General features: G+C 35.6%; 47 protein-coding genes. 8 read left to right on the top strand and 39 right to left on the bottom strand.

What is annotated here, in order from left to right; genetic code table 11:
• The coding region (locus AC3B5B_RS08365) for an AAA family ATPase (protein ID WP_489769904.1) at positions 1 to 647 on the top strand (647 nt) is incomplete at its 5' end.
• A 2-nt stretch (positions 648 to 649) separates the two neighbouring features.
• A complete protein-coding gene (locus AC3B5B_RS08360; protein ID WP_489769903.1) occupies positions 650 to 982 on the top strand; it encodes a DUF5388 domain-containing protein in 333 nt (110 codons plus the stop codon).
• Between the two features lie 131 nt (positions 983 to 1,113).
• On the opposite strand, the gene AC3B5B_RS08355 is transcribed toward AC3B5B_RS08360, so the two are convergent.
• Positions 1,114 to 3,888, bottom strand: a complete 2,775-nt coding sequence (locus tag AC3B5B_RS08355; protein ID WP_489769902.1) for a BspA family leucine-rich repeat surface protein — start codon at positions 3,886 to 3,888, stop codon at positions 1,114 to 1,116.
• Between the two features lie 221 nt (positions 3,889 to 4,109).
• Here AC3B5B_RS08355 and AC3B5B_RS08350 point away from each other — a divergent pair, with 221 nt between their 5' ends.
• From AC3B5B_RS08350 to AC3B5B_RS08340, 3 genes are all read left to right on the top strand, one after another.
• Positions 4,110 to 4,520 carry a hypothetical protein gene (locus AC3B5B_RS08350; protein ID WP_489769901.1) on the top strand — a complete coding sequence of 137 codons (411 nt, stop codon included), beginning with the start codon at positions 4,110 to 4,112 and terminating at the stop codon, positions 4,518 to 4,520.
• 1,074 nt (positions 4,521 to 5,594) lie between these two features.
• Positions 5,595 to 6,647, top strand: a complete 1,053-nt coding sequence (locus AC3B5B_RS08345) for a ParM/StbA family protein (RefSeq protein ID WP_489769900.1) — start codon at positions 5,595 to 5,597, stop codon at positions 6,645 to 6,647.
• Positions 6,648 to 6,649: 2 nt separating this feature from the next.
• Entirely contained in the window at positions 6,650 to 6,937 is a 288-nt protein-coding gene (locus AC3B5B_RS08340; RefSeq protein WP_489769899.1) for a hypothetical protein, read from the top strand.
• 426 nt (positions 6,938 to 7,363) lie between these two features.
• Here the strand turns inward: AC3B5B_RS08340 and AC3B5B_RS08335 are convergent, their stop codons facing one another.
• The 5 genes from AC3B5B_RS08335 to AC3B5B_RS08315 form a co-directional block, all read right to left on the bottom strand.
• Positions 7,364 to 8,263 (bottom strand): MepB family protein, encoded by a 900-nt coding sequence (locus AC3B5B_RS08335; protein WP_489769898.1) that lies wholly within the window; start codon positions 8,261 to 8,263, stop codon positions 7,364 to 7,366.
• A complete protein-coding gene (locus AC3B5B_RS08330; protein WP_489769897.1) occupies positions 8,260 to 8,712 on the bottom strand; it encodes a DUF5839 family protein in 453 nt (150 codons plus the stop codon). Before AC3B5B_RS08330 ends, AC3B5B_RS08335 begins: the two co-directional genes overlap by 4 nt.
• A gap of 801 nt (positions 8,713 to 9,513) precedes the next feature.
• Positions 9,514 to 9,882 (bottom strand): hypothetical protein, encoded by a 369-nt coding sequence (locus AC3B5B_RS08325; protein WP_489769896.1) that lies wholly within the window; start codon positions 9,880 to 9,882, stop codon positions 9,514 to 9,516.
• 19 nt (positions 9,883 to 9,901) lie between these two features.
• Positions 9,902 to 10,462, bottom strand: a complete 561-nt coding sequence (locus AC3B5B_RS08320) for a recombinase family protein (RefSeq protein WP_489769895.1) — start codon at positions 10,460 to 10,462, stop codon at positions 9,902 to 9,904.
• Positions 10,463 to 10,551: 89 nt separating this feature from the next.
• The gene (locus AC3B5B_RS08315; RefSeq protein WP_489769894.1) at positions 10,552 to 11,466 is read right to left on the bottom strand and encodes a hypothetical protein; all 915 of its coding nucleotides are present in this window, start codon (positions 11,464 to 11,466) and stop codon (positions 10,552 to 10,554) included.
• A gap of 185 nt (positions 11,467 to 11,651) precedes the next feature.
• On the opposite strand from AC3B5B_RS08315, the gene AC3B5B_RS08310 reads away from it, so the two are divergent.
• Complete coding sequence (locus tag AC3B5B_RS08310) at positions 11,652 to 11,993, top strand: type II toxin-antitoxin system RelE/ParE family toxin (RefSeq protein WP_489769893.1); 342 nt, start codon at positions 11,652 to 11,654, stop codon at positions 11,991 to 11,993.
• 3 nt (positions 11,994 to 11,996) lie between these two features.
• Positions 11,997 to 12,278, top strand: coding sequence for a helix-turn-helix domain-containing protein (locus tag AC3B5B_RS08305; RefSeq protein ID WP_489769892.1), 282 nt, complete (start codon positions 11,997 to 11,999; stop codon positions 12,276 to 12,278).
• Between the two features lie 53 nt (positions 12,279 to 12,331).
• On the opposite strand, the gene AC3B5B_RS08300 is transcribed toward AC3B5B_RS08305, so the two are convergent.
• The 33 genes from AC3B5B_RS08300 to AC3B5B_RS08140 all read right to left on the bottom strand — a co-directional run bounded on the left by AC3B5B_RS08300 (position 12,332) and on the right by AC3B5B_RS08140 (position 50,755).
• On the bottom strand, positions 12,332 to 12,970 hold the full coding sequence (locus AC3B5B_RS08300) for a CPBP family intramembrane glutamic endopeptidase (protein WP_489769891.1): 639 nt from the start codon (positions 12,968 to 12,970) through the stop codon (positions 12,332 to 12,334).
• Positions 12,967 to 13,794, bottom strand: a complete 828-nt coding sequence (locus AC3B5B_RS08295) for a Fic family protein (RefSeq protein WP_489769907.1) — start codon at positions 13,792 to 13,794, stop codon at positions 12,967 to 12,969. Before AC3B5B_RS08295 ends, AC3B5B_RS08300 begins: the two co-directional genes overlap by 4 nt.
• A 286-nt stretch (positions 13,795 to 14,080) precedes the next feature.
• Positions 14,081 to 14,854 carry a DNA/RNA non-specific endonuclease gene (locus tag AC3B5B_RS08290; protein WP_489769906.1) on the bottom strand — a complete coding sequence of 258 codons (774 nt, stop codon included), beginning with the start codon at positions 14,852 to 14,854 and terminating at the stop codon, positions 14,081 to 14,083.
• 633 nt (positions 14,855 to 15,487) lie between these two features.
• Positions 15,488 to 17,524 carry a DNA topoisomerase gene (locus AC3B5B_RS08285; protein ID WP_489769890.1) on the bottom strand — a complete coding sequence of 679 codons (2,037 nt, stop codon included), beginning with the start codon at positions 17,522 to 17,524 and terminating at the stop codon, positions 15,488 to 15,490.
• A 3-nt stretch (positions 17,525 to 17,527) separates the two neighbouring features.
• Complete coding sequence (locus tag AC3B5B_RS08280) at positions 17,528 to 19,897, bottom strand: DUF3991 domain-containing protein (protein ID WP_489769889.1); 2,370 nt, start codon at positions 19,895 to 19,897, stop codon at positions 17,528 to 17,530.
• A 133-nt stretch (positions 19,898 to 20,030) separates the two neighbouring features.
• Positions 20,031 to 20,381 (bottom strand): single-stranded DNA-binding protein, encoded by a 351-nt coding sequence (locus AC3B5B_RS08275; RefSeq protein ID WP_489769888.1) that lies wholly within the window; start codon positions 20,379 to 20,381, stop codon positions 20,031 to 20,033.
• 14 nt (positions 20,382 to 20,395) lie between these two features.
• Positions 20,396 to 21,925, bottom strand: a complete 1,530-nt coding sequence (gene mobP2, locus AC3B5B_RS08270) for a MobP2 family relaxase (protein ID WP_489769887.1) — start codon at positions 21,923 to 21,925, stop codon at positions 20,396 to 20,398.
• A 1-nt stretch (position 21,926) separates the two neighbouring features.
• A complete protein-coding gene (locus AC3B5B_RS08265) occupies positions 21,927 to 22,295 on the bottom strand; it encodes a hypothetical protein (protein WP_489769886.1) in 369 nt (122 codons plus the stop codon).
• On the bottom strand, positions 22,279 to 22,578 hold the full coding sequence (locus AC3B5B_RS08260) for a hypothetical protein (protein ID WP_489769885.1): 300 nt from the start codon (positions 22,576 to 22,578) through the stop codon (positions 22,279 to 22,281). Before AC3B5B_RS08260 ends, AC3B5B_RS08265 begins: the two co-directional genes overlap by 17 nt.
• A 298-nt stretch (positions 22,579 to 22,876) precedes the next feature.
• Positions 22,877 to 23,779 carry a hypothetical protein gene (locus AC3B5B_RS08255; protein WP_489769884.1) on the bottom strand — a complete coding sequence of 301 codons (903 nt, stop codon included), beginning with the start codon at positions 23,777 to 23,779 and terminating at the stop codon, positions 22,877 to 22,879.
• Positions 23,780 to 23,789: 10 nt separating this feature from the next.
• Complete coding sequence (locus AC3B5B_RS08250; RefSeq protein WP_489769883.1) at positions 23,790 to 24,452, bottom strand: hypothetical protein; 663 nt, start codon at positions 24,450 to 24,452, stop codon at positions 23,790 to 23,792.
• A gap of 28 nt (positions 24,453 to 24,480) precedes the next feature.
• Positions 24,481 to 25,536 carry a bifunctional lytic transglycosylase/C40 family peptidase gene (locus AC3B5B_RS08245; protein ID WP_489769882.1) on the bottom strand — a complete coding sequence of 352 codons (1,056 nt, stop codon included), beginning with the start codon at positions 25,534 to 25,536 and terminating at the stop codon, positions 24,481 to 24,483.
• Between the two features lie 2 nt (positions 25,537 to 25,538).
• Positions 25,539 to 27,512 carry a VirB4 family type IV secretion system protein gene (locus AC3B5B_RS08240; RefSeq protein ID WP_489769881.1) on the bottom strand — a complete coding sequence of 658 codons (1,974 nt, stop codon included), beginning with the start codon at positions 27,510 to 27,512 and terminating at the stop codon, positions 25,539 to 25,541.
• A 996-nt stretch (positions 27,513 to 28,508) separates the two neighbouring features.
• On the bottom strand, positions 28,509 to 29,057 hold the full coding sequence (locus tag AC3B5B_RS08235; RefSeq protein WP_489769880.1) for a TraC-like domain-containing protein: 549 nt from the start codon (positions 29,055 to 29,057) through the stop codon (positions 28,509 to 28,511).
• 99 nt (positions 29,058 to 29,156) lie between these two features.
• Positions 29,157 to 29,489 (bottom strand): DUF5592 family protein, encoded by a 333-nt coding sequence (locus tag AC3B5B_RS08230; protein WP_489769879.1) that lies wholly within the window; start codon positions 29,487 to 29,489, stop codon positions 29,157 to 29,159.
• Complete coding sequence (locus tag AC3B5B_RS08225; protein ID WP_489769878.1) at positions 29,489 to 31,999, bottom strand: pLS20_p028 family conjugation system transmembrane protein; 2,511 nt, start codon at positions 31,997 to 31,999, stop codon at positions 29,489 to 29,491. The genes AC3B5B_RS08230 and AC3B5B_RS08225 overlap by 1 nt, the downstream gene beginning before the upstream one ends.
• Positions 32,000 to 32,079: 80 nt before the next feature.
• The gene (locus tag AC3B5B_RS08220; protein WP_489769877.1) at positions 32,080 to 32,373 is read right to left on the bottom strand and encodes a hypothetical protein; all 294 of its coding nucleotides are present in this window, start codon (positions 32,371 to 32,373) and stop codon (positions 32,080 to 32,082) included.
• Between the two features lie 81 nt (positions 32,374 to 32,454).
• Entirely contained in the window at positions 32,455 to 34,776 is a 2,322-nt protein-coding gene (locus tag AC3B5B_RS08215; protein WP_489769876.1) for a VirD4-like conjugal transfer protein, CD1115 family, read from the bottom strand.
• A gap of 2 nt (positions 34,777 to 34,778) precedes the next feature.
• Positions 34,779 to 37,079 (bottom strand): hypothetical protein, encoded by a 2,301-nt coding sequence (locus tag AC3B5B_RS08210; RefSeq protein ID WP_489769875.1) that lies wholly within the window; start codon positions 37,077 to 37,079, stop codon positions 34,779 to 34,781.
• Between the two features lie 122 nt (positions 37,080 to 37,201).
• Entirely contained in the window at positions 37,202 to 37,525 is a 324-nt protein-coding gene (locus AC3B5B_RS08205; protein WP_489769874.1) for a hypothetical protein, read from the bottom strand.
• A gap of 33 nt (positions 37,526 to 37,558) precedes the next feature.
• Entirely contained in the window at positions 37,559 to 37,774 is a 216-nt protein-coding gene (locus AC3B5B_RS08200; protein WP_489769873.1) for a hypothetical protein, read from the bottom strand.
• An 88-nt stretch (positions 37,775 to 37,862) separates the two neighbouring features.
• Positions 37,863 to 38,192, bottom strand: coding sequence for a type II toxin-antitoxin system PemK/MazF family toxin (locus tag AC3B5B_RS08195; RefSeq protein WP_489769872.1), 330 nt, complete (start codon positions 38,190 to 38,192; stop codon positions 37,863 to 37,865).
• A 2-nt stretch (positions 38,193 to 38,194) separates the two neighbouring features.
• Complete coding sequence (locus AC3B5B_RS08190) at positions 38,195 to 38,458, bottom strand: AbrB/MazE/SpoVT family DNA-binding domain-containing protein (RefSeq protein ID WP_489758066.1); 264 nt, start codon at positions 38,456 to 38,458, stop codon at positions 38,195 to 38,197.
• 164 nt (positions 38,459 to 38,622) lie between these two features.
• Complete coding sequence (locus tag AC3B5B_RS08185; RefSeq protein ID WP_489769871.1) at positions 38,623 to 44,043, bottom strand: VaFE repeat-containing surface-anchored protein; 5,421 nt, start codon at positions 44,041 to 44,043, stop codon at positions 38,623 to 38,625.
• A gap of 85 nt (positions 44,044 to 44,128) precedes the next feature.
• Complete coding sequence (locus tag AC3B5B_RS08180) at positions 44,129 to 45,055, bottom strand: CAP domain-containing protein (protein WP_489769870.1); 927 nt, start codon at positions 45,053 to 45,055, stop codon at positions 44,129 to 44,131.
• A gap of 500 nt (positions 45,056 to 45,555) precedes the next feature.
• Positions 45,556 to 45,726 (bottom strand): hypothetical protein, encoded by a 171-nt coding sequence (locus tag AC3B5B_RS08175; protein ID WP_489769869.1) that lies wholly within the window; start codon positions 45,724 to 45,726, stop codon positions 45,556 to 45,558.
• A 654-nt stretch (positions 45,727 to 46,380) separates the two neighbouring features.
• Positions 46,381 to 46,926, bottom strand: coding sequence for a DUF5052 family protein (locus AC3B5B_RS08170; RefSeq protein ID WP_489769868.1), 546 nt, complete (start codon positions 46,924 to 46,926; stop codon positions 46,381 to 46,383).
• Between the two features lie 90 nt (positions 46,927 to 47,016).
• The gene (locus AC3B5B_RS08165; protein WP_489769867.1) at positions 47,017 to 47,448 is read right to left on the bottom strand and encodes a hypothetical protein; all 432 of its coding nucleotides are present in this window, start codon (positions 47,446 to 47,448) and stop codon (positions 47,017 to 47,019) included.
• 60 nt (positions 47,449 to 47,508) lie between these two features.
• Positions 47,509 to 47,958 carry a hypothetical protein gene (locus AC3B5B_RS08160; protein ID WP_489769866.1) on the bottom strand — a complete coding sequence of 150 codons (450 nt, stop codon included), beginning with the start codon at positions 47,956 to 47,958 and terminating at the stop codon, positions 47,509 to 47,511.
• A 9-nt stretch (positions 47,959 to 47,967) separates the two neighbouring features.
• On the bottom strand, positions 47,968 to 48,105 hold the full coding sequence (locus AC3B5B_RS08155) for a hypothetical protein (RefSeq protein ID WP_489769865.1): 138 nt from the start codon (positions 48,103 to 48,105) through the stop codon (positions 47,968 to 47,970).
• A 29-nt stretch (positions 48,106 to 48,134) separates the two neighbouring features.
• Positions 48,135 to 48,983, bottom strand: a complete 849-nt coding sequence (locus AC3B5B_RS08150) for a hypothetical protein (protein WP_489769864.1) — start codon at positions 48,981 to 48,983, stop codon at positions 48,135 to 48,137.
• 110 nt (positions 48,984 to 49,093) lie between these two features.
• On the bottom strand, positions 49,094 to 49,888 hold the full coding sequence (locus AC3B5B_RS08145) for a class A sortase (RefSeq protein WP_489769863.1): 795 nt from the start codon (positions 49,886 to 49,888) through the stop codon (positions 49,094 to 49,096).
• A 498-nt stretch (positions 49,889 to 50,386) separates the two neighbouring features.
• Positions 50,387 to 50,755: a hypothetical protein gene (locus AC3B5B_RS08140; RefSeq protein ID WP_489769862.1), complete on the bottom strand. Its 369-nt coding sequence runs from the start codon at positions 50,753 to 50,755 to the stop codon at positions 50,387 to 50,389.
• Between the two features lie 1,558 nt (positions 50,756 to 52,313).
• On the opposite strand from AC3B5B_RS08140, the gene AC3B5B_RS08135 reads away from it, so the two are divergent.
• On the top strand, positions 52,314 to 52,479 hold a 166-nt coding region (locus tag AC3B5B_RS08135), incomplete at its 3' end, for a ParA family protein (RefSeq protein WP_489769905.1).

Genomic DNA, 52,479 nt, shown 5'->3' with positions numbered 1-52,479 from the left:
TTCAAACCGGCGACGAAGTGATCACCATAAATACGTCATTAATGACCGCTATTAATACCAATATGGATCTTAATGATATTGCCATAGAAATCACCGATAATTTATTTTTACTTCCTAACGCCGTCGATTTTAGTATGTACAGTCGTTATTTAGATAAAAACATTAAGACTGAAAAAGCAAAAGTCGATTTCTTTAAAGACAAAATTAAGAATTTAAAGGAAAAATACGACTTTATCTTTATTGACGTACCGCCAACGATCTCTTTAGCCAACGACACAGCATTTAACGCCTGCGACCAGATTATCGTGGTCTTACAAACACAGGAGCGCTCATTATCAGGCGCAGAAGTCCTAATTGACTATTTACAGAAGACCCTAATTGACGACTTTGATTCAGAAGTAGACGTAATGGGAATTTTACCAGTTCTATCTAAGCGAAACGCCGTAGTGGACACGGAAATTTTAAATTCGGCTATTGAAGAGTTCGGTGAAGAAAATGTCTTTGAACACAAAATTATGCTTATGGAACGCATTAAACGCATGGACATGACAGGAATTACTGACAATCCTAAAGACCCTTGGGATAAGAAAGTTCATAAGGCATTCCAAGGCGTGGCCAAAGAAATCTTAACGCGGATAGGTGATTAAATATGGGAATGCTAAATCATGATTCTGCCAATAACAAGAGTAAAAAACTAGAACGCGGAACTAAAGTAACTATTAGAAATCAAGTTAAAAGAAATGACGTTTTAGAAGAGGACAATCCAAATACTGTTACTTTCCCTATCAATATTAGAGTTGATAATCATATTCGCAACAAAATAGCTGCTTTAATTAACCTCGGGCTAGGAAAATCGCAAAAGGACTATGTAAATAGCTTGGTAGAACAAGCAATAGAAGAATTATCTGATGGCGATCGTACGCGTTTTGAAAAAATGTTTGAAATTTTGGAAGAAAAGGACCAACTTAAGAATAGAAAGTGAATGTTAAGTGTATTTAACACTTTGTTATAGATTAATTATGTATAGAAAAAGTCGGTATTTGGAGCACCGACTTTTTTAATAACTTAGTTTTTAAATTTTTCAGTCCAATTAACTATTAACTAGTCAGATATCTAATTCTTAACATATAAAATATCAATAACTTGATCCGTATCATTGGAAGTAACTGTTTGTTCAGCAACTGTCTCTTGACTAGCAGTATATCCGCTAACTTTCGGTACCATTACTTCATCCCAAGTATCAGTATGCCAAGTTCCATAAACTTTATCTCCTGTAACTAAATCTTGGTAAACATTACGTTGTAAGATTGCCACTTGATCTTGGCTCTTAATCTTTCCACTTGGATAATGGAAGTTAATAGTCCGCGTAATTGACTTAGTTTCAAAACTAGTACGAATCTGGTGATCTACAGCTACTTGAATAATTTGATTTCCTGAAGTATCAACTGTAATTGTAGTTTGCGGTTGATCAATGATCTCATAACCAGCTGGTGCATGATAGTTAACATTCAATACATCGCCAACGTAACCTGTTAATTGTTGTGTTCCTACTTCCTGACCGTCATCCAAATATTGAACAGTAATTGTTTGTTCCATTGGGGTGTAATAAATATCAATTGTTTGGTCTTTACTATCACCAGTAACTGCTTGCTCAGGTACAGTGGTCTGACTAGCTTGATAGCCATCGTATTCTGGAACAGAATAAGCATCCCAGTTAGCTGTTGACCAATCACCATAACTAACCGTTCCGTCATCGTTATTAGTAACATAACATTGAATCGTTACTGTCTGTAATTCTGTCTTGACTTGTCCATCTGGCTGGTAAACATTGATTGATCGTGTAACGGACTTTCTTTGGACTGTATTAGTTATTTCTGGTTGCGTATCCCATTCATAAGTGGTTATTTCAAGGCGATTTGGCATTGACATTAACTCATCTGAAGTATACTTTTTACCTTTATTGACACCATTCATTGCTACCCAGTGCGGTGAGATAACAATTTTATCTGTACCAGGTACTTTAGTATCTTTACGAACTTCCGGAAGAGAGGCTTTATACTTATTTTGATCAGTTAAAGTTGTTTTAGGACCTAAAGTCAGATGATACAAATTGTCATCCTGGACGAACATGTCAGACATCTCAGTAACATTTGAAGTATCGAAATTACTTAAATCTAGACTTGATAATGAAATACAATCTTCGAACATGAAGGACATCAAAATAGCATTAGAAGTATCAAAATTACTTAAATCTAGGCTTGATAATGAAGTACAATTGTAAAACATATTTCTCATATCAATAACATTAAAGGTATCAAAATTACTTAAATTTAAGTTCGTCAATGAAGTACAATCCCAGAACATACCGTCCATGTCAGTAACTTTAGAGGTATCAAAATTACTTAAATCAATGCTTGGTAATGATTTACAATCTTCGATCATATATCTCATACTAGTAACATTCGAGGTATCAAAATTACTTAAATCCAGGCTTGGTAATGATTCACAACCTAAGAACATGCTCATCATGTCGGTAACTTTAGAGGTATCAAAATTACTTAAATCTAAACTTGGTAATAATTTACACTCCGAAAACATTGCTTCCATACTAGTAACTTTAGAGGTATCAAAATTACTTAAATCTAAACTTGGTAATGAGGAACATTTTTCGAACATAGCGTCCATCTCAGTAACATTTGAAGTATCAAAGTTACTTAAATCTAGACTTGGTAATGATTCACAATACGAAAACATGAATTGCATGTTAGTAACTTTAGAGGTATCAAAATTACTTAAATCTAGGCTTGGTAATGAGTGACAATCCGCAAACATTGCTTCCATACTAGTAACTTTAGAGGTATCAAGATTACCTAAATCTAGTTTTATTAATGAATAACAATTTTCAAATATTTCACTCATATTAGTAACATTCGAGGTATTGAAATTACTCAAATCTAGACTCAATAATGATTGACAATTAAGGAACATGCTATTCATACTAGTAACTTTAGAGGTATCAAGATTACTTAAATCTAGTTTTATTAATGAATAACAATTTTCAAATATTTCACTCATATTAGTAACATTCGAGGTATCAAAATTACTTAAATCTAGGCTTGGTAATGATTCACAACCTAAGAACATGCTTGCCATGTCGGTAACTCTAGAGGTATCAAGGTTATTTAACCCCTCAATTTCTTCAAGGTTCCTTAAATGACTAAATAAGCCATCTGATTTTTCATTAGCAATAACACCTTTATCAAAAACTATTTTTGTTAATTCTTTCGTCCAATCTGAAGAACTGTTAAAAACTGCATTATTTCCATGAATACCATTATTGTTTTTTCCTTCAGAGCTTCCCAACATACCAGCATGGAAGTGTAAGGTATAATCATTTGTTTCATGAACAAATTCCCATTTACTTGTTCCCCAAACACCGCTGGCAATAACACTATCATCTGGATTATCTGGTGTCGACTGTCCATTATTGGCTGTTTCTGCTGGATTGGTTGTACTAACTTCAGATTGATCAGTATTATTATTTACAGATGAATTATCAACTTGATCACTATTATCTTCTAATGAGTCATTACCAGTAACTGTAGAATTTTCATAATTATTAGCCTGTACATTTTGATTATCTGCTGCTGGTGCCTGTGTACCTAGTTCTTGTGCATTTACATTAGAAACAACTTCTTGTTCATCATTATTAGTCGACTTTATAAAGGAAGTACCACCTGTTGCAGGCCCATTTACTTCTGTCGGAGTAGTTACATTTACTTGTTCCCCATTATCATCGGCTTTAACTGTTTGTTGCATTAATGTCAAACCGCATACTAAACCCAATAATGCACCAGTCGTAGTCAAAACCCTTTGCTTTCCATTCAAAACATGTTCCTCCTATTCTTATGTAAATCAATATGTTATCGATTACACAAATAATTCTAAGCCTCAAATTAACTCAATTCAAGGTACTTTAGTATTTAATTTATTTTGTTGTAATAGTGGAAGGAAAGTGAATGAGAAATGATAGATATTACAATCTTGGATACGTAAACGTAAATCAGACGGGTATAATAAGATTTATTGAAAGGGAGGAAGACCTACTAATGAACGATCAAACTCAGCAAATCAAAATTCTCCAACAAAAAATCCAAGACTTGGAACAGCAGAACTTACAAATGCATGTCGAGATCGAATTAAGGAAACAAGGTAATTATTATCCTAAAAAGTACTGTAAAGAAGAGCAAAACAAATTTGATAAGCATAACTCTAACAAAAAAGTGATTCAAGATAATGATAATGGCAAATTTATACCCAGCAAAAATCAACGTAAAACTTTAAAGGTATCTCCCCAAACTAAAGAAGAAGTTGAAGAACTAAAAAGAGAACTAAGAATGGGATTTAACTATGAAGTTATCCAATTTTTAATTGATAATTATGTACATGAAAAGATGTCTCCTCAGCAACAAAAACGATTTAAAGAAAACATTGATTTTTACGAAAATGGTCCTAAATAAAATTATAAAATTAAGAAGAGTAATTCATTCATAATTCAAAAAGAAAGTATACCGAGTATATCAAATATACTAAGTATACCCAGTATACTTTTATGTTAAAAGTATGGTATCATGTAGACGTATAGAAAAAGAGCCAGCGCTGGAAACACTGACTCCTTTGTAAAGTTGCTAAGACGGCAACCATCAGATTTTTTATTAAAAGCTAATAATCGCTAGCCTTGCACGGCTAAGGCGATTATTTTTATTTTTGGCCCTTTTTGATATATTCAAGAACCAGCATCACAGCATCAAATATTGCTTTACTGCCTGTAATGATAAGCTCCAGAATCTCAAACAGAGACTCCTTGCTACTCCTTTCCTAAATTATAATTGAATGGTAAATATTATTAATTGGTGATAAAATGATACTGATTACACATACAACCAGCTTATCTCCTTTAAAATAAAGAATATAAAAGGAGAACAATATGCTTGAAATATTAAGAACAAGTATGTATGCTGGCTTTATTTTACCGAAGTACATAAAAATAGATTCATTAATACTTTACTTAGTACGCATTTTATCGGATAGCTTCTTAGTTTCTTTAATTAAATTTTTTGGTAAAAGATTAATTAAAGTAATTTTGGCTTACTATCCAAAAGCGATCCATTTCTTAATTAAAACAATTACTGATTTTCATAATAGTAACTAATAATATTGATTATAAAAGAGATGAGTTGTAAAATATGTGTGATCCGATTTGTTTATATCGTGATATATGTGTTTAAGAAAATACCCTGGAATTTTATCCAGGGTATTTTCTTACCTTCTATTGCATGCTTTTCCATTGAAAAACATGCAATTTAATTTGCTTTCTAGAAATCAATTTTTTATAAACAAATGTTTTAGCATGTATTTACATTTATAGCAATGTTTTTAAATGTAAATACATGTCTCAGATCAAAGATGAATCGAACAAAAAACAAGTTTTTGCATATTTTCACATGCAAATAGTTGCATTTACGATTTTGCACGCTATAATAAAGCATGTAAACACATATAAAAACATGTTAAAACAAAAAGGAGAAATCACTATGGAAATTTTTAGTTTAGATTTAGGCAATAAAAACTCAAAGTTAAAGGACAGTAAAAGTGAATATATTATTCCTTCACGTTTCGTTAACAAAGCTGACGCACCTCTTCAACTAGGAGCAAACAAAAAGAACAACGTAAAAGAGTTCAAGTCTATGTTTGACGAAGATTATTACTTATGGGGTGAGGGGATTAACGATTTACACTTAGACAATTTAATCCAAGACACATTGTCTAACTACGGAAATCGTTATACAAACGACTCATTTAAGTTACTAGTTGAATTTGCTTTAGGATTACTTGCCAGCGACTTTCCTTCTTCTAAAAAAAGCGTTCTAGAAGTTCAAAGTATTGTTGGCGTACCAACTGACGATTTTACCAGTCAAGAACGTTTAAAAACTTTAAGCAAAGATTTAAAAGGACGTCATCAGATAGAAGTTGACGGCGAAACTTACTCTATTGACGTTAAGGAAGTTAAAATTTTACCGCAACCAGTTGGTACTGTGTGCGAGGAAATGTTAGATGACAAAGGATACGTTAAAAATGAGCATTACGAAACTGATAAAATTGGTATTGTAGACATTGGCGGCGGTACAGTTTTATTAGATACTTTGAACAACATGGATCTTAACACCGTTGATCGACGTGAATATAAGACCGGGATTAACTCATTAATCAAAAATATTGCTTCCAACTTAGACTTAGACGTTGATACCAACGATTACCAATTAGAAAAAGCTTTAATCAAAGGATCAGAAGCACGCGATTGGAACTATTCTCCCAATGGTAAAGCCGAAAGTGGAAATAATATTACTTCTTCAGTTAATAAACAAATTGATCGTTTTACCAAAAAGCTAATCAGTGACGTACAATCAACATTAGATATTGACGGATTAGCTGAACTATTGATTACCGGTGGTGGTGCAAACTTAATCAATAAAGACTTAATCACTAATAAAATCCCTAACGCTGTCTTCATTAAAGATTCAGAAGTAGCAAATGTTCGTGGATTTTACAAGTACGTGAAATCACAACAAGTAAGTAAGGAGGTCTAATTTTGAGCAAAATAGAATATGTTCAATTAAGGTTAAATCCTGATAATGAACGAGATCAAAGGATCTTAAATCAGTTGCAAAATACTAATATGCCCAAAGCAGCATTTGTAAAAATGTGCATCTTAAATGAAATTGACGGACTACATGCAAATCAAGTTCTGGGTCCAAATTCAGATTATATTCAAGATAGTTATTCAACTGACAATGATAGTTCTCCTATTTCTGAACCGAAAGGCAAAGAGCAAAAAAGAAAGACTTTAAATAAAAGTTTTGGAGAATTTAATGGTTAAAGAAACAAAAAGCGGGTCAGCAAATGCTGATCCGTTTTTTATCACATACTGAGATTAATCATCTTTAAGATAATCTTTAATTCAAGAATGAACTTGACCACTGAGAGATTATTTTTCCATGTTATAATATGTAAGTTGCGTCCCCAACACAGCAACATTAGGGGGTGAGACACATGTTAAACTTTTTCTTACAGATTATTTCTGGTATTATTGTCGGCATATCAGTAGCTTTCATTAAAGAATGGCCTGATAAGCACATGAGGAAATAACCATATAAAAAAGGCGTTCTTAAAACTTTTGTCGGAAAGTTTTTGAGCGTCTTTTTTTGTCGCTTGAAACACATGTTGTATAACTTTTTCTTACATAACTATATTACCACGCAACGTAGTTTATTACAAAGAAACTTAACCTGTATGGTAAATTCTCTCAACCAATAATCCTCTCTAAAACTTCCATATCAGCTTCTCGATCATTTGATAAATCAACAAAATAATCTGTTTGCCATTCTAACTCTTTTAAAGCAGCTGCATTCAATCCCGTTTCCCAACTCGGATAAACACGCAATGTCATTTTTCCTTTGACTCCTGTTTTTCTTAAAATACCATGCTTCAACAAGACTGTTTTTGGAAATAGGAACTGGCCCTGGTGCATACCGTCAACAATATTGATTAAGGTAATATCAGAACTGCTATTCATGTCAAATGCCTGTTTTTTACCACTTTCATCACGATCATATAAGGACACAGAGTATCCTTTACGTACAGGTGTCTTTTTAGCAAGTCTATTGCGAAAGGAAATGTCGAACATTTTAAAATAAAAGCCCTCATATTTTTCCATTTGCGGTTCTTTGTAGCGGTACTTCACAGTCATACCTAAGTATGGTAACAGTGTTTTATTGATTATTTTTGAAGACTGGTAAGTGTACTTCTTATGCTTTTTCGGCGACTTAACATAATTGTAAATACTAGGCGTTAACTCGGGCGCAAAATCGTCTAATTTATCATTAGTAATTACTAGAACCCGTTTCATATGTTGAACTTCAGCAAGTGCATTTTCGCCGTCTTCAGCAGTCACTATTTTGCTTTCTAAAACAACGCCTTTTTTGTGGCCATACCTTGTACCCACTTCTACGATCTGGCCAAATGGTACCCTATCACTCTTAAACTTTTCTTTGTGGGGCCGATCTTCCGTGTTGATTGTTAAACGGAACCAATAAGCGCCATTAGAAAGTTCATACGCACCCGTTTTATCATTTTTGTTCAAATGCCGCACCAAAACTGCATGTTTCGGGAACATTTTCCTGCTTACATTTTTATCTTCAGTCATTGTTTGCTACTGTCCTCTAACTGGATCTTCGGCTTTGGAAAAGTTACATAATCACTTCTATCAGCCAATAGATCAAACTTAACTAATACTTCCCAAAGTCCTGGAGCTATATTGTTCAAAGATTGCGTCGTTACCCTAGTTACTCTACGCATTTTCTTAATAACTCGTTTAGGTATTACCCCCGTTACTTCCATATTTTCTAAAACTACTGCCGGTCTTGGTCCATAATTCGTTTTGACCATAATGATATTACTAGCTGGAACTTTTGTCCCTCTAAACTTACTAAGCGGCTTTCCTTCAACTACCAACTTAGTATTCGTTGAAATTTGATGCCAATAAGCCTTGGGAGCAAAGCGATACCTACCAGTATTTTTATTCTTTAGCAATAACACAGCTTTAACAGCTCGTCTAACCTTCCTTGGTCTACTCTTCTTCTTTTTCTTACTCATGAAGATTTTTTTCCAAACTATGATTTGAGAAAACAACTACCAACGTTAAAACTAAAAGCATAAGAACTACTAACTTGCTAACAACATATTGAATATATCCGCTGGCAATTAACATAAAAACCATGCCTGCAAATAAGAAAGTTGAGGTCCAAGATTCTAAATGTAATTTAGTTATTCGACCAATTTTTTAGATAAAGCTACTAAAAAAAACAAAGTATTCAAAACATAGAAAACAATTGAAAAAGCCGTTCTATCAAGTCTTATCAATTCAATTGTTAAAGAACATAAATTAATAATTATCATTAACAAATACAGTACTGCATCTAAATAACCGATTATTTTAGTATGCATAATTAAACTCCTCTGGCATGAAATTTTGTTCCAACTATGTTATCATTTGTATGTAAGAAAAGGTCAGTGCTGTAACACTAACCTTTCCGTAAAGTTGCTAAGACGGCGACTATTAAAATTTTTATATTATATTTAAATAGCTATCTAGCCAGGCACGGCTAAGGACAGCTATTTTTTTGATTCATGCATGACCATCCAAACGAAACTTGCGACATCGATAATCGTAGTGATTATCTGGCAAAGATCGTGAATGTTCAAATGAAACAATTTGCTACTCCTTTCTTTAGGATCTGGGTTTACAGTTTTTACACCATAAGCACCACTCCCTTTCTAGGAATAGCCACCGCCTTAGCATTTAACTTTACTCAATAATTATACCATAAAAAAGTGGCTAAATCCTTGATTTACAAGGCTTTAGCCACTTTATTTTGCTGCTTAAAATTATTTTGATTAACTATTTTTGACCAAATAGTAATTCATCAAAGCAATCACCATGGTTAACACTAAAAATACTGCTATTATTACTTGACCAAGAATTTTAGAAATATAGCCGTTGGCTATTAACAGGAACCACGCGCTGGCAGCCATTAACGTTATGCCCAAAGTATTTAAAGCAAAACCTAATTTTTTATTAACTTTAATCCTAGCAACAGACAAAACGGTTGCTATAACCAAGCTAGCTGTGCTTAAAATATAAAAAATGGTTGCCGAATTGCTTGTCGTTGGATGAAGTAACGATTCTACTAACGAACAAACACTCAAAATTACCATGGCAAGGTAGAGTAAGACATCTAAATAATAAGACATTTTCTTAAGCATATGAATTCTCCTTATTCTATTAATTGTTTAACAACTTAAAACGTCGTTGTTGAGTACGTTCACTAATACCTGTTTTACGCTCAATCATTTTATAGGTCATACCTTGCTGGCGTAATTCATAAGCAAAGCGAATTTGCTCGTCAGTGTACGTTTTGGGGCGTCCTTCTCTAAAACCTGGATCATTCTTTTTAGCGTAAGCTTTCCCTTCCTGTGTCCTTGTTACAATCATATCACGTTCGAACTGCGCAAACGCACTAAAAATCGTAAAGATTAGTTGTCCTGTTGGTGTATTATCAATCATTCCCATATTGAGAATATGAATCTTAACATTGCGTTGGAACAGATCTTGGATAATCTCCAGAGCCTCTCTCGTATTTCTAGCAAACCTATCTAGCTTAGTAACGATCAATGTATCATCTTCTGATAGCAGATCAATCAGCTTTTGAAATTCTGGACGTTGAGTTGTAGTGCCTGTAAATTTTTCTTGATAAATTTTTTCAGCACCCGCTGTTTTTAACAATTCAATTTGGTTTTCCAATTTTTGATCCGTAGTACTAACACGAGCGTAGCCATATTTCATATTTTCACCACCTATTTATGTCACTAAGATATGACGCATTCTAACTAGCCTAATTATAAGACAAGTAAAAAAGCGACACAACCATTAAGTTATGTCGTTTTTTTATTTGAATCTTTTTTTCTACATTCTTCTTCAGTCTTCTTCCACCATTCATTCAATTCATTCAATTGATAATTTGGATTAAGCTTCCATGTAAAATCTTCTTTTCTTATTCTCTCTAGATAACTATTTTTACAAAACATCGAAGTATAGCCATTTGAGGAAATTTTTAAAAATATTTTTTGGAGCGGTAAATCACTATTTTCAAATTTGGTAATTAATATTCTAAATTCCCTTTGGTCAGAATATTTACTTGACTTTGTAAAGATAGCTTTCTTAAGAACTTCATTAACACTATCATTTCTATTATCATTTGCTTTTATACAATTAGTAAGATTTTTACATGTATCATAATAAGGACAATCACTATAAGTAACTTTATTAGCATAAAAAGTAGTAATTGATTGCTCTTTTTTATCAATCTCGTTAAAGTGAAGATTCCTATCTTCTGTGTCAAAATCAATAGTACATTCATCATTATTGGAATCTTTTTCTTTAAAACTATTGCTATTTAAAAGATCTAACCAACTGTGAAATCCTTTGTAATCAAATAGTACGAAATTACGTTTTTCACCACATGGATTATAGGAAGTTCTTAATCTTTCGACTGTCTCTCGTTTAATACATTTATTTTCATCAAAATCATCTTCATACAGTATGGTAAAACTACTAAGATAAGTTTGAACACTATCGAAATCACTGAATTTTTTGACTATATCCACATAGCTTAATTTTGTGCCATCTTTAAAAGTAATAAAACCCTCATTAGAATCATAAGTTTTATCGTTTTTGTCACCGTGAAGAAACGTTTGAATCTTAGACAAACAAATCTCTCCTTCATTAAGACTGTGTGCACATTTGTTAAATTTAATAAGTGCAATAGGGTCATTATTTTCTTTAGACATCTCTATTTTATCCTCCTATAAAAACAAGTATTAAAAATCACAAATCATAGACAAGACTAATTATAATACATTATTTAAACGGCTTCTTTTAAGTACACCCTAAAAACACACTCAACTAAAAAAGTTGAAATTTTAACTTCTGTAAACTATTGCTTTTTGAACGCCAATTTGCTATCATAACGAATATGAAGAAAATAGAGTTTGACTATTATGATTATGACGAATTTGAATCGTTTCTAGACAGTTTAAATTATAAAGACGCTGCTAAATTAGTTACTACTATTCAAAAAATTGAACAATACGGATTAAGCATTGCTGTTCGTCAAGAATGGATTAAAAAATTAGAAGACAATTTATATGAAATACGTTCTAAAAGAGCTTCTAATATTCAAAGGGCAATCTATTTCCAAGTAAAAGATGACCATTATATAATTACTAATGTTTTTACTAAAAAATCTCAAAAAACTCCCGAACGTGAAAAAAAGATTGCCAAAAATAGAAGAAGAAAATTTTTAGGAGGGGAATAAATAATGACAAAAATTGATGAATATATTGAAAAAAGAAGTATTACCGATCCAAAATTTGCAAAAGCAGTAGAGCAAGAAGATATTAATTTAGAAATTGCTGTTAAAGTTCGTAGTTTGCGTGACAGTTTTGGCATGAGTCAACGAGAATTTGCTAAATTAATAAATAAACCTCAGTCCACGATTGCTAGAATTGAAAGTGGCAATATGAACGCTTCAACAAAATTATTAGCAGAAATTGCTCAGGCTACAAATCAGCAATTATCAATTCAGTTTAATCCAATGTAATTAAATTTCATTATGTACAAAGCCTTCCCATAGAGTAAGGGAGGCTTTATTTTTTAGATTAAAGAAGTCAGATTATTAATCAAATGCGCTAGAATACTTGCTTTGATATTTCTAGTCTTCCAGTAAACCAAGCCTAAAATCAATCCCATAACCACTTTAGAAATAAAATAAATTGGATCATTGGAAATGTGCATTAAACCAAAAATGACTGCTGACAATAAAATATTTATCCTTGGATCCAAGTTAAACATGTTTTGTACATATCCTCGAAAAAGTAATTCTTCCAAAATTGGTCCAATTAAAAGCGCGTAAACTGTAAAAGCTACTGGGACTCGTTTAACGACCTGCAATTGAGCACTGACGTTAGTATTACCAACTGTTTTAAATAACGGTGCCAGTGCCAAGTTCATTAGAAATAGGAAGACACCCGCAACTATTACCAACAAAATTGCTTGACAGTCCAATTTTTTAGTTGGAAACAACTGTACTTTTTTAATTATCCAAATCATGGCCATAATGATCAAAATACAAGAAATCGCGAAGATCGTGTAACTAGTCCAAGATTGACCAGCCTTCTTATTTAAGGCCATCGCTTCTAATATCATAACTGGTATCTGTTCCCAAACAAAAAGCAAGACACCTAACAAAAGGCGCCCTGCTATTTTGAAGATATTTAACTGTTTACTAATCATCGGTCTAACTCGTTTTTGTGTTCGCGGTAATACTTTTTCCAATCAATTCTGTTTTGGTCACTATAAAGGTCTTTCTCAGCCTCCTTAGTATTTCTTTCACTCAATTCTAAAATGGAAATACGATGATTAAGCTCATCTTTAACGTAACTGGCAATCAATTCCCGAAATGGCGTCATTTCATGCTGCTCAGATCTGGCTTTTTCTAAAGCTTCCATATACTGATTACGAGCTGTTTTCGACGGATTAACATTAATTACTGGATAACCATTTTCCGTTAAAGCAAAATTCATTAACAATCTAGCCGTTCGGCCATTACCATCTCTAAATGGGTGAATTGAGACAAACTTTTGGTGCAAGTCAGCTGCATACTGCACTGGGTGCAATTCTTTAGATGCGGTCTTACTCCAGACAATTAAATTATCCATCGCTTCCGAAATATCATAAGGAGCTAAATAAGGATGATCTTCTAAACCATATGGCCAAACGTCGATAGTCCGATAATTACCCGCGTCGGTTTGTGGAATGATCGTTTCTATGGTCGCGATTCGATTTAAATTACGAATATCAGAAACGTTTAATTCAACTTGCTTAGTTGCTAATTCAATCATGTAGTCGTAAGCATTATTTAAGTTGGTAATTTCCAGTGTTTCTTTGAGCGTTTTACCATGAATAGTAGCTCCTAAACCACCTTCAATTAAAGCAGCGGTTTCATACTTGCTCATAGTGTTACCTTCAATTGCCGCGGAAGACCAAACATGTTCAATTCGGACATTTTTTTCTAATTGTTTCACTTCTAATTGAGATAACGGACGATATTGATTCATTTTAGTCTTTAATGCAGTAAGTTCTTTTAATTTATTATTGTAGTTCACTAACGTTCACCTCTTATTAACTAATAAGTGTACCATGTTCACTCTAAAACTGCCTTTTGATTGAACAAGATATTTTTTTGAATTTTAACAAAATTCGACTTTCATATTTGCAATCTAAGCAATTTAAATTTAAATCACGTCCAATTATATTCAAGCTACAAAAATTTCTTATAAGCTCATTTTGAGGCAAATAAGCCAATTGCTATTTTTTATTAAAAATGGGTAAATTTATTTACTATTAAATGCCTTTCTTACTATCACCATTGGCATAATTAATTTGAATATGCGATTGCATGTTTCGCAAATAAACATTGAAACTCAAATTAGAAGTTGAGCCACGATCTTCAACTGATTGAGCTTCAATTTGTACCCCGCGGGCAATTACTTCACCGTCTTTATAAACTAATTTTGCTCGATAACGAACGTGATTTTTCGGATTAGTTTTTAGATAACTAATAGTTTTCTTCTCCATAACGTTCATTAAATTACTCTCCAAAAAATTTGTAGCCGTAAATACATTTCTTGGATCAGTAACATTTACCTTTTTATCAACTAAATTATTTAATAACTTACCACGAGTAAAATTAACTTTTCCAGGCATATTATCATTGTTAATAAAACCTGCCGGCGTGTAGGTGACAGGTTTTACACTTGGCTTTTTAGGCAAACTACTTTGGTCTAACATAGCGTCTACTTGTGTAGGTCTGCCTGCAGAATCTTGATTGGAATAATAGATCCACGTACTTTTTTGCTTTTTCTTTTTCGGAAGTACCAAGTCTTGATCTACAAAGTCCGGCACATTATCGTCAATTTTAAATTTCGTATTGCTTGTTTGATCAGCTAAATCTTGATTAGCGTCAACTGCTGGGATCATGACTGTTTCAGCCTTATTCACGACACCAACGCAATAGTTTTTAATTGTATGTCTAGCTAAAAAGATCGTTAAAATCAAAATAATTGAGATCGCAATTCCAGCAATTTTTAATACCCTTTTAGACGTATCAGTCTTCATATTCTTCACTTCTGCTCACTCCTTTATAAACAAAAAAAGAACCAGCAAATTGCTAGTTCTTTCTACTGAATTCTTATTTAAAATCAATTACCAAATTACAAAGATGGTCATGACTATTAACCAAAGCAAGAACAATTTGGATAAGTTGAATTGGCCCCCATTCTTATCTTGAAGCCACCTATACAAATATTTAACACATTGGATTAAGCACCAAGCTCCCCAAATACTCGACGAGATAATGAAAAACAAAAAATCATTCATGACTTTGCCATGAATAATTCCTTCAATAAAACTTACCAGATAAAAAGTAATAAGAAAAACACTTACTGAAACGTAGATAAACACATTCTTGTTAGAATGTAAAAATCCATATGCTACAAAGAATACAATCAAACAAAATATTCCCGTTAAAAATAATTGAGAACTCAACACGATAGTTGAACTCAATATTTTCTGTAAAGTATGACTGTTCATACTTAACATTAGCTGTGCATGGATTTTTGGTAATCTTATTTGCAATCTCAAGTATTCAAACACAGCAATCATGAAGCCCATGGCTAAAGCTAACCATGATTCAGGTCTCAAAAGATAGTTTTTAACTATCATAGCCCAGTTAAGCCTCTTCTTTTTCATTTAATCACTTGCTTTCTTAAATCCCCAAAACTTGTGTCCTTTATAAGTTTGCTGCTGTAACGAACCTTTGATCATTGATTTCTTATACCTAAAGCTAATTTCTTTTCCTGCCAACAAATCATTAATTTCCTTTTCAGTGAATGTGTGCATACCCCACTTTTGGTTAAATTCGACCTTTGTTCCATTGGCCAACGTTCCACTGACCTTTTCCTTTTTCTTAAATGGTGCAGTATTACCTTGCGGTTTACCCACTGTGGTTGCTAAAGACTTAGCATTATAAACCATAATCGGTACATCGTGTTCAATCGTTTGGGTGGCCGTGCCTAATAATTGGCCCGGTTTAATTTGCTTCTGGCCAACTTGGGCCATGCCGTTAAATAGTTTTTCAGTGACATTAACCGATGAAATCCACGTATCTTTATTCAAAGCCGCTGTCAAATTACCAACTGGCGTCATCGAATACACGCCCTTTTTCTCCTTTAACGGAGCATTTGCGCCGGCCACTAATTCAGCTAACGTGGACGTTCTTGTTGCACCAGTACCTACGTTATATTTTTCTAAATATTTAGTGACCCACTTCATACTGGGCTTAGTAGGCTTCGGATTTGCTCCCTCATACAAAAACGGACTTGCCATCTTTCCTAATTCGGCGGTCTGTTCTTGGTCTTGTTCGTCTGAGTCATTTGCGAACACTTGTTTAAAGTTTAATTCAACTGGAATATTAAAAGACGTTTCAAACGTTGGATAATCCACCAAAGTAGCCTTAACTTGATCATAAACATAGTCTTCACACAAAATGGCTAAATAATTCTTGGCCAACGTTTGATAAATGGCTTGAGCACTAGGACCAAATTTACTTAACTCTTCTAAAAAAGTAGGAACTTTTAGTCCTGGACGATTAGCGCCGTGCGCTGCGTCTTTGGTTAAATGCTTTTTACGGGGTGAACGGTGGGTTAGTAATTGCGGATTAACGCCAACGACACCTGCAATTTGTTCTGCTAAGGGCAACAAGTCATTAAACTGTTCTAAAGTTATTTTTTTGTCTTCCGTACGCGGATAAGACACATACTCGGCTTCATACAGCTTTTGATAAGTTGCTAAAACTTCTTTAGCGTTGAAACCCATTGGAGCTAGACGGGCTGCTAAGCCTGATAAATCAATTAATGCTCCTGGGGACTGCATTTTACGAGTGGTGACAGCTGAGTTGATCGCTGAATCATGATACTTCTTTAACTCTTGCTCACCTTCATTTTTTTGTTCAAATTTAGGGGCATCCTTTAATTTATTGGTAAACACATGCTCATTTTCATCTTTAAATTTAACTTCATAAAACGGCTTACGCTGATATTTTTTAATCGCTTCTTGCTGATCGAATACATGCCGAATAATTACCGACTTCAAACGTCCTTGACGGACACTTTTAACATGATAGCCTGCCTTACGGGCCAAATCCGTTGAAGCTCGCGTTAACTGCATGGACATATAATCCCAGCGATTTCTAGTTTCGGCTTTCAAGTATTCACCATCTTGATTTTGCGATGGTAATTGAACAATTTGATTAAAAGCTTTTTGAACGCTCCGAGCTGACTCGTCTTCAAAATACATCCGCCCCACTGGACCATGCCAACCAATAGCATTAACTATTTCCCAGCCTAACAGCTGCCCTTCGCCTGACGGATCGTCATCGGTAGCAATTACCAATGTTTGAATATCCTTTGTGGCTTCCTTAATCTTTTTAATATCAGCAGCAGCTGATTGCTTCTTTTTTGTCCTAGGATTGTAAGAATTAATATAGGTTTTTTGCCAGGTAAAATCTTGCATACTCCATGGTAAGTCACTAATATCCCAAGATTTGTACTTCTTGGCCAAGCTAGGATCTTTTAACATCTCTGCCGGTTCTTTCAAGGTCATTAAATGTCCGTGGCTCGCCACTATCTTGTAACTTTTTCCGCCATAACTACCAGTTGTTCCACCTAAGGCAGTGGCAAACTTCTTGGCTGCACTCGGTTTTTCCGCCAAAATTAAATAATCCGTCATTGCTTAATCGCGCTCCATTTTTTGTTTTTGTAATTCCAGTTGATATTTTTTTCTACGCATATCTTCTTGCTCTTTAGTTAATTCCTGTTGCTTTTTTTCAACGTTCTTTTGGTCCTTACTTTTATCAGTCATTTTTTGTTCTCCTCTATCTTGTTCTTTTGTGCCAAAAGACTCAATCATTTTCTTGGCAGTTTTTGAAACACCATCTAAAACTTTAAATTGTTCTTTATTACCTAATTCATTCAGTTTTTGGCCATTATCGGTCCAACTAGCTAAATAGTTAACCGTAAAATCATGATCATCTATCCCAAAATGATCAGCCACTAAATAGGAAGTCAACTCTGCTTGTAATTCCCGAATAGGCTGCTCCAACTGCTCGTGTTCTTTTGGTGAATGCAGTTGTGAGTGAGCCAACTCATGGATTAACACTGTGGTCATTTCTCCAGAAGTATTATCTGGATTCAAGTAAATATCTTTTTGATTCACACAAACACCTTTAGCGTTACCAAAGCGATTGCTAAATTCTGCTCCTGGTAGATCTTTAATCACTTGTACACCCTGCTTTTGCGCAAAGTTATTCAACTGTTGATCTAACCATTTTTGATCAGCCAGATTTTTAATATCAAAATCAACATGCCGGTTCGGGTAGAGTTCCGGATACTTCTCTTTCGGCATATTGGTTTGCGTGACGTCAAAAACGCTCCCCACTTTAAAGAACGTACTTTTTTCTGACTTAATTTGGCCCGACTTAATTTGTTGCTTTTCTTGCGGGGTAGCTTGGCTTAATCTAACAGTTTTTCCGTTTCGCTTAAAAGTAGTTACCTTAACCGGGGTTAGGATTTTAATACCCTTTTCACCTTTTTTAACTGAATATCCTAACTCCTTGATTTTTTTAAAACTAGCTACCGCTTGCGCACCCTCACGTTGGTGAGCAATTAGCAACTGATTTCTAGTAGAATAATTATAAAAATGACTCATGAACTGAACCATTTTCAAATACTTTTTAGGATCCACTGCATAACCTTTAATATCGGTTAACATATCATTGATTTTGCCCTTGAGTTCCTTTTTTAGATCCTTTCTAGCTACTTTAGTTTTACTATTTTGATTAACCTTAACCTGTTCTTTTTCCTTAGAAGCTTGACTAGGTTCTTTTTTAATGACTGGAGCAGGCGCTGGTTGCCACTGGGGCTCTTCTGGCGGTAAAGGCGGTTCCTCTAAGCCTTCCATTTCTGGAGAAGTCAGTGGCTGGCCAACATTTGACTCTTTAGTTAAAGTTTCTGATTGATTGGCCAACGTGGAGAAATCAATCGTTGTTGACTTTACCTCCTCAACTTCTGAACCAAATGGTGAGTCTGGATTGATAGTTTCTTGCCGTTCTTCAACTGGTTTTTCCTCAGCCTGTTCTTGCTCAACTTCCAATTCTGATTTTTTAACTAACTCATCGTTATAGTCTTTACAACCCAGTTCAGAACATAATTCATTTTCAAAAGTCACGGTTTTTCCGTCCAACTGACAAACCCATTGTGTTTGTGCAATCCGATCGTAAAAACTGTGTCCGGCTTTATCGTCGTCCACACAAATAGTAATTGAGTCTGGCGCTCTCTTCTGACTACGAATATTTTTAGCTACATAATTATAAACGACCTGTGGCTTTAACCCTTCCATTGAGACCAACATTGTATCTTTTAACTCAGGGTGTAAATCACGATAACTCATCATGTCGATTGCACTCTCAAAAAATTTCAAGTTTCGGGCCGAGCCAATCACGTGGGTAATCCCAAAAGCAGTAGTTGAATTCTTTTGAATTCCTTTCCAAGTCCCCCGTTTACCGTATTTTTCGTGATTAATAATCGTCCCTTGATTGGACGCACCAATAACATTGTGACGACTACTGTCTAACCATTTAAAGACCGCATTATGATATTTATCTTCTACTAAAACACCTGATTTTTGAAATTCGTTAATTGTTTGGTCAGAAATCTTACGCACGTCCTTTAAATAGGCTCGCGCCCGATCAATGTTATCCAATTCTTTGGTTTCGTCATAGACAAACGGCTCCTGAACAAATTCTTTGTCTGTATGCTTTTCGTAAGCTTTACCTTGATTATCATCTAACAAATAAGAAACGGCTTGGCGAAAATCATTATTATCAAGCACGTACGTCTTTACAAAGTCAATCGCTCCACCAGAAATCTGCCTTGAGTTCCAATAAAATTCGTTCTTTTTTAAATCAATTAACAATGAGTCATGGTCAATTAAGCGCGCATAACGATTACCTTCCATTTCGTACGGTATATCGTTATTTTGACAAATACTTAGAATATCTACACCGTTTGCCTGATCAACTTCTGCATCTGTAAACCTCGCCATCTTATATCTCCTTTTCCAAAACAAAAAACGACCAGCACCTAAACTTTTTTAGGCGGTGATCGTTGAAAATTAACTATTAAAAAAGAGAACTCAATGAGTTCTCTTAAGCATGTTTTATTTATCATTTAACTACCTATTTATTCTTTGGGATCAACACAAACTGTCTTTGTCTAGAACCTTTTTTCATCTGCCTAATCGGCATTTCTAAAATGTTAAAATCCTCCAGCACTACCTCCGTTGATCCTGTTTTTTTCCGCTGCAGATGACCGTCAACTAACATTAAAGTTCCTTGATCAGCTCTTGCTATTAATTGTTCAGCCATAGACTGCCACGCTATACAATTAAATTTATCCGTTTTGCGTACGTTGTTATTAGTTTTGTTTCTGGTAACAATTAAGTCAAACTCGACAAACTTAGAATTATTTTTTTCTTGCAAGCTCAAAGGACTTCTGACACGTCCAACTAACGTTACTCGATTAAACACTTCATTACCTCTTTTTAATATGATTGACCGCGTTCTGCGGCTCGTTGCATTTGTTGATAAAAGTATTGATTGCGTTGTTGCCTCACGTCATTACTCAAAATCCGGTCCAATTTGCGATTAAAATAAGGCACAAATTTGGGCACTACGGCTTTGTAATGCCGACGCTTTTGTAAAACATAACGGCGTTTGGCGTACTGACTGTTCATTTTATTTAAGGCATTAACTTTCTTAGTTTGAATTAGTTGGCGTTGCTTCAACTCTTTCAAAACTGAATTGCCTAAACGCTTTTTCAAGTCCAAAGTTTTATTTTGTTCATAGTCCTTAGTCTTTCGTTTACTTTTACCATATAAGGTTTGATCTAATTCACTCTCCCGTTTAATCAAATCTTGATAATCCTTAAAATCAGGATTATCTTGCACAATTTCGGTTGTAATTTGGTCTAAGATTTCTCTAGCTTCTTTATTAATTGCTTTCTTAACTGGCGATTGATTAGGACCAGCCGCGCCATAATTCCAGTAGCTGTGATCTTCTGGTAGACAACGATAAAGCTCTCTGACCAAGTGATTAATTCGCCGGCTATGGTTATTTTGCAATTCTCTTTTAATTCCCTTTGCCAAATCATTTCTTAACTCACTAATTCGGGTTAATTCTGTACTGCGGTCTAAAAGATTATGCGTAAACGTGGTTTTCATGGCGTCGATTGTTTTTTGTCGACGTTTACCTTTGGGTTCTAAATACTGACCACGCTGAACTATTTTTCGCGTGTTGGTACTTTCAACAGTAGCAAAGTGAATATGCACGTTATCAGTATTTCGGTGAATTGACGCAAACCAGTAACCAGTATCTTTTAAGTCTTCAATTTCAAACATCCGATCCATCATTTTATTAGCAGCTGTTTTTAAACGAGCTTCATTTAAATTATTGTGGTCGTCTAATAAGCCAATTTGTTTGAGAAAATTATTATCAAACGATACGACGTCTTGATACATAACCGAACCATTTTTTTGCGCCGTTAAAAATTTATCCTTAACATCTGATAAGTCGTTCACACTAATGAAATCTCGTTTTTGATCAAACACGCCATTTAAAATGTTCGCTTTATCAAGATTATCCTGAGCTTCTGATTGGCGATCAATAATCTTATCCATAGCTTGATCAATGCGCTTAATTTCAAATTGCTCACTGCTAGTTGGATTCGTTTTTTGCCGTAAAGCATAACTCCGCGACATGTAAGTTACCATTTTCGTAAAATCCATTTTATCCAAATTGTTAAAGTCAAAATCGTCATTGACCAAGTGATTGGCTTCTTCCTGCAATTGCTTTTTAGAATTTTCTGAAGCATAACTTTTAGAAGAACGTCCTGGTTGTTGAAACAGTTCTTGCTTATTTTTTTGGATCAGCTGTAACTCTTTAGTCTCTGACTTAGTTAACTTTTCTTCTTTTAATAAGGCTTGTTCCCGCGTCAAATAATTAACAAATTTAGTGAAATCATTTGAGTTAGGAAGAGAAAATTTGGAGGTTAAAATAATACTTGGACTACTCATGTTATTTACCTAAAAAGTTGGGTATATCAACTTTATATGGATCGTCTTTCAAAGTTCTGGGGATAGTTTTATTAGCTTTGCGGGTCGTCCGATACTGGATCCGATCCTCAACTTTTTTCTTGGCTGTTTCGTAAGTGTCGGGCGCATTGGTCTTTAAAATTTCCAAAATAATAGAAACTTCCTTGCCAATGGCTGATATTTTACTAGCAACGCGTTTATCCTCAATGTCTGCTTCCGTCAAAATATTTCTAACTGCTTCAGAATAGCTTTTTACATTATCATGACTATCAATGTACTCATCTAAATACATTTTATTAGCTTTAGTCAGCCACATATGACAGCTCATTAATTCGTTACTGGCCTTTTTCACTATTCTTTTCCTCCTCATCTTCTTCTATTTCAATACCTGCTACGGCTTCTAAAACTTGAATATTAGTGTCAATAAATTCTTGAAATTTGTCAGTTAAAGTAGCGATAGTTTCATCATAAACATCCTTTTTATATTCATAAAAATTAGAAGTTAAGGCTTGTTCCAGAAGTTGAGAAACCAATTCACTTTGATTAATTTTTATTCCACGTGATTGCAATTCCTGCTGTCGTTTTTTTAACATAGCAGATAAATGAGTATCCACATTTCTAATTAATATTTGCATGTTCTAGACCCCTTTAATTGATTTCTAGAGACTTAAAATTGTAGCCCTGAAATGGTCCTGTACCAATTAAGGGCTATAAACAATCCTTGATATATCAATAAAGCCCAATAGAGGACTAGTCCTAAATTGGGCTTTTTTTAACAAATTTTGATAGCAAGTTTTAGGTTTTTGAAACCGCATAGGCACAGCCTATGCAGCAAATCCAGAATGGATTTGCTATCAAGTTTCCTTATGCTCTTTACCAAAAGACGGTTTTCGGCCCTGACCCCGTGCTTTTAAACTTAAGTCTGCTTACAAACTAGTTTTGATTAATACTCTGAATTTGCTTCTTTAAACCTTTAATTTTCTGATTATTGGAATCAATTTGAACATTATCTTGCTTAACAGTACTTTGATAACTTTGAACTTGCGACCGATGATTTTCCAAACTTGAATCTGAATCAAATTTTTCCAAAGCTTGAATTTTAGTGATTAACTTTTGCTTTTCTTGGATATCTTTTTGAATAGATTTATTCTCATGATAACCACGCTTAATCACCTGTTTAATAGATTTGATCTTCGCATTATCAGCATCAAATTTATAAGAATACGCAGCGTCAGTTAAAGGTGCGTTTACATAATCTTTTTTCAAAAAATATGATCTAATTGACTCCGTATTATTCGTATTAACTGTTGAATTAACATTTTTATTAATTACCTTTGGTGTTAGAACTAACCGTATTAGCGGCTCAGAAGCCGGAACTTGATGAACACTAATCAAAACATAATCAGAATTAATTACCCGTACTTGATTAGGAAGTTTAACTTTTTGTTGCTTAATCCCGGCAACTTCTGCTTTAAATTTTAAATTGCTCATTGTTTCTAAAATTTCCGAATCGTTATCTAAGTTATTCATCATGTCGGTAAAGTTAGCGTCATTACCAGACTTACCACTGTTATTCATGACTTGATTTGTTACTAACATGCCAATTCTCAACTCTTGTTTTGCCGAATCGTACGTAACTTTATCAGTTACCAAATTTAAACTTCCCATCTGTGAATAGGTTGTTGTTTTATATTTCGAAATATTTTGGGGCTTAGAAATGGTATAAAAGAAGATGGCCAAGATACTAAATAAGAACCCTAAAATGATTACTAAATATCTCTTACGGTGTGAATTCAAATCAATAGCACTGCTAATTTTGTGTTTTCTTTTAAACATTTTTAACACCTCAATTGTTAGCTTGTTGGACGTCGTAAGCGGCGTCAGTCACAATTAATTTGTTATTATCACCAATCCCCATCGTTAAATTAATGCGCGTGGTCATATCCGTTTCGTCAATTTTGTAATGGGCGATGGCGTAAACTTTAGCGACTTGATCAGTAATCGAACTCTTATCAATATAACTATCAACGTGATCAATCGTAATTTTTGATTGCGGAACTTTAGAATCAAACTTTTCATTTTGATCAACCGGAGCAACCTTATCAATTACTTCTTTAGTCGCTACACCGGTTAAATTTTTACGAATATCAGCAGCGGTATGTGGGCCAATTATTTGCGAAACAAACTTGGTTGCTAAATCACCGTAACCATTTAAAAAAACATTTTGCGAGCTCAAGGAATTATTATTTTTCGTTTCTGACTTTTGCTTTTGATCACTTAATTGAGCTTGCAAGCTTTGATTATCCGACCTTAAACTACTGATTGTCTGTTGATCCTTAGTTAACTTTTTAGAAAAAGGCGCTACTATTTTATTAGCTTTAGCTTTGTTCATTTGACTGCTTGTTAGCGTCGTATAACCAAATAAAATAGTTAAACAAAAGAAAACTGCCGCTATTATCCCTAAATAAGTTTTTGTTCGATCATTACTATTGTTAATCTCTTTTTTCATCATAAAAACTCCTTTAATAATTAACTATTTATAAATTAGGACGAACAGCAAAGTCTGGCTGCCATGCTGATAAGGGCCGAATGTGACAAACGTCTCCTGGTTTAGGTTCTTCAATGACATTTCCATCGCCCATGTAAAAGGCAACATGATAGGAAGCACCTTTAGAACCATAAAAAATCATATCGCCGGCGGACAACTGACTGAGTGGAACAGGTGTACCACAACTTTCTAGCGAAACTGTATATTGTGGATATTGCTTGCCCGTAACCTTAGTTAAGACGTAGCCCACGAAACCCGAACAATCCATGCCTGTTGCGGGGTCATGTCCGCCCCAGACGTAAGGAACACCGAGGTACTTTTGAGCTTCGTCAATAACCTTTGATCCACTGTGCTTTTTACGAGTTCGTTTGTGTTTACTGCTGCCAAATTGCAAATATCTTTTTACTAATTTGTCATAAAAAAAGTTCCCGCCATTGACATATAAAAAGCCGCCATTGTAGGGAACCGAAATTTCGTTTTTATAAACGTAAGTTGCACCGCTTGTATTGCCTAAGGCGGGGGCGACAACGTTTTTTGAATACTGATCAGCAATTGGTGTCGTACTCTTTTTGTAACCATTTTTGGCCATCCAATTAATATAATTAGAACCAAAATTGTAACCCATGATTGCACCAAAAATATCAATTCCATACTGATCAGCTAAGTTTTTATTACTCTTCAGATATTTAACTCCGTAATGAATACTTTCACTCGGTGACAAAGAATTTGGTGGTAATCCTTGCGATTCAGAACATTGCATGACGTCATTACCAATTCCTCTGGTTTCATTCATCATAATGGCCAAGACGTAAGGAACAAGTTCGGGAACGCCCTGCTCCTTACATTCTTTCTCCACCAAATCTTTGTAAGCAAGAACCTCTTTGGAAAGTCCAACGTTAGTTACGTCGCCATAATCATCGCCGTCGTCACCACCTGAACCGGCTGCTTGCGACATGGCTCCAAGAATTATGACTACCAAAACTATAAACGTAACTACAAGCGCTCCTGAGCCTCCTAAAATCCACGTTTTAAGTTTTTTAAACATTATCAACGTCCTCCATCAAATCTCTTTAATTGCTCTTTATCAGGTTTAAATTTGACCGTATAATTAATGTTTTTTCCAAAATTGCAGACAGCTTGGCCAACTTCCAAACTTACTAATTTGTCATACTCAGACTTAGTTATTGAATTTCCTAAAAGTCGTTGCACGGCTGGAATAGTTGAAGAATCAGTCCGCATTAAAAATTTGTACGTGGTAAATTGTAAAACAGTTTTAATCGTTGAGGCATCGGCACTATTAGCACCTTCAGGAATCATTTCTTCAGGAGACTGAGTAGCAAACCAAACACCAGCGTAATTCTTCCGCATTTCCCTCTCAAAGCGACTTACGTATTGCACCGCAAAAATCATGTTCGTGTTAATAATATTGTGACACTCATCTAAAATTGCCAGACAATAGGTTTCTTCACCTTCCTTAATCTTGCCGGACTTTAAGTTTTGGCGGACCCGAATACCATTTTGCAACGCATGATTCCAAATGATAGTTAAAGCTGTATACAACTGACAATGGAAAACCTCACGGGATAGTGATTGTAAGTTACCAGCTCCAAAATAAACGATTTGTTCATTAGATAAATTTTTAACAGTAGAATGCCCATCAAAGACGTAACCGTAGTTGGAAATAATATCTTGCAATGACGTTTGTATTTTTTCTAAGGTTCGTTTTTTGTTTAAAGTAGCTTTAGCATCTACTGATTGCTTCATAAGCCAATTGTAAAAATCGGTTAAAGTTGGATATTCATTCGCCGGTAAGTCTGTAATTTGAAAGTGAGGATCTTGCTCGTAGTTTTTGGGAACTAAACCAATTGCTTCATAAAAACGATGTAAATAAATTCTCAATTCAGTCAAATCATCGGCGGTAAAGGCTGGGTTTAAAAACCTAAATTGATCACCAACATGAGAAATATGTTGGTTAAAAGATTGCGCTTGATCAATTTTTAAATTTCCTTGATCTAACACGGTTCCCATAACTTCCAACGGATTAATCAAACCACCAGAACCATCTAGCGGAACATATTCGCCGTGTTGACTAGTAATTAATTGTTTAAAATCGCCTGCAATATCAATGCCCCGCACCATGTTGTGTGAACCAACGGTCGCTTCTTCCATCATTTTTAAGAAATTAGACTTACCAGCACCCATCGTTCCCAAAACAGCTCCGTTATAAGCTAAACGATCAGTAGACTTAAAAAACGGATCAAAGATAAAGGAACCTCCTGTTAATGTCTGACCATAGGGATAACCTCTGGGATCCATTAAAGCTTGGTGGTGGAAGGGAATGCCACCACCAATGTTAGTTGCTGGCATTGAATAAGGCATTCGATTGTTCATAAGCGTATCCTGTTCATCTAAGTTCATAAATAATGATTGATATTGAAAATACGGTTCAAACAAAAAGTTGGTAACTTTATAACCATTATTTTGAATACGGGTCTTAATATCTTGCGTGCGTTGTTCCAAAAGTGCCACTGTTGGCGCGTAAATGAAGACGCGTAACCGAACTTGTTTAGCTACTTCCCCACGTCTAGACAATTCATGGGCGTACAGTAACATTTTCTTTTTTTCTTCATGCGCATTATGACGATCGGTTTGGTGAGCCGCTTCTACTTCACGGTCGCTTAATTCGTCCATACCCTTATTTAAGTCCTTTAATAATTTATCCTTAGGATCTGTTTTGAAATCTGCCGTACAAATGGTATACGAATAATCCATTATTCGTGCCAACCAAAATACAGAAGGGTCATTATCATACTTGGTTACCTCCAAACATTGAAAATAACCGTCCGATGTTTCTCCCTGTCGTTCACCAAAAAACATGCCACCTTGGGGTTGAATTTGGGATAACCAATCTAAGTCATAACCCTCTTTTTTTAACATTTCTTGCTGTTTTTTGGAAAATTTATTATACGGATCTACTTCTAAATCCGGCGTTTTTACTGCCGCTTTTTTGTTAAATAACATTTCCTACCGTCCTTTCCGTGTAAAGAAAAAAGGACTAGCAATTACTTGCTAATCCTTTTTAGTATTTAACATTTAACGTCTCGTTCATATCAAGGCGTTATCCGCTTTTTTATTTTCAATAAATATGTTAATATTTGTATGTAAGAAAAAGAGCCAGCGCTCGAAACACTGACCCTTTTGTAAAGTTGCCAAAGCGGTAACCATTCTAAATTTAAATCATTTTAAAATAGCTATCAGCCCTGCAAGGCTAAGACAGCTATTTTTTTGTGCTTTGTTTGATCATCCAGGCGAAACTCGCCACGTCAATAATCGTATTGATTATTTGGCAAAGATCGTGGATGTTCAAATGAAACAACTTGCTACTCCTTTCTTTAGGATCTGGGTTCACGGTTTTTACACCATAAGCACCACTCCCTTTCCAGGAATAGCCACCGCCTTAGCATTTACTTTACATACATAATTATAACATATCTAAATATCTAAATCCTTGATAAATCAAGGATTTGAGCACTTTTACAACAAAGATTTAATCATCGTTTCCCACCTTCTTTTTAAAACAAAAAGGACTAGCAAAATCTTGCTAATCCTTAGTGTTACTGTTATTATTTAAGTGTAAGAAAAAGAGTCAGCGCTCGAAACACTGACCCTTTTGTAAAGTTGCCAAGACGGCGACTATTAAATTTAATTATCTAAATAAAATAATCGTTAGCCCTGCATGGCTAAAGCGATTATTTTTTTGTGCTTTGTTTGACCATCCAAACGAAACTTGCCACGTCAATAATCGTATTGATTATTTGGCAAAGATCGTGAATGTTCAAATGAAACAACTTGCTAATCCTTTCCTAGAATGTTCGTTTACAGTTTTTACACCATAAGCACCACCCCATTTTCGGAATAGCCACCGCCTTAGCATTTGCTTTACATACATAATTATAACATATCTAAGTGCCTAAATCCTTGATAAATCAAGGACTAAGACACTTTTTTAGTTCAAATTTAGTCATCTGAATCTCCTTCGTCATTCATATTATTCATTCTAAAAAGAATAGCCGTAACTTCCTTTTTGTTCTGCATTGCTAGACCCAATCTTGCTGACCCGACGCTACCTCCTAAAATCTGAATTGAACGAATACGCTTGGCCAACTCATTTTCAGTCTTAGCAGAAACCATTAAATAGAACTTTAATTCCGACGACTGCCTTTGCAACGAATAAAGTTTTTGAAGAGTGGCACGATTGATCGTTGAAATTACTTGATTTTGATAGACATTTTGTTTGCGAGCAATAGCACGATCGGCCATTCGTTTTTGGTGTGTCCAGTAATTAATCTGATCTGGAACACTAGTCCGACGCGACATTGAAATTAGCTTGAGACAATAACCATAGACTCGTGTTAACTCAGTTAAAGAATCGCACCAATGAACTAATTCATCGTCATTCATAGACTCTAAGTCCGTTGTATTCACTGATAAATAAGCTTGAACTGTATTATCATTTTTGACAACGACCCCATTTTTCGAACAGCGTTTAAAAGGTAAAATATTCAAAATCGAATCATCTCCTTTGTTGTTAAATAAGGACTTTGTTCGGAGATTTGTGCCTCCTATTTCCGATTTTTTCATTGATTTAAAATCTCCTTTATCAAACTAATACAATGACTTTTTATTTTTATCTTGATAACTTTTAATTCGGTCTAAGGGATAATACCGTTTTTGGTTCAAAACCACTGCATATAGTAATAATTTAAAATTTCCTTCAACCGGATTGTTCTTAGTTTTAGCCAGGCAGTAAGCTGCAAAACCTGCAATCAATATTGTAATTAAAACAGAAGCTACCATGGGAAAATTAAAGTTTTGTAGAATGTTAAATGACAGGATCGGAAATACTATTAGAACCAGCATATTTTTAATAGAAACAAATCCAATTTTGACTGTGATTTTGCGGTTTTCAATATTCGACATGTTATAGTATTTCTTCATTAGCTATTCTCCTTTAAGTCATCCTCATTTTGCTTACGGATACTATCAAACCCTTGATTAATTTTATTGGTGTCAGCTTCTGCACTATTATTAACTTTCTGGCTAATTTTTGCCGCTTCGGAATCAGAACCTAAATTCGAATTACTATCTGGATTAGAAGAACCAATAGAAGTATCATCAGGGCTTAAATTAGTGTCCGAAATTTTAGGTTGTTCAAAATCATTTTTCTGACTATTGTCTGATTGTGACATATCAGTCTTTGCATTAGGATCAGTGATCTCTGAGATTTTTTGATCGCTTGTTGGTAAATTAGCTTCGTCAACATTAGCTTTCAAATCTTCTTCAGAAGAATGAATACCGTTACTTTCACTATTCAGATCGCTCCCCTGATTGGAATTGGCACTAGAAGTATCAGGATTGTTATTTTGATTTTCATTAAATTCATTAACTGTTGGCTCGCTACCGTCGCCAGGAAGATTATTTGCATCCTGATTAGTTGAATCTTTCTTAGGATCATTATCAGTATCTGCTACTTGTTCCGAGCCAGTGGAATCTAAAACTTTAGCGGTATTTCCAGCAAGTTGTTGTTCATTTAAATCATTAACTGAACGACCGTCAGAGTCCGGTTGATTAGAACCGCCTGAGTCTGTTGCATTAGATGAACCGCTAGTATCGTTATCCGATACATCTGATATTTTAGTAGATAAGCCTTGTGTTCCTCTAACACCATCCTCTTCTAGATCGTTCGTATTCAAGTTAGAATCAGCTTCTGTTTGATTATCAATATTACCTTGTCTGGAATTCTGATTTTCACTATCCGAAGTAGAATTACTTTGACTTTGATTATCATTTTTAGAGTCTGAATTACTTGTTGAATCGGCATTTGAATTAGATTGGGATTGATTATTAGCTTGTGACTGATTATTAGAATCAGTATTAGATTGAGAATCAGATTGGCTATCACTGTTGACATCTGATTGATCAAAACTAAGACCAGTTCTTTTAGCAAAGTCACTATTATCAAAATTATTAGCGGCTTCTTTACCTCTACCAGCAATCATTTGGCCAAGACCTAAACCGCCAGATGTTTGATCAGGGTTCATATTTGGTCCTGAGGTATGATTATCAATGGAATTACGTAATCCACTGAGCGCTTGTCGAGCCACATTAGCTGTATTACCAGCAGCATGTAGAGCTGTGCCACCAACTTCTTTAGCAACATTTGCCGCACTAGCAGCCCCATGAGCAGCCATATTGCCAGCTACTGCTGCTTTAAATAAACCACTACCGTTATTTTTGATTGCTGTGTCAACGTTGAAGTATTTCAATACGGCATTAGAACCCATGATTAAGATCATCGTTAAAGCTATTAACATCATGATATTGAGAATTGGATTATCAATATTTTTACTTGCCCACGTCAAACCAATCGCATAAAAATCATACTCAACGCCAGTAAAACCGATAACCGCGGCACTATTGATTAAATCAGTAACTACTGCCTTGGTTCTTTGGCCACTTTCCAGATCAGTGGCATAAACTAAGTTTGCTAGGATTGAAGCGATCACTAACTGCAAAATCGTATCTAAAATTGTATACAAAATGAAAAACGATGCGATACCTAAGGAGATTAAGCCAATAATCAATACATAACCTGGCGCTACAAAGCGAGCGTATCCTGGCATAAACACGTCATTTAAGGGACTACCGTCGTCAATTTTTCGAGCTACTGCTTCATTACTTTCATTGTGATCTAACCGATAAATTAAGTTATCTTTCAAGGTTTTCTTAACATTTTTCGACAAGTCATCGCTGTCCTGAATGTCGTCAATGACGTCAGGTGTAATCACGAAATTCATGTCGGTAGTATCAAATGTCTTTTCCGACAGTGCATTTTCGTTTTTCGTAACCTTTTGTTTGCCATCTGGAGTAGCAGTGACAATATCCGTTGTGCGCCAACCATTTTTGGCTAATTGGAACAAATCCAAAGTATTGTCTTTAATTAACTTAAATGGCAGTGAGCCTTCCGAAGTTTGAACGGCGCCGTTAAAAACACCTTCTGATAAGTCCAAAGCCTTATTGACCAACGTACCGGTGCTAGTTATCAAGACAATAGAAATTATCAAATGCGTAATAGCAGATTTAAGTTCCGGTGCTGTATTTGGGAAAAATTGCTTTTTAATTAAGAACCAAATCATTGAAATAGCTAATAACGCCGTAATTAAACCACCACTAACTAGGTCCGCCTTTAAACCAGTAATTCCTGCATCTTGAAACAATGCCTTGACATCAAAAGCTTTGGGGATCAACTTGAAAATAGCTTGATCAATGTGATAGAGCCACTTAACTATTGCCCACTTTAAACCACTAAAGAAATTCTGGGACCAATTTTCATAAACTAGGACATTTTCATGATCTTGTAAGAATTTGACAACTTGATCCGAGCCAACATTGTCTTTACCAAACCAGTTAATACCTAAAAATCCTAATTTTAATAATGTTGGATGCATTTTTTACCTCCTTTTTGACAACAAAAAAAGAAAGCTAATTAGCTTTCTTCCAGATGAAATTTAAAATTTTTTATCACTGCTTAATTGCTAAGCACTTGAATAGTTTTAGACTTTAATTGCCACTGAGCTATCTTTTTATTATGGTCTTCGCCTAAAACATGAAGATATAAACCATCGCCCGTTACTTTGACTATATTTCCTTTTTTAACTGCTTTTTGAAACAATTGAATTTTCTTTTTTCCTTTGACAATACAATCAACGCTGACTTGCACGCTTTGATCTTTTCTCATTACTTCAAAATGCTGTACTCTGCGATTTAAAGGACTTAATTCTGAGATTACCTTTCCGGTAATAGACTGTTGCTTTTGACGCATTTAATTTCCTCTTTTCTATTTTTATAACAAAAAAGGACGCTAACTTAGCCTCCTCAAAAGTCACGTATTCAATTTTTTAAACTATTGGTACTTTAAATATTCCGCTAAAGCGGCTTCGGAAACCATAAAATCACTAAAATCAAGCCTTAAATCGTCCAAATTGAGATTAGCATTGGGTGAATCAAAGTCTAGTGAATTAATGTCACGGCTGGGGTCAATGCCATATTTGGTTAAAAATTGATAAGCATAGGGCATTGACGTTTCCTTAGTATTAAAAATGGGAAACGGACGGACTTTGCGATGTTTTAAGTCTTCACGATGCAATGGTCTTAGAACGATCGTTTCGCCCTCCAGCAATTGCGATATTCGCTCCGGTGTCAGCAACCGCTCTGACTCAGCAGAAGCCTGCGTGCTACGATTGTTGTAAATATCATTCATGTCAGAATTACGCGACACTGCGGTTTTATTGCCGACCATTTTGCTAAAATTCTCAATTGAAGCATTATCGGTGGTCATGATCATGATTTTAGTTTGACAGTTTTGCCTAATCGTTTCCGCGGCTTGTTGGCCATATTTAGCGTCCAGCTGCGAATCCGATTGCACAAATAAATGCCACAACATATTTCGCCCATTGGTGACCGTCAAAATTTGGTCCATGTTCGCAATGGCTGGTAAGTTACCAAATTCATCTAACACCCAGTTAATTCGCCAAAAACACTTATTACCAACGGTTCTAGAACATTGATAAGAAAGTTCTGTATAAACACTGGAAATGAATAAGGAAGCTAACACATGGTTCGACGTATCAAAATCCGGTAGCATTAAAAAGATAGCCATCGGGTGTTCACTATAATTCATCTCCATACTTTTGACTTCTAATGTTATCTTTCCTAATTCTGTCAATTGAACTTGGTGTTCTTTAGGCTTAGTACTTAATTGCATCCGATATTGAATTTTTTGCTTCTGATAACTAATTTCTAAAATATCTTGTGAATGCAATGTGAAATCAAAATTGACTTCGACAAAACCATTGACTCCTACCGCGGCCATTGTGAGACCTAACATTTTGTTATGTTGGGCATCGAAAAATTTAACTTGCAGTTTTTGATTAACTAATTTGGGATCAACTTGAAAATCTAAATACTTGGAAAAGCCGATTGACTTTGGATCAATGCTGGCTTTCGAAGTCAATTTAGCAATCGATGGCATCGTAAAAATTGCTAGTTTATCAGCAACCGTCGCTAAAATAGAACCCTTCGCCTTTTCACCAGAAAAATTAGCACCAACGTATTGTTTGGCCGCTAAATTGCCTGGTGGCAAGCTGTTAAACAGTTCGTCTAACGCGTTTTTAGTTTCAAAATCGTCCGGGTTTTCTTTAAAGTTAACTTTTCCGACTTCTGTTAACATTTCCGCCACATTATTCATCGTTACTCTTTGCCATTGTCCTGTTAACTTGGCATCTTCCAACAGCACCAAAATTAAGGCATTAACGACTTTTGCCGCCGACGTATTAAAAAATTTATTTTCGCCAGCATTAGGCTCGTTATAGATTGTATCAGTGAGTGTATTTATTAGTTGTAAGGCATACTCCGTATTACCACGCCGGTAATACTTTTTGATTAAGCCTAACGGATCGTCACCCATAGATTTAGTAGGATCAATTAGGTTGTACGCATAGACCTCATAGCCACGTTGTTTGAGCGTTTCACTCATCGCGGCGTATAACTCTCCTTTGGGATCGCCAACGACTAAGGAACTGCGCTTTTGCGCCCGTGAGAGGTTGTCCAACATGGTTAACACGGCAGCTTGACCTTTCCCAGATCTTGAAGTTCCTTCGATCTCGGTATTGTAAGTGCCATCTTCAATATAATATTGATTTTTGTAATGAGAAATTGGCACGCCACCATAACCGGGAAAAGACTTGCCCGCTTGCGGAATGGCTTTAAACTGTTCCTGAATTTCTTTCAAGGTCGTAAACCGGCTATCACCTTTTTGGCCAAAAGCAATATCAACGGTCTTAAACTTCAGACGTAAAACAATTAAAACAGCTATGGCAATAGCTGCAATCGTTGGAATTAACAATAAGAGCTTAGATAAAACCCATTTTTGAAACGTGAAACCACCAAATATCTGACTAAAAGTAGGAATCTGCTTGGTAAATAACGTATCAAACAAAGTAGTGACAACTACTAAAAAACCATTGGCAAAGTAATCAATCAAAAACACTGATAAAACAACTAAAACCACTAATAAAAGCCAAAACCGACCGTCTAATTTATGGACATTTTCCTCGGGTAAATCTTCACCAGAAACGGAATATTCATAGGTGTGGGACAAATACCTATGCCGGCTAAAAAGGCCCTTAAGTAAATGTTCATGTCCTTGTTTTGTTCGCTTTTGCATGATTATTTACCAGGACTTAAGAATTTCTTCTGATCTTGGTTCATTAGTGATTTTTCAAAGTCAGTCAATTGACTAGCCGACTTTTGTAATTCGGATTGATCATTTTTTAAAATTGCATGGTTGTATTTTCCTAAAGCCACATCATATTTAGAATTTAACAATTCTAAGTTGGCCGTATCCTTATTTAAATACAAACGTTCAGCAATTTTATCCAGAGAGTTTAAATCATTGTACTCATCCATCGCTTTTTGATAATCTTTTTGTGCTAATAAATCATCTAAGCTAGCTTTTTTAGGTTTCACAGTTGCAGCCTTAGAGACAGGAGTTGTTGGTTTTTGTTTCACTTTATAAAGTTGAGAACTTAACTGGCTATTAATAGCACTTAATTGGCTGATCTTAGCATTTTCATGGTGATACAAGCCAAATCCACCTAATAAGACTAAACAAGCACCAGCGGCCGTTAAACCACTCCACAAGCCTTTCTTAGAATTACTACTACGTTGATTAGTATCTGAAACAATCGGGGCCTGCGGATCAGTGACCTGGGAAGTTGGAGCTGGGGCCGCCAAGGGTGGTTCTGGGGTTAATTGACGATCCATTAACTTGCCGTATTTTTCAAATAGTTGGTCATATAGCTTCAATACATGAGCTTCACTTTCACTATGCCCTTGGTCTGTAACAACTTGTGTCGGCTGCTTAGAAGTCTGTTGGTGAGCTTTGGCTTGGGCCTTAGCTATTTCTACTTGACTATCTAATTGTTTATTTTTGTAATCCCACTCTTGTTGTTGCTTTTGATTAGCTAAATCCAATTCACGTTGTTTTAGAGCATTGGTTTCAAAACGTTGTTCGTTTTGATCTAGGTTAACCTGAATTTCAGTCCGAACAGTAGAAATCTTTTTCAGATATTCTGCTGTCAGCTCAGCATTATTAGCTTGAAATTCTTTACATAATTTATTTTTTTGAATATTCAACTTTTGATTAACGTCAAATTGAATACTCTTTTGTAACGGAACAATTTGTTCGGACCGATACTGCTTAGCCTTACTTTGCATATCATCACGTAAGGATTGATCGCCTAATTCATAATCTTTTTGTGCCTGATCAAGCTTAACTTGGGCTTCATCCGCTAATTTGGCAACAGCAGCATCTTGATCAACCTTCAATTGTTTTTTAATATCAGCTATTAACTTTTTATTAGTAGTAGCAATTTCTTTATTTGCTGCAATGTAATTGGGTTGAAGAACTTCTTTATTAAAGACGTCAACTATTTGTGACACCTGTTTTTCAACCAAATCCTCAATTAAATCTGGTGCTGCATTTTGATGATAATAAATAGTTAATTGTTCTTTTAAATCAGCTAATAACTGCGTTTGCTTAATATTAAAATCGGTCTGCCACTGTGTTAAATCAGTTTGTCTAGAACGAATTAATCCACTAATAAAATCAAATTTAGCCAAAGCAACTGTATTATCTGGCTTAATATCTTCCCTAGACTCTGGTAATCCATAATCAGCTAAAATATCTTTTTTCGATAATTGCAAACTAGCTTGATTAGCAGTCAAATCATTCAAATATTGATCTAAACTAATTATTCGTTCGTCTGGTTTAGGCTCTTCTGAAATTTTTTCTGGTGAGTCACCAGAATTAGTAGGTTCTGGGTTAACATTTTCCATCTGATCCATAGAGGTAGATAATACTTCTGGCTGTTCATCAGGTTCTGATTGAGCAGCAGTTGTTGTTGAGTCTGACTCAACCTCTGCTTCAGCATTTAAATCGTTCCCAGCGAGGGCTTCATCGTCGTCATCAAGATTAAAAGCGTCTGAATCTTCTTGAAAATCACTAAAAGGATCGTCAGTAGAATCCTCCGCCTCCGGTTCAGCAGCTGGCTGCTCTTTCTCCGCAAATGAACTTTCATACGGTGGTTCGTCATCTTGATCCGAATTAATTTCATTGGCAATTTGCGAAGGTATCTCTAAATCAGCTGGGTCAGGATTATCATCGTTAGAAATATCAATCGCTAACTTATCTGGTAACAAATTCTTTTGGCCAGCATCTTCTGCCTTAATTCCAATTTCAAAATCTAAACTAGTAATTTCGCCACTGCGACTGTCGTCGCTTTGGTTTAAAGTAAAAGCTATTTGTGTAGTTTCTACACCATTTTCTTTTAAATAGTTAGCCATCGCTTCAAAAATTTTTTCCAACTCAACCATCGAAACAGTGGCTTTTCGAAACCTTTTCCGAATTGGTATATTTAAAGCTTTTCTGATCTTTTTATCAACTTTTGTGACATAGCCTGTATACATACAATTTGACCTCCATCTTTTTATTCTTGCGTCACCGCAAGTAAAAACGTGCCGACTTTTCACAGTCGACACGTTGACTAAGATTAATTACAGAAGAATTAATCATTCTAAAATAGTTAAAACTAGAAACCGCCACCGACGGCATTTTGAACCCAAGAAATAACCGCCATGGTTAAACCAATACCACCAACAGCGACACACGCCCACATTAAAACGGTCTTGGACATTTGATTCATTCTTGAACCAAACTGTAAACCGATAAAACCAACCACCAAAGCAACAGCGGCTAACGCGATGCCTAAAGTTGACAGGTTTTGTTTTAATGAATTCGCAGCATTAGTTAAGTTACCGAACACGTCACCTAATTTTTGAATTGCTTCTGGATCCATTTGGGCAATTAATTGAGTCATTAATTTCATAAAATAATTTTGAATAGCTAAAGACACAGGATTACCTCTTTCTCTTTAAATTTAGTAAGATTAATTGAGTAATTGACTTTTAATTTCCGCTTCAATGAGTCGTTGCGAATAATATTGGTCAATTACTGCTAACAATTCATGATCCGTTGTTGGATCAATCAAAGCCGCCAGTGCCTGCTGGCGGTTTTTAATTTTAAATTCTTTTTTTGAAATCCCCCTTTCAGTCAAGACCTTTTCTAACAACAATTCTTGAGTTGATTTCTTCTTAGAGCTCATGGTTCACCTCCTTTCGTTTTCCTTTTTTCTGGAAAACAAAAAAAAGCGCCACAGATTTCTCTGTGACGCACAAGTGGAACATATTAAATTACTCAGATTGTTTTATGAACTCAAACAATCTAATAACATCTGAATCAGTCAATTTACCAATTGGTTGATTTTTAAAAACTTTCGAAGGTGGAAGTCTAAATATCTTATGAGTATCAACATATGATTGCTTATTTAATCCTGCACCTTTCCAATCCATTATTCTGTAATAAAATTTCTTCTTGAAATAGGAGGATTGAACATATTGAGAAGTAATTTTAAAAACACCAATTTTTTGAGCAGTTATTTTTACTACTAAGGCAGGACGAATTTTTTCTCCGTCCGTATCTTCATAAGGAACATTAGCAATATAAATATCCATTGGTTCCATAGTTAGCCATTAACCATCCAATCATGAAACTCTGGAGATTTTTTAGGATCATAGTTTCCGTTCTCGTCAAATTCAACATCTTCTACTGGTATATCCTTTATCAGATTAGACCAGTCTAAAGCTGTTGGTAACTTTTTTACAATAACCCGATCCCCTTTGACTTCAAAAGATATTTTGCTACCTTTTTCTAATCCTAACTGCTTACGCACCGGAGCAGGTATTACGACTTGTCCCTTGCTAGACAAAATACTGGTTAATTGTGACATATGCCTATCCTCCTAATTTATCGGATTAACTATTTCTTACTTCTTACATCTTACATTAAGAATTTAGTTTTATCAATCTAACAAATAAAGAATATTATTACTCAATAAAAAGCACTAAAGATTTCTCTGTGACGCGCAAGTGGAACATATTGTATTCATGACATTTACTTAAACCAAGAAACCATCTTCTGGTGTACTTTATAAACTAATCCATAGAACCAATTGTATAAATGATTGCTACTTAATTTAGAACTACCACCAGTTTGTGCAAAGCCAGAACTAGTGTCTGAACCATTGCCGGTTGGTAACGGTGTAACTGATCTTGGTAAGTCGGAATCATCGGAATTCGGCGTAGTACTGGAAGAAGGAGTATCCGTATCTGAGTCTGAAGAAGAACCTTTGGAATCGGAAGAATTGGAGTCTGGTTTTACGGAATTACTATCGTTTTTGCTGTCACTACCGTCTTTACCATCCTTGCCATCTTTACCGTCCTGACCATTTTGACCATTTGCGGCATTAGCACCATCTTTGCCGTCCTTACCGTCCTTACTACCTTTATCGGTATTCGTTCCAGCATTGGAGCCACTATTAGATCCGCTATTGGAGCCATCGTTATTGATAGTAATTGTAGTGTTACCACCAGTTACATTACCGTTGGTTGCAGTATTGGTATTGTCACCGTTAGTTTGGCTCTGGTGCTGCTTTTGCTTGTTTTTATTTTTATTAGTGGTTGAACTAGGATTGGAGTTTGCACTCGAATTAGCATTAGAGTTGGAATTAGCGTTACCGTTGATATTCGTTGAACCACCATGTCCATGGCCGCTATGACCATTGGTACCATGTGTGACAGTTACTGTTTGATCAGCATCCGAATAATCCTTGTGCTCCGCAATAATATTGCTATTCTTACCCGTGGTTTCTAATGTTTCAAAAGCCGTCATTTGCGTCTTAGACGTTTTTGCGTTGTTTAAATCGCTTAGATCAATGTCATAGGCACTCGTATCATTGCTAGAATCGGCATTATTTGTTCCTAAGTCCGAACCAGTAACACTGTTGTAACCACCATTAGTGGTTTGATCACCACTAGTATTTGACGGTTTGTTAGAGTAATCGGGATCTTTAGCATTCTCACCTTTACCAGTTGAGCCATGATTGGTTTGATCGCCGTCAGTCGCATTAGTATTGTTATCAATCGCTTCGGACGTATCTTCTACCACTGAACTGTTAGCTGTCATGCCGTTTTGATCCAACATTGTTGTTAGATAACGAGCAGCCGGCGCGTCATCTTGTGGGTTAAAGTAAACACTCACCTTGCCATCAGAATTAGCCGGAATGAAGGTTTTACGGCCATACAAATATTGATTATTAATCAAAAACGGACGCTTAACACCAGTATCCATTTCTGCGGCATTCAAGACCACTTGTTCATCAGGGGCTAAATCAGTGTAACTAACTGTATCTTTTAACGGTACTTTAGTATTTTGACCATCTAGCACCAAATCTTTTTGATTATCGATCGTTTGCATAGTGTGAATCTTAGGATTAGTAACCCGCACTGTTTGGTTCAAGTTATTGACGTCAATTTCCGAAGTAATTGGTTCTTGCACATTATTACCTTCTACAGGATTGGCTTCCGAATTAACCAAATCTTCAACCATAACCATTTTTTGACCGCGTAAAGAACTAGTATCAATCAAATACTTATCAGCGTTCAAATTAGGCTTAGAGTCGTCAATTCGTGGATCTTGTGGTTGGATCTGATTATCCTTAACTCGCTGTTTAGCCTTTGTGCTGCCGGACAAATCCACGTCGTATTTTTGCGTGTCATCGGTCGGCTGATTAGCATTAGTACCAGAATTTTGATCCAAGGAATCCTGAGCAGACTTTTGTTTTTCCTTAACCTTGGCCACCAAATTATTAAAGGCAGAAACGATCTCGTCTTTATCAGTAGCGGTCATTGGCTTTTTGGCTTTCGCAACCACGTCATCTAAACTGGAAGTTTCTAAACCGTAATAATCAGCGGCTGCCGAAATATCTTTAACCGCGCGTTGAATATCACTATCACTAGAATTTTTAGAAATAGACGTTTGTAAAATAATCTTATTTCCCGTTCCAGAAGCGCCCTGGGCCTTTTTAATGGCTGCTGCCACACTCTTATACTCATCTAGCAAATAATGCTTGTCAGAGCTTGAGAATGGCGTTTGGGACTTATTTAGATAATCATTAAGCTTGGTTGTATCTACACCATAACGTTTAGCCAAAGCATTAACTTTCTTAATACCGTCTTTAATATCGGCGTCATTGTCGTTTTTAGTGATTTTGACGGACAACTTAAAGTTTCCTTGACCATTAGTTTGATCGCCGGCTACTTGTTCTTGTGACGTTTGATTAGGCTTAGTTTCCGGTTTAGCAGCTGGTTTATTGGGATTAACTTTATCCTTATTCTTCGAAGCGTCAACTGACTCTTTAGTAGCTGTTACCTTCTGCAATGGCACCGTTGTTTCGCCTTTCGCAGCGGCCGGATAGAAACGTTTCTTACCCATTAAGTTATAAACCTTCGAACCATCTTTACCTGTACGCAAAGCAATATTCACGCCCGTTTGCGGATCAACGGCCACGGCGTCCAAATCTAATTCATGTCCCGGAGCAACGCCCTCGTAACTTACCTTATCCGCCAAATGGCTCTTGGTTTGAGGATTGCTAGTGTGGTGGTCATTTAACAAAGCTTCAGTGTGAATTTTCGGATTAGTAACTTCAATGGTTTGCCCCTGATCGTTCACGTCCGCATGAGAAGCCAGTGGTTTGTCCGGCAATTCCCACAGATCTTCAAAGACCACGGTCTTTTGGCCGGCTAACTTACGAGTGTTGATTTGATAAGGTTGCTTTTGATCAGACCCGCCGGCAGCAGCACCAGCTTTAACAGGATCAGCCTTAATATCCTCAACTTTTTGGGCTTTCAAGGAGTTCAACTTTTGGCGAGTAGCTGCATCGGCAATCTTAATATCACCATTAGAATCAGCTTTGGGAGCATTAACCATTTCCAGTGGTACTTCAGTGACAAAGCTATCCGACTTTGGTGTCACCGTCGTTTTGCCCATTAAAACATAGGTTTGCTTCTTCTCCTTCAGCTGCACTGCATTGGACTTGGAATCACTTAAAACAGCTCCCAATTCTAACGGTTGATTAGGGGCGACGTCGGTTACAGTTGCGGTATCAACTACAGTACCCGTTTTAGTAGGATTACTAATCGTATCACTGTCAATGGAAGCTTTCGTCTTAACCTGTGGGGTCGTAACCCGAACTGTTTCGGAAGCGTCAGTAATATCTTCTTGATACCCCAACTTATCATCGTCTTCGTCAGCCGGTGTGACATTGTAGTACACTGTCAATTTTTTACCTTGTTGATCCACGGTTGAGAATTCAGGAAAATCAGTTGAAATTTGTTTTGTTGGACCGTCAGCTGTAAACGTCTTTTCAACGGTTACTGGCTTATTCGTGGTGGGATCTTTATATTCCACGGGATTACCTTGATCGTCTGTGGTCATTTCCTTTAAGTGAACAGTGTATTTATGCCCCTTTACTAAGTCGGTAATATTGGCCCAATCGTTGATTTTAGTCTTGGAGTACGGGTTAGTAACCTTGTTGCCGGTTGGCACTTTATCCTTACCAGCCGAACTAGCATTAGCCGTGGCCACCGTACTAATCTTCGGGCTTAACACGTGTAATGTTTGGTTAACGTTGTTGGTAGTATCCTCAGTCGCTAACTCTTCACCGTCATGGGTTGACACTTGATCATTGGCCACCCGGTAAATATTTGCTTTCGCGTAAATATTGTCGCCTTGTAAACCGTGCAAATCAACTTGCGAATACTTCAAAGTGGCTTTAAAGTATCCCCGGTCATGACCCTTATTTGGATCTGCTTTTTTAGCGGTGAATGTTTGGGACGCTTGGGCCACCGAACCGTCTTTGAGCTTCAAAGGTTGGCCAGTAGAACGATCGTACAGGGTGTCAACTATTTTGTAGGAATGGCCATCGTCCAAGTTGTCAGCCAAAATTTCATCTTGTAAATCCTCGTATTTTGCGTCAACTAAGCGTGAACCCTTAGTATCATCGCTATCAACTTCAGTTGCATAGGATTGCAAGATTGGTTGATCCTTAATTTCCGTATTTTGGACGTTAACCGTTGGAAATTGAGCGTTAACGATCTCATCGTCGGTTAATTCAACATGTTGGTCCTGTAAATTCAAATCATGATCTGGATCAGTGTTTGCTTCGCGGATAATATAGTGACCGTGTGGCACCTTTTTAAACACCAAATTTCCGGAGTCGTCCGTGACACCTTGTTGCACGATGGAATTGTCGTCCTCGTTAATCAAATTGAAGCGAATACCTTTTAAAGCTTCCTGACCCTCTCCTTGCTTGTGCAAATGAATCTCACCCAAAGTTGGATTAACACCATACTCTTTCCAAGGAGTATTTAACTGTTTCAGTTTTGAATTCCCTGTATTTTGAACAAGGGTGTTCTGCACGTCGCCGCTATTAACGTAGCCGTTGGCACGCAACCAGCCATCGGTTTGCGTGGAAATTTGAACTTTAAAGTTAACATCAGACGTTTGAGCGGGAATGGTGACCGTGTAATCTTCACCCACATCGCAGCGATCTCCTTCTTTAACTTGGCGATCACCTTGCTTCACTACCATGCCAGCGGGTCCAGAAATCTTCGCAAACTTAGCGTTAACAGCTTTGTAACCGTCTGAAATACTAGTGTGGAAAGTAAAGGTCGTATTTCCTTGCGGATCAACCACACCTTTTCCGTCACCATCGGTATTAGAAGATACTGTCCAATAGCCATCACTATCATTTCCGCCAGTACCATCTCCATCAGTCGAACTACTGGAATGTTCAGGTACTCCAGGAGTTACACCGGATGCTATTAAATGTGGTTCAGACTGGGTTCGCGTATCTACCGAAGCATTCTGCTTGATCTCTTGTGCTGCCATTTTAACCCGTTGCCGTTCCGAAAGCAGGGATGGCTTTCCTAAGCCCAAAGTGCTGCCATCGGTGTAATCCACGTCGTCTAAATTAAATCCGCCGTTCCAACCAACGTTCTGATCCCAAACTACTTCCTGGGTTGCAGCTAACGCTTCATCTAAGTTGTCCAGCCCCAACTGTTGCGTTGATTTCATTGGAAATCCATTTAAAAGCACATGATACATATTATCGCCAGTATCCTGCTTTTCAGTTGAATACGTTGACGCATCCGGAGTTACCTTGTTGTAATTAAGGCACCAAGCAAGGTAGCCGTCGGCATTAAATTCCGTATGCACCAAGGGTTCGCCGTGCATGGAACCATAGACTGGAAATTCTGACATTGGGATACTGACGCCATAGTGATTAAAGCTTGCCGGCAACTCATCTAAATTATCCTTAGTTACACCTGGAACGTTGTAAGGATTTGAATCTGAATCGTCAGCTTTCACAGTAGTCAAAGGAGCCGCAGCGCTGGCCATGGTTCCCAAAACCACCACCGAAAGTGAAAACATAGTCGCTAAGCGACTGCGGCGCCGATTTTTAGCTTTTTTCATCAAAACACCTCATTTTTTAAATTTTGGGTACAAAAAAACAGAGCTAGCTAAGCTAGTTCTGCTTTAAAAGAAAAATTGTTTTTAATTAATATTTTGGCCAAACGTAGTCATTTTCTGTCTTGTCATAGTGACTAGGTTTTTCTGGGCCCGTGTAGTAAGAATTAATGAAGTCATTTAATTGGTTAATTTGATCATTAGTCATGGCTGACAAGTCAGGATCTGGCATATAGAAAGTCTGCGTTTCAATAATATCGTAACCATCGGAATAAGGTGCTTTGTATTTGACAACGCCCGTTCCAACTTGGGTAAATAATGGATTTAACATATTTAACCGGTGACCATTAGCTGAATTACTATTTACTTCATGATACCAGCCGATAACAGCATTAACAGCGTCAGTTTGAGCATTTCCAGTAGAAGGATCTTCTCCTAAATTTTCGCCCGCATAAGCATCTGGATGTACATTATTATATGCACCATCGTGATTCAATACATTTCCATTTTTATGCAAATTCTCAGCACGCATTTGTGCAAAATTGTCTAATTCTGGATTATCAGCCAATGGATTTAAGCCATTCATTACACGCAGACGATTTACTTCATTAAAAATACTCTTACTAATTGCCTGTTCATCCAAATGAATTTGACCATCTGATTCAGTCACATTTGCGTTTGGAGTATCATTGTCTTGATCAGTTAAATGAAGATTTTGGGGATTAAAATTAGTAGTTGAACCATCAGAACGTAGCCATTCCTTCCCAGACACTTGGAAGTAGAAAAAGCCTTTAACTTTCTTCACTTTTCCCACACGCCAATCAGAGTTAGGAAAAACCACACGTGCTTCAATCACATTACAGTTATTATCGTACAAAGGCGTATATGGAGTGGTCCGCGCCGTAGCGACCTTGTAATTATATTTTGCAGCATCTACATGATTAGAATTCGCTAAAGTAGCTCCCCCAGCTGCCAAACCTAAACTAAAAATCAAAGTTAACATTTTTCTCAACTTCATTTAAAAATCCTCTCCCCGTTTCTAAAACTTAATTTCTTTCTAATTAAATTTTAGCAGGAAAGAGCTTCAAATCCTAGTCATATCAACCAATTAATTAAATTTCTTGTGCAAAACTGGAGGCGCCCTAATGGCTCGAAATGAGGTTTTCCACAGAATTAAACTATTCATTTAAATTCCTCCTTTAAACTAAAAAAATCCAGCCTCAAATTTTCTAAAGTTGCTAAAAATTTGAAACTGGATCAATATTTGACGTTTTTCTATTGCTAAAACTGAACAAAAAGGTGTTTTACATCCAGATCAGTTTTTCTATTGCTAAAACCTTAAGGGTACAAAAACTATTCCAATTAATATTTGCTACATACTTTCGTTTTTCTACTGCTAAATCCTTAAGGGTACAAAAACATTATAGCATGTGTTATCATAATATTGAAAAAGGGACTGGTGTTAGAGCACCAATCCCTTAGCGATCCGCTTTAAAGGCGGTGACTAAATTATAGAGCTTATTTAATCGTCCTATAACTTGCCAAAGTTAGAGTAGGACGGTTTTTTATTACTTTTTGTTGTTCATGATTGTGGCAACTAATGTGCCAAAAGCAATCATTAACATTAATACCTTGTAGGTATTCAAGTAAGACTGTATATCCTTTCTGTTGATTCTTCCGTATTCTCATACGCAAGCACCTCCTTGAGAACAAACAGTCACCGCCCATAAAACTTATCGCATTAATTATTTTAGCATATCTCTCCCAACTCTTTTCCTTTAAACTAAAAAATCCAGCCTCAAATTTTCTAAAGTTGTTAAAAATTTGAAGCTGGATTTTTATTTGACGTTTTTCTACTGCTAAATCCTTAAGAGTACAAAAACCAAAAGCCAAGACAGAAGCCCAAACAGTGGGTTTTTCTATTGCTAAATCCTTAAGGGTACAAAAATATTATAGCATGTGTTATCATTGATATTGAAAAAGGGACTGGTGTTAGAGCACCAATCCCTTAGGTAAAGTTGCCAAGGTGGCAACCATTCACTTTTAAATTAAAGCTTAATAATCGCTAGCCTTGCGTGGCTAAGGCGATTATTTTTTTGTCTTGTTTTTCAACTTGACAAATTCTACAACCGTACGCACTCCATTAACAAAACTGTTAACAAAGTAAGCAATGGCTAGTAGTTTCAATCGGCTAATCCTTTCCTTAGAATCTGGTTTTACAGTTGTTACACCATAAACACCACCTCATTTCTGGAATAGCCGCCGCCTTAGCATTTACTTTACCTGAAAACATTTTAACATATCATTAGCCTTTAAATGCTTCTATTAAGATATGTTATCCTCCTATTTTTTCAGCAATTTAGTATTAACAATTTGGAAATCAGCTTTGTGAATGTATAACTGTTTACCGTCGATCATTATTTTGGTCATCTTAGGCGAGTCACCGTCATTAAGCAAGTCACTTTCTGTACTCCATCTAATATTTTGCCATCCAATATTTTTTCCCTGAAAAGCCTCAATATAGTTACCATTCTGTGACCGGATTACAACTGCTCTTGGTTTTTCAACAGAGAAATTTTTAACTGGCTTCAATTTTTTATCTGCAAAAATAATGGTTTCGTCCGAGCTTTCAATTTTCTTACCGTCAATAGTAATAGTTAAAATAGAAGATGGTTTGTAGACTCTACTTTCGCCAGAATCATGACTCGTTAAGTTGATCTTATTACCAGAAGCAGAAGTTTTCATTGTTTCTTCACCATTAGCAGTATAAGAAGTCACATTATAGACATTATCGCCTGTATTCCCAATTAAGTCTTCATTCAAAGAACAACCAGTTAAGGTTGCTATTGCAGAGACAAATAAAAACAAAAGAAAATTTTTATGTTTCATCTTTTTCACTTCCCATATATAAAAATCCAGCCTCAAATTTTCTAAAGTTGCTAAAAATTTGAAGTTGGATTTTTATTTGACGTTTTTCTACTAATAAATCCTTAAGAGTACAATTAACATCTTTATAATGACTCCCAAAAATAAAACAGCTAATCCTAAACACAACATTAACCAATGCCAAAATTCATCTTTGATGCAAGTAGCACTTAAAAATAATGTTAAACACGCTCCCAGACAAATGGTATCTATGATTACCACAAAATTGCCAACCATAAGTGCATGAATATATTTGTAAATTAAAGGTCCATAGTTAATACTACAAATTAATTTAATAAGTAATTTAATGCCAAATACCAAACCCAAAACTAATAAAGAAACACTGAAAATCAAAAAAATCCCAATAATAATTTTGGCTAAGTATTTGCTAACTACCGATACCCTATTACTTTTTTCCTCTTCTTGACGAGTTTTTAAATTAAACTGTTGCAAAGTAGAAAGTTTCTGTTTCTTCTTATCTGTCATAACCCTCAAACCCCTTCTTTAAAATTAATACTTAGTCATAGTGAAATAATTTATTTGATTTTAAAAACTTCGGATGAAAGCTAAGGGGATGCAAATAGAAATTTCTGACAAGAGTTGAAGTAATATCGTATTCATATTCGCTATGGGCGCTAGACACACCAGCAAAACCGGAAAAATACTGTACAAAGAAACAAATAAACGAAAATATAGAAAAACCTTAGAATCTAAAAATAATGAACATATAACAGAATCAACAAACAAGAAAATTTGAATCACAGTTAGTAATTTAATATTTTTAATTAAAAAAATCGTTGCTGGACGTTCTAAACGTTTTAAAAAAGAACCTAATTTAACAAATTCGTTAGATAAATGACTAACTAAACGTATTAAAAAATGTATTAAACTAGGAAATACAAGATATAAAGCAACTACCAATGTTGGTAAAACAACAAGTAAAAATATCAAAAATAAAATGTGCTTTTTATCTGATTTAAACACCTTATCATCCACCTTAGCCTCCTAATTCAAATAAGTAATCGGCTGACCAGTTTGATTGCTGCAAACAACTACTCCACCAAACCTTTTAGCAAATTCTCGCCAATAGTTAGGATTTGATTTAAAATCACTTTCTAAAATTTTTTGTTTTTCCTTTTTCATAATTCAAATCCCCCTCACAAAATCAGAAACTAACTAATGAAAAGCACTAAGGCTGTAGCTGCAAATGTAATTAAAACAGAGAAAAGCACAATAAACGTTATATAAAAGTCATAACTACTAAAATACGACAAGTGTTTGGCATGCTTTAAAAAATTGAACATGATTTGATACACGTACTTATTAACTACTTTTTTATGATCAGGTGCCACTTTGAGCTTTTGATTAATTTTATTTAGTTGAGAATTTGATGGTCCAAGCTTCTTCTTGTCAGTTTTTACATAAAGCTTTTGATTATGCTTGTTGTAAATTATTAGCAAGTGTGCGTTCCAAGCCTTATCCTTAGAAAAAAGCTTTTTAAATTCTTTTTTTAAGGGAACTTTATTGTTGTTCTTACTTATAACTTCAAAAGCAGCACTGTCACCATCGGAACTGTGTCCTTTGCTAAGCAATTTCAATAATTTTTTATTAGCAACAGCCTTAACTGCTTTTTGCTGCTTATTTAACTTCACATGCTTTTGATTACCACTGCCACTGTCATTGTCATTATTATCTGCAAATAATAAATACCAAAGCATGTAATTATAGGCAGGGTTAGTAGCACTTTGAATATTGGCTGCTTGATTAACTTGAGAACTAGAAGGTGTTGACTCTTCTTCGTCTTCTTCAATTGGTGTCGAACCAGAACTAGGTGTCCTTGAACTCGAATTACTGGAACTTGGAGTTTCCTCTTCCTCACTAGCACTATTGGTTGAAGTTGCTGACTCTGATTCAATAGGCTCACTAACGCTTGTGGTTGCTTTTACATCGCTAACACCTAAAGTAAATAGTCCCGACAAGATTGAACATATTAATACTGTCTTCAAAGACCATTTTTTCATTATTTATTACCTTTCATTTAACTTAAAAATAATTTGAAAAAACAAGTAACTATATCACCCCTAATGATCCCAATAGGGCTATTAGAGAAACAAATATCAGCAAAACATAACTAATTCAAAGAAAGTTTAAATAACTTACTATTAGAATTATCGGTTAATTTAAATGGTTTTGACTTTACCAGTTCACTAATAACGACAATTCTTTGATCTGGATGTAAAACACCTTTTTGTTCATAACAAGTACTCATAGTCAACAATGGCTTATTTCCCTGCTGCTTTAAAACTTGAGCAGCTGTGGGGTTGCGAACATCTTTAATTTGCCGACTAATCACGCGATATTGATAGACTCGATGCGCTGATAAAGCATAAATTGGCGTACCTTTTCGAATCCTGACATATTTCAAATCAATATCGCCTTTAGGAGCAACGTATTTTTGCAAATTAGACAAAAACCAATCGTGAGCATAACTAAGTTGCATATAATTGTGCCCCTCAACTGCAAAATTACCAGAACCTAAACGCTCATTAGGATAAGCTGTGCCTAACCCCCAACTCAAAACATAAGGCGTAACCCCTTCAAAAACGGGCACGTCAATCTTATATTTAGGAATTGATAACTCGGTCCGCAAAGTTAAACCAGTTTTCTTCTTACGCTGTTGCAACAAGCCGTTGAAATCCGGTTGTTGTGTCTGCGCATCGTATTTAAACTGACCCTTAACTTGATCATGAATTTTGGACCGATAAACTAAGTTTTTTTGATCAACCACAGCTAAATTAGCTTTGTGCCCTGGTGATCCTAACCAAAATGCCAATATCACAAAAACAAAAAACAAACTAAAAACAAGCACATACGCCTTAATCGACCTTTGTTTAGGTGTATCCACTTTGATTTGACGTTTTTTCAAATCATCTCCCCCTTTTATGTAAAAAGAGCGTACTATCCCCACAGAATTTTTATTCTTATTTTTTGATTTATTATCAATTAATAACTTTTTAGTAATAAATGGAACTTCTTTGTTAGTACAGAAAGCAATTTTTTAAGTTAATCCAGAATTGATTGTTCTTTCAGCCAGCTCACCAACGCTACACTGATCAAACCAATTACTTAAAATCAACTGACTCACTTTTGGACTGCGTCTTGGACCACTTCTATACAAATGAGCATAGACAGGACTTTTTGGACAGTTACGTTTCAATCCAAGCTAATTGGCAGTTAGCCCGATTGCCTAGTTAATAGTCCCCAACCAATGATAATTTACCGCAACATCGTATGGTTTCTTCACCCTCTCCCCGCCTGACCACGGTTACCAAACGGATCTTAGATTGTTTGTATTCAATTTTCAAAGAACAATTAGAGATTAGGCCTTAAAGAACCGCCAGCCGCTTCAAATTAGCTAAAATGATTAGCAAAATTCAAAACGAATTCTTCTCAGCTCATAATCATCTGGATTGAACAAAGGATCAGACTTAACTAATGCAACATCAAGGGGCTTAGACGGATCCAAAAACTTTAAACGTTTAGCAATTAAATGGTGGTGAGAATCCATAACAGTATGCGCTCTTTGATAAACCTCTCGTGAATTAATCAAATAACGCGAATCCTTAGAACAAACAAACATCCCATTGCCCATATTGACCCATACTTGACCACTGAAGAACAATTTAACCGAATGCGACTCATTCAAAAGATCTTTGTATAAAAAGTCTTCACCATAAACTAACAATCGCTTACGTTTACCATAACTATTTGAATAATCAAAAGCCTGTCGCACTAGCTCCCCTCCAGTCCCAATTCAACCCATAACCAGAATCGAAATTCAAAACTTTAACAAACAAAAAAAGGAGCACCTGCATTGTACAGGTACTCCACTCAATTTAGCTTAATTAATTAAATAGATTAACGAAGTTCTTTAGACGTTAACGCTATCTATGCTAAAATATCCAAGTGAACTAACCCATTACAGCTACTTGCAATAGCTATAAAAAGGGAGTTCTCTCGGAGAGTAAAAATAGCCGAACAACGGGAATTGTTCGAGTTATGACTTGCTAAAATAAGGCATTATTTTAGCAAACCACTCTCTTTTTTATTTGCATGTAAAAGTTCAATCAACAATTTCAGAAACTTAATCATTTCTGAAAAAATCTCATAAACATCAAGTTCTAGTTACAAAATCAGAATACCTTATGCCAAAAAATTAATCAAGCGTAAATTTAAAAAAAAAATAAAAAAATAAAAGGCTTACATAATAAAAAACTAACTAAAATCCAAATATAAATTTAAAACGAACAATCCATATTCACAAACTATGTAATTCACTATTAGATATTCTTAATTTTCAAAAACTAAAAATCCTTAAATAACATATATCTTATTTATTTCCTAAAAGCCCTTGACTAAAGGGTTTAGACCTGCTTAGCTTAGAGATGGTTGAGGGTTTCTGAGAGCAGATTTGTACCCTAGATTTTTGTCCAGAGTACAAAATCAACCTACTTAGCTCGTCGACGTATCGGGAGCCTCGATTGTCACTCATTTGTTGGCTTCATGCCAATCAATACTTAACGGAAACTGTGTTTCCAAACCACAAAAAAAACGCCCTTTGCGGCGTCTATTATCTTATTTTTTATTGTTCAATAATAAACTCATACTGATACCGCTCACTGGTTGCCCAGCAAGCCGTTTTACCTGTTCCATCGTTGGAACTTATCCCACGCTATTAGTAAGTGGTCTCTTTCAATCATCGAGTGATTAGCCCACGGGCTAGCGCTGGCCCAACCCTAGTTAGGAGTGATCCAACTAGGACTGCTTAAATTTTCTTTTTGAAATAGCGGGTAAGCGACCTGCTTGTCTACTTGTTTCCTCACACCGTCAAATTAACACTTCAAGATCATGTCCTGTTAACTCACTTAGTAAGTCTCTTAACGCGGCTTGTCTCCCGCATTTTTTTAATCAATCGCATTGACAACTCTAAGAATGAGCTATACAATAGAATCACAGTTTGATGAAAAGTGTGATTGTCCTAATTGGTGTTAGGGCGATTTTTTTTGCTATTAAGACTTAGGAGGCTCGCATGAGAGCACTGAGTCTTTTTTTGTATCCAATGGTGTTTGCCTAGCCACTAAAGATCTAGGCTAAGATACAAAAGTAATGTTTGACACAAATAGAATATATAATTTTAAACAGTCACATGTCAATGAAAATCTTGCCAAATGAGAAACTCATACATTTAACATTTCACATTTACCATTATACATTATGTGAAATGTATTTAACATATAACATTTAACACTTTGTAAGGAATTGTGTTATATTAGTCAAAAGGAGGATTTACTATGACCGCTAAAGTGTTATCTTTTCTAAATTTCAAGGGTGGTGTTGGTAAAACTAGCACTACTGCACTAACCAGTTATAACCTAGCAAAAATGGGATACAAAACTTTGACAATTGATTTTGACCCACAAGCTAACTTGACTTCACTTTTCTTAAAGACCAAAAGTA

The sequence above is a fragment of the Bombilactobacillus sp. ESL1187 genome, assembly GCF_058107155.1.
This window is presented reverse-complemented; position numbering and strand designations above follow the sequence as displayed.

Excerpts from the sequence above, each read along its gene's own strand:
- AC3B5B_RS08220 (WP_489769877.1), bottom strand. The coding sequence starts at position 32,373 with ATGCGTCAAAAGCAACAGTCTATTACCGGAAAGGTAATCTCAGAATTA.
- AC3B5B_RS08215 (WP_489769876.1), bottom strand. The coding sequence starts at position 34,776 with ATGCAAAAGCGAACAAAACAAGGACATGAACATTTACTTAAGGGCCTT.
- AC3B5B_RS08330 (WP_489769897.1), bottom strand. The coding sequence starts at position 8,712 with ATGAGTAAGAAAAAGAAGAAGAGTAGACCAAGGAAGGTTAGACGAGCT.
- AC3B5B_RS08305 (WP_489769892.1), top strand. The coding sequence starts at position 11,997 with ATGACAAAAATTGATGAATATATTGAAAAAAGAAGTATTACCGATCCA.
- AC3B5B_RS08155 (WP_489769865.1), bottom strand. The coding sequence starts at position 48,105 with ATGAAAAAGGAAAAACAAAAAATTTTAGAAAGTGATTTTAAATCAAAT.
- AC3B5B_RS08200 (WP_489769873.1), bottom strand. The coding sequence starts at position 37,774 with ATGAGCTCTAAGAAGAAATCAACTCAAGAATTGTTGTTAGAAAAGGTC.
- AC3B5B_RS08320 (WP_489769895.1), bottom strand. The coding sequence starts at position 10,462 with ATGAAATATGGCTACGCTCGTGTTAGTACTACGGATCAAAAATTGGAA.
- AC3B5B_RS08250 (WP_489769883.1), bottom strand. The coding sequence starts at position 24,452 with ATGAAAAAAGAGATTAACAATAGTAATGATCGAACAAAAACTTATTTA.
- AC3B5B_RS08310 (WP_489769893.1), top strand. The coding sequence starts at position 11,652 with ATGAAGAAAATAGAGTTTGACTATTATGATTATGACGAATTTGAATCG.
- AC3B5B_RS08165 (WP_489769867.1), bottom strand. The coding sequence starts at position 47,448 with ATGACAGATAAGAAGAAACAGAAACTTTCTACTTTGCAACAGTTTAAT.
- AC3B5B_RS08185 (WP_489769871.1), bottom strand. The coding sequence starts at position 44,043 with ATGAAAAAAGCTAAAAATCGGCGCCGCAGTCGCTTAGCGACTATGTTT.
- AC3B5B_RS08180 (WP_489769870.1), bottom strand. The coding sequence starts at position 45,055 with ATGAAGTTGAGAAAAATGTTAACTTTGATTTTTAGTTTAGGTTTGGCA.
- AC3B5B_RS08150 (WP_489769864.1), bottom strand. The coding sequence starts at position 48,983 with ATGAAAAAATGGTCTTTGAAGACAGTATTAATATGTTCAATCTTGTCG.
- AC3B5B_RS08290 (WP_489769906.1), bottom strand. The coding sequence starts at position 14,854 with ATGAAGACTGATACGTCTAAAAGGGTATTAAAAATTGCTGGAATTGCG.
- AC3B5B_RS08190 (WP_489758066.1), bottom strand. The coding sequence starts at position 38,458 with ATGTCACAATTAACCAGTATTTTGTCTAGCAAGGGACAAGTCGTAATA.
- AC3B5B_RS08280 (WP_489769889.1), bottom strand. The coding sequence starts at position 19,897 with ATGGCGAGGTTTACAGATGCAGAAGTTGATCAGGCAAACGGTGTAGAT.
- AC3B5B_RS08360 (WP_489769903.1), top strand. The coding sequence starts at position 650 with ATGGGAATGCTAAATCATGATTCTGCCAATAACAAGAGTAAAAAACTA.
- AC3B5B_RS08260 (WP_489769885.1), bottom strand. The coding sequence starts at position 22,578 with ATGCAAATATTAATTAGAAATGTGGATACTCATTTATCTGCTATGTTA.
- AC3B5B_RS08240 (WP_489769881.1), bottom strand. The coding sequence starts at position 27,512 with ATGTTATTTAACAAAAAAGCGGCAGTAAAAACGCCGGATTTAGAAGTA.
- AC3B5B_RS08170 (WP_489769868.1), bottom strand. The coding sequence starts at position 46,926 with ATGAAACATAAAAATTTTCTTTTGTTTTTATTTGTCTCTGCAATAGCA.
- AC3B5B_RS08315 (WP_489769894.1), bottom strand. The coding sequence starts at position 11,466 with ATGTCTAAAGAAAATAATGACCCTATTGCACTTATTAAATTTAACAAA.
- AC3B5B_RS08210 (WP_489769875.1), bottom strand. The coding sequence starts at position 37,079 with ATGTATACAGGCTATGTCACAAAAGTTGATAAAAAGATCAGAAAAGCT.
- AC3B5B_RS08345 (WP_489769900.1), top strand. The coding sequence starts at position 5,595 with ATGGAAATTTTTAGTTTAGATTTAGGCAATAAAAACTCAAAGTTAAAG.
- AC3B5B_RS08335 (WP_489769898.1), bottom strand. The coding sequence starts at position 8,263 with ATGACTGAAGATAAAAATGTAAGCAGGAAAATGTTCCCGAAACATGCA.
- AC3B5B_RS08225 (WP_489769878.1), bottom strand. The coding sequence starts at position 31,999 with ATGCATCCAACATTATTAAAATTAGGATTTTTAGGTATTAACTGGTTT.
- AC3B5B_RS08295 (WP_489769907.1), bottom strand. The coding sequence starts at position 13,794 with ATGAATCAATATCGTCCGTTATCTCAATTAGAAGTGAAACAATTAGAA.
- AC3B5B_RS08300 (WP_489769891.1), bottom strand. The coding sequence starts at position 12,970 with ATGATTAGTAAACAGTTAAATATCTTCAAAATAGCAGGGCGCCTTTTG.
- AC3B5B_RS08255 (WP_489769884.1), bottom strand. The coding sequence starts at position 23,779 with ATGTTTAAAAGAAAACACAAAATTAGCAGTGCTATTGATTTGAATTCA.
- AC3B5B_RS08285 (WP_489769890.1), bottom strand. The coding sequence starts at position 17,524 with ATGACGGATTATTTAATTTTGGCGGAAAAACCGAGTGCAGCCAAGAAG.
- AC3B5B_RS08350 (WP_489769901.1), top strand. The coding sequence starts at position 4,110 with ATGAACGATCAAACTCAGCAAATCAAAATTCTCCAACAAAAAATCCAA.
- mobP2 (WP_489769887.1), bottom strand. The coding sequence starts at position 21,925 with ATGAGTAGTCCAAGTATTATTTTAACCTCCAAATTTTCTCTTCCTAAC.
- AC3B5B_RS08230 (WP_489769879.1), bottom strand. The coding sequence starts at position 29,489 with ATGAAGAAATACTATAACATGTCGAATATTGAAAACCGCAAAATCACA.
- AC3B5B_RS08325 (WP_489769896.1), bottom strand. The coding sequence starts at position 9,882 with ATGCTTAAGAAAATGTCTTATTATTTAGATGTCTTACTCTACCTTGCC.
- AC3B5B_RS08175 (WP_489769869.1), bottom strand. The coding sequence starts at position 45,726 with ATGAGAATACGGAAGAATCAACAGAAAGGATATACAGTCTTACTTGAA.
- AC3B5B_RS08195 (WP_489769872.1), bottom strand. The coding sequence starts at position 38,192 with ATGGAACCAATGGATATTTATATTGCTAATGTTCCTTATGAAGATACG.
- AC3B5B_RS08245 (WP_489769882.1), bottom strand. The coding sequence starts at position 25,536 with ATGTTTAAAAAACTTAAAACGTGGATTTTAGGAGGCTCAGGAGCGCTT.